We start from the raw sequence: 57,671 nt of genomic DNA, 5'->3' as shown, positions 1-57,671 counted from the left end.
TCGGTCATCTCGTCCCACAGCCGGGTGCCGTAGAGCGTGCTCCACTCGGGGTTGAGGCCGTAGTGCCCCTCCGGGAGCGGGGCGTCCCAGTCGATCTCGGTCGAGGGGTCGTACGACAACGTGGCGGCCGACTCCAGCAGCCGCCTGGAGACGTCGTCGTCGGCAGTGGTATGGCGGTGGTCCTGCCTGCGCGCCGCCGGGTCGGTGAGAGCCATGGCTGCCTCCGGGTGCCTGCTCCTGCGGGTTCCCGCTCACCCGCTTATTAGACGGACAGTACAATAAGAGTCAGCCGCCGAGAACCCCCTGCGCAACAGCGAACCGGCGTACGACCGCACGGCTCCCACCCCCGTCCCCATTCGCGCCCCGCGCTCAATCCACCCCACGCTCGGCCCGCAGCGCCCGGGCCGTGAGGTGGCGGCGCTCCGGGACGCTGGAGGTGCGGGCGGCGGCTTCGCGGTAGGTACGGGCTGCGGCAGCCGGGTCGGCGCCGAGGCGGTCGAGGAGGTGGGCGCGGACGGCGAGCAGGCGGTGGTGCCGGGCGAGGCGCTTGTCGGTGGCGAGTTCGTCGAGCAGGGCGAGCCCGGCCGCCGGCCCGTGGACCATCGCCACCGCGACGGCCCGGTTGAGGGCGACCATCGGATTGGCGTCGAAACGCAGCAGCAGGTCGTACAGCACCAGGATCTGCGGCCAGTCGGTGGCCTCCGCCGTCGCCGCCTCACTGTGCACGGCGGCGATCGCCGCCTGCACCTGATACGGCCCGGCCTGCCCGCGCGACAGCGCGGCCTCGATCAACTCCAGTCCTTCACCCAGGAGTTCGCGATCCCAGCGATCGCGGTCCTGCTCCTCCAGCGGCACCAGTTCACCGTACGGTCCGGTGCGGGCCGCCCGGCGGGCTTCGGTGAGGAGCATCAGCGCGAGCAGTCCCGCCGTCTCGGCGTCGCCCGGGGTGAGGCGCAGCAGCAGCCGGGCCAGCCGGACCGCTTCGGCGGCCAGCCGCGGTGCGGTCAACTCCTCGCCGCCGCTGGCCGTGTAGCCCTCGTTGAAGACCAGGTACAGCACGTGCCTGACCTCTCCCAGCCGCGCGGCGGCACTCTCCCCCTCGGGCAGCCCGAACCGCCCGCCCGCCGCCTTCAGCGTCTGCTTGGCCCGGCTGATCCGCTGCGCCATGGTCGCCTCGGGCACCAGGAACGCGGCTGCGATCTGCGCGGTGGTCAGGCCGCCGACCGCGCGCAGGGTCAGCGCGATCCGGCTCGGCACGGACAGCGCCGGGTGGCAGCAGAGGAACAGGAGCGCGAGCGAGTCGTCCGCCGCCGGGTCCGGCGCATCGGCGGCCGGCGCGACCAGCGCCGACTGCGGCGTGGCCAGCGCCGACGACACCTCCCGCCGGCGCCGCGCCGACTCGCTGCGCACCTGGTCCACCAACCGGCGGTCCGCGACCGTCACCAACCACCCGCGCGGGCTCGCCGGCACTCCGCCCTCCGGCCACTGCAGCGCGGCGGCCAGCAGCGCCTCCTGCACCGCGTCCTCGCACGCGCCGAACGCCGCTCCGCCGTGCCGCCGCACCAGCACCCCGAGGACCTGCGGCGCCAGTTCGCGCAGCAGGCCCTCGACGGCGGCGCTGCCCGGAGCGCTCACTCGCCCACCGGAAGGTCGTTCGCCGGCGACTCGTGCAGGATCGGCCACAGCTCCACCGGCTCCACGTCCGCGAACGGCATGTCGGCGGCGATCTGCTGGGCACGCTCCAGGCTCTCGCAGTCCAGCAGGTAGAAGCTGGCCAGGTACTCCTTGGTCTCCAGGTACGGCCCGTCGGTGACCACCGGCACCCCATCCGCCCGCCGCACCAGCTGCGCGGCGGCGGCGTCCGCCAGCCCGTACGCGCCGACGAGTTCGCCGGTGCCGCGGTACTTGGCGGTGAACGCCTCGTGCTTGGCGATCGCCTCCGGCCACGCCTCGGCCGGGAAGGAGTCCCACTTGGCCTGGTTGCCGTAGATCATCGCGACGTACTTCATCTCGGGTGTCCCTTCCGGTGTCACGCGCCCCTCCGGCGCGCGGTCACCTCCCAGTCGGAGTCGCGGGACGGGGCCTCGACATCGGTCGGGAACTTTCTCCGAAAAGTTTTCCGCGCCCCGAGGGAACCGCCGGGAGACCGCCGGGAGACCGCCGGGAGACCGCCGGGAGACCTCCGGGAGGTGCCGACGATCAAGGTACGGCAGGCGCCGTCAGCACCCGCAACGCGGCCTCGGCCCGCGGCCCGACGGGTGCTTCCACCCGGGTCAGCTCCTCCACGTAGGCACAGACGTCGACCAGCGCGACACGGGCACGGGGCACGGCAAGGTAGCCACGGGCCAGCGCGTCCGGCGCGGTAGCGCCGACGACCAAGCCGTGCAGCAGCGCGCACGCTGCCACTTCGATCCCCTCCCCTGATTCGACCGCGACCGCCCGGTACTCGTCCCAGGCCGTGAGGGACGCCTCCCGTCCGTTCTCCAGCAGTAGCAGCACGGCCGTGTCCAGCAGGCCGTCCGAGTCCCCCGCATCCGACTGCACCGCTCGCCGAAGGGCCTCCCACGCGTCCTGACGGCGGCCGGCCCGCCGGAAGGTCATGGTCAGGAAGGATCCGATCTCCGGATCGTCAGATATCCGGGAGAGAGCTGCGGAAGCGTCCGCAACCGCCTCGTCCGGGCGACCGGCCAGTTGGTGGGTGTAGGCCCGCAGGACGAGCGCCCACAGGTGCTCGGGGTCCAGCTCCAGCGCCGCCGTCAGATCGGCCAACGCCTCCTCCAACCGGCCCACCCGGCGATGGACGTCCCCACGCTCGACGAGTGCCGACACGTATGCGGGGTCCAGCTCCAGCGCCGCCGACAGATCCGCCAACGCCTCCTCCAACCGGCCCGCGCTGCGATGGAGCTCCCCACGCCGGGCCAGTGCCCAGGCGTACTCGGGATCCAGCTCCAGCCCCGCCGTATAGTCCGCCAACGCCTCCTCCGGCCGACCCGCCTGCTGGTACGTCAGGCCGCGCTCCCCACGTGCCCAGGCGTACTCGGGATCCAGCTCCAGCGCCGCCGTCAGATCCGCCAGCGCTTCCTCCCACCGGCCCGCCAGACGATGGACCTCCCCGCGGTGCGCACGCGCCCACGCGTGCTCGGGATCCAGCTCCAGCGCCGCCGTGAAGTCCGCCAACGCCTCCTCCAGCCGACCCGCACTGCGATGGACGCTGCCACGCTCGACGAGTGCCCACGCCAAGCCGGGGTCCAGCTCCAGCGCCGCCGACAGATCCGCCAAGGCCTCCTCCGGCCGGCCCGCTTTGCGGTGGACCTCCCCGCGCTCGGCACGCGCCCAGGCGAACCCGGGTTCCAACTCCAGCGCCGCCGACAGGTCGGCCAACGCCTCGTCCCAGCGACCCGACTCCTGGTAGGTCCGGCCACGCTCCCCGAGTGCCCAGGCGTACTCGGGATCCAGCTCCAGCGCCGCCGACAGATCCGCCAACGCCTCCTCCAACCGACCCGCACCGCGATGGACGCTGCCACGCTCGGCCAGAGCCCACGTGTGCTCGGGATCCAGCTCCAGCGCCGCCGACAGATCCGCCAACGCCTCCTCCAACCGGCCCGCGCTGCGATGGAGCTCCCCACGCCGGGCCAACGCGAACCCGTCCTCCGGGTTCACCTCCAAGGCCGCCGTGAAGTCCGCCATCGCCTCCTCCAGCCGGCCGGCCAGGCGATGGGCGAAGCCGCGCTGCGCCAGCGCCCATCCGTACGTCGGATCCAGTTCGACGGCCCTCGTGAAGTCCGCCACGGCTTCCTCCAGGCGGCCTGCCTGGCGAAGGGCCAGCCCTCGGAATCCGAACGCCGTCTCGTCCTCTCCGTCCTGTTCGAGGCCCGCCGTGAGGTCCGCCAGCGCGGCGTCCAGTCGACCGGCCTGGCGATGAACCTCACCGCGGCGGGTCAGTGCCCACCCGAAGTCAGGGGTCGTCTCCAGTGCCGCCGTGAAGTCCGCCAACGCCTCCTCCAGCCGACCGGCGTGACGGTGGGCCTCGCCACGGACGGTGAACACCCAGTCCAGCTCGGGCTCCAGCGCGATGGCGGCCGTGCAGTCCGTCACCGCCTCGTCGAGCCTGCCCGCATCCATGTGGAGCGCGCCGCGAAAGCCCATCGCCCAGGCGTCCTCGGGGTCGAGGGCGAGGGCGGCGTCGAGGTCGGCCATGGCCGCCTGCACATCGCCGGTGCCGAGGGTGTGGGCGCGGCCGCGGTACGCATGTGCCGCGGAGTGCCCGGGCATGAGCGCGATGGCTCGGTCGAGATCGGCGACGGCCTCCGCCGCACGCTCCGCCACGGAGTGGTAGTCCCCGCGCTCGGCGAGCGCCCAGGCCCGTACGTGCGGCGGCAGCCCGGGGGTGCAGAGGACGGTGAGGACCGCCACCTCGGGCTGCTCCTCGGCGGCTGCCGCGCGCAGCTTCCCCGCCCACCGGGTCAGCTCCGCGTGGTCGCCGTCCTGCGCCGCCTGCCTCAGCATGTCGAGCCACGCGGGCAGGTCCGCACGAGCCACTCCGGTGATCCGCGCGACGTGTTCCAGGGCCTGCCCCAGGTTCGCGGTCGGGTCGGCGCAGAGCAGGTGGTAGGTCTCGTTCAGCGTCTGCCGGCGCCATTGGTCGTCCTTCCTCCGCTTCCGCTCCGGGAGCCGGCGTTCCAGGGCCTCCCGGGCTGCCGTGAAGTGCTCCGCCAGACGTAAGTGCGCCGCCGTCCAGGCCGTCGGCGAGTGCATCCGCTGGCGGCGCAGCATGCTCGCCCGGGCGACGGCATGGTACTGCCGGTAGGAGCCCCGGCCGGTGACGAAGGGCTGGCTCAGCAGCCAGTCCCAGGCCTCGGTGGCGGCGCCCGGGACGGCGCAGGCGAACAGGTCGTGGTTGAGCTGGAGGGGCAGTGCCGCGGCGAGCACCGTCTCGCGGCGGTCCGGTTCGGGGATCCACTGGAGGAAGCGTTCGACCGCGTGGTCGGTGAGGTCGGCGCCGGCTCCGGCGACGTCGTCGACGGCCTGGAGGCCGGTCTGGGCGAGCAGGGCGACCAGCAGGGGCAGCCGCATCGACAGGCCCGTCACGGCCTCGACGACCTCGGGGTCGGTGACGCCCCGGACGGCGAGGAGTTCGCGGGTCTCCTGTTCGGTGAAGACGTCGAGGGGGACGTCCACGACGGCCGGGCGAAGGGTGCCCCAGTCGCGTTCGCTGAGTTCGTCCCGGCCCGCCAGGACGAACACGACGTCGAGCGGGACTTCGCCGTAGGCGCCGTCGAGGAGTTCGCGCAGCCAGGCGTCCAGGTGGCGGCCGGTCAGTTCCCAGGTGTCCAGGAACAGGACGACCCACGGGGTGTCGCGCCCGCCGCACAGCTTCTCCAGCTCGGCGACGAACGCCCGGCTGAGCGCCTCCTCGCCCTCGCCCTCGTTGCCGCGCCGGCGCTGGCGCATGCCGGCGATGAAGCGGTCCGCGCCGAGGGCGACGTTGTCGGGGTTGGCGATGGCGGCCACGACGCCCGCGCCGGGCAGCATGGAGGCGGCTCCGAACGCCGCCTGGGTGACCATCCGGGAGGGCAGCGACGCGGTCTCGCCGCCGGCGGGCGGTGCCGGTACGCGGTCGGCGGTGGCCTGCTGGGCTCGCCGGTGCTGGTCGAGCGCCCGGTCGAAGTCCTTCAACGAGCCGACTTGTTCGGCGAGTTGACGGGCGAGGGCGCTCAGCGCGGACTCGACTCCGTGGACGTCGTTCTCGTCCACCACGGCCGTCAGCGCTCCGGCCCGGCGGGCCGCTTCGCGCCATTCGGCGATCAGGGTCGACTTGCCGACGCCGCCGACGCCCCGGACGTGGAACAGGAAGTCGGCCGGGTCGTCGGTGGCCTCCGAGTCGGGGTTCCTCCGCAGGTTCTCCGCGAAGAGCGCCAACTGGGCTCGTCGGCCCACGAATTGGGCACCTGCCCGCCGCCGGAGCGCCTCCGTGCGCGACAGCCGCTTCCTTGCCTGAGCCATTCCGCTCCCCCACAGTCAGGAGTGACGCCGTTCAGGAGTGACACCGTTCAGGAGCGACGCCGGTCAGGAGTGACGCCGGTCCTCCGCATCGAAGGACGCGAGTGCCCGCGCCCCGGGTTCCAGCGCCCGCCGCAGGGCCGTCCGGACGGAGTCCTCCAACCCGCCCAGGGCGTCGCCGAGTTCGTCCACGACGTCCTGCGCGATCTCCGCCGCCACCGCCTCCGCGCCCGTGCGCGGCCCCAGCTTGCTGACCGCGGCCGCCGCCCGCGCGGGGGTGAGCAGCGCCGAGGCCCGCACCAGCAGCCACGCCGGGACTCCGGCCGCGCCCTCGGGCGGGGGGAGGTACGGGCGGGCGCCGTCGTAGCGCTCGTCCTCGGCGAAGGCCTGCTGCTTGACCTTCACCAGGGGGCGCGCCACCGCCCCCGTCGCGCCCTCCGCATCCACCGCCCCCTCGGCCCCCGACTCCCGCCACTCGCCGGCCGGCTTGAGGACGTAGCCCTCCGCGGGGTTGTCCGCGATTTCGGGCAGCCCGAACAGGGCCGGCACCCGGCTCGGGTACCGCGCCGGCAGGTCGTGCAGCCCGTTCAGCGCGCCGCGGCCCAGGAGGGGAACGCAGGTGAGCCCGGCGGCACCCGCCGCCGCCCGCAGGGCGCGGTCGGCGATCCACCACCGGCCGTCGGGCGTCTCCACGGTGGCGTCGAACGGCAGCCAGCGCAGGCCGGGGGAGTACCAGACACCGGTCTGCACCGGATCGACCCCGGCGACGGCGGGCACCCCGGGGTGCGGGTAGCGTCCGCCGGCCAGCTCGCCGTAGACCGTCACCACCGCCGAGGGGCCCCAGGCCTCCCGCACCGCGTCCGCGAACCGGGCGGCGGCGACGGCGAGTTCGGGCCAGATCCGGCTCACGCCGAAGAAGCCGTCCAGCCCTTCGTCGTCCAGCAGCTCGCGCCGTTTGGCGGCCCGTACCGACGCGCCCTCGCAGACCACCGCGAAGTGCGCCCCGTGCACCTTCTCCGCCGCGATCCACTCCCGGCTGCCGGGCCCGCCGGAGCGGCCGCGCGCGGGGATCTTGGGGTACGGGCGCAGCTCGGACCGGTCGAAGGACCCGTCGAAGGACCCGTCGAACGCCGTCGTCGTCTCGGACACGGACAGGATCCTCGCCGCCGGGCCGGGCCCCTGGCAACAGGGAATCCCGGCCTGCGCCCCGCCGTCAGGCCCTCAGACCCCCCACTCCGCGCGCAGCCGCGCGAACGCCTCGTGGAACGCGGGGAAGGTCTTCCGCACGCACCCCGGGTCGTCGAAGGTGATCCCGGGCGTGTGCAGCGAGGTGACGGCGAAGGACATCACGATCCGGTGGTCGGAGTGCGTGGCGATCTCGACCGGGCGGGGCGTGCCGGGCCGGATCTCGATCCAGTCGTCCCCGGTCGCCACCGTGATGCCCATCGCGCGCAGGTTGGCGGCGCAGGCCTCCAGCCGGTCGCACTCCTTGACCCGGGTGTTGTGGACGTCCTCGATGCGTACCGGCCCGGTCGCGAAGGGCGCGATCGCCGCGAGGGTGGGCATGGTGTCGGAGATGTCCCGCATGTTGACGGTGAGCCCGGACAGCGCGCCGGCGCCCGCCACCGTCGTACGGTCGCTCCCGATGTCCACGCGGGCGCCCATCCGCCGCAGCACCTCGACGAAGCGCAGGTCGCCCTGGAGGGCGTTCCGTCCGAGGCCGGGGACGGTGACCTCGCGCCCGGCGACGGCGGCCGCGGCGAAGAAGTAGCTCGCGGTGGAGGCGTCCGGCTCGATCGCGTGGTCGGCGGCCCGGTAGCCCCCGGACGGGACGTCGAACACCTCGCCGGCCGGTGTCCGTTCGCGCTTCACCTCGACCCCGAAGTCCCGCATCATCGCAAGGGTGATGCCGATGTAGGGGGCCGAGACGAGCCGGGTGACGGTGATCCGCAGGCCGTCCCGGGTGAGCGGCCCGAGCAGCAGCAGCGCGGTCAGGTACTGCGAGGACTCCCCTGCGTCCAGGGTGAGTTCGCCGCCCCGGACACCGTCGGCGAGGACCGTCAGCGGGTGATGCCCTTCGGCTTCCTCGTGCCGCAGGTCCACGCCGAGTTCGCGCAGCGCCCGGGTCAGCGGGGCGACCGGGCGGCGGCGCATCTGGGCCGAGGCGTCGAAGCGGTAGCTGCCGTGGCCGGCAGCGGCGAGGGTGGGCAGGAAGCGCGCGGTGGTGGCGCCGTCCCGGCAGTAGACGTCGGCGGTCCGCACGGCGGGCCCGGTGGGCCGGCCGGTGACGAGCCACCGGTCCGCCGCCCGGTCGACCAGGTACCCGAGCGTGTCCAGCCCCTGGGCGAAGCCTTCGGTGTCGTCCGAGGCGAGGGGCCGGCGCAGGGTGGTCACGCCGTCGGCGGCGGCGGCCAGGAACAGCGCCCGGGCGGTGATGGACTTGGACCCCGGGATCTCGACGACGGTCACGGCAGGCTCTCCCAACACAGGTGTGTCCAGCGGCGTCGGCCCCGATCCTGCCGCACCGGCCCCGCTGCCGGCCTCGACCATCCACGGACCGGACGGCGACGGGGCACCGGATAGGTCGCTCAGCAGCGCTCCCAGAGCCCGGCCAGGTGCGCGTGCAGGATCTCCTCCGCCTCCTCCGCCGTCCGGTGCCCGATCAGGACGTGCGCGGTGAGCCCGTCGGCGAGGGCGAGCAGGGTCCACGCCTCCCTCCGCGCCTCTGCCCGCGCCTCCGTCCGTACTCCCGCCTCCGGCGCCAGGGCCCCGCCGGAGGCCTCCGCGACCAGCTGCACCACCAGCTCCTCCAGCTCCGCGTAGCTGCTGCGCAGTGTCTGCGCCAGTGCCGGGCTGACGGCGGCCTCGGCGACGAAGGCGAGCCAGATCCTGGCCTCGGCCCGGTGTTCCTCGCGCAGCAGCGCCACTTCGCCTGCCACCAGGCCGAGTCGGCTGGCGGCGGACTGTGCCGGCCCGGCGGTCAGCCGGCTCCGCACCCGTGCGGTGACGCGCTCGCCGATGTGTGCAAGCGCGAACCGCAGCATCTCCTCCTTGGTGCGGAAGCAGCGCTGGACGGCCCCCATGGAGACCTCGGCGCGGGTGGCGACGTCCCGCAGGGTGACGGCCCCCAGCCCGTGTTCGTCCACGAGCAGGCAGACGGCCTCGGCGATCTGTCGGCGCCGGCCGTCGTGGTCCACCTGTTTCGGCATGCCCGACCTCCTCGTCCCAATATTCCGATGCAAGCGTATCGGTTCCCGGCTAGGGTCTGTTTCCGATGCACCCGCATCGGAACCGAGGCCCCGGCCCGAGACCCGAGGCCCCAAGCCCGAGGAGGACCGCCCCCATGCCCCTGTGGAGCAAACCCGCCACCGAACTCGCCGCCGCCGTCCGCAACGGCGACGCCTCCGCCCTCGACGTGGTCGACAGCCACCTCGCCCGCATCGCCGAGGTCAACCCGCACCTCAACGCCGTCACCCAGCTCCTCGCCGACCGCGCCCGCGCCGCCGCCCGGGACACCGACCGCCGCCGGGCCGCAGGCGAGGAACTCGGACCGCTCGCGGGCGTGCCCTTCACCGTGAAGGAGTGCACGCCCATCGAGGGCGTGGCCACCACCTTCGGCACCCCGCGTTTCCGCGACCACGTCGCCCCCGCCGACGCCGTCCCGGTGGCCCGGCTGCGCGCCGCCGGGGCGATCCCGATCGGCCACAGCAACATGCCGACCCTGATCCTGGCCGGGATGCACACCCGCAGCGAGCTGTACGGAGACACCCGCAACCCCTGGGACGCGGCCCGCACCCCCGGCGGCTCCAGCGGCGGGGACGGCGTCGCGGTCGCCGCCGGCCTGGCCCCGCTCGGGCTCGGCAACGACTCCGGCGGCTCGGCCCGGATCCCGGCGGCCTTCTGCGGCGTCGCCGCACTCAAGCCGACCACCGGCCGCTTCCCCGCCGACCAGCGCCTCCTCGGCCCGGACGACCCCGGCCCGGCCTCCCAAGTCCTGGTCACCGACGGCCCGTTGGCCCGTACGGTCGCCGACCTCCGGCTCGCCTACGAGACGCTGGCCGGCACCGACCCCCGCGATCCGCGCGCCGTCCCCGTCCCGTTGTACGGCGAACCGCTCGACGGCCCGCCCAAGGTCGCCGTCGTCGCGGACCCGGGCGGCCTCGGCGTCCACCCCACCGTCCACCAGGCCGTCGCCCGAGCCGCCGACGCGCTGCGCGATGCCGGGTACGACGTGCGGGAGGTACCCGACGTCCCCAGGCTCGGCGAAGCCCTCGACACCTACCACCGCCTCACCGGCACCGAGTTCGCCCCGAGCTGGCCCGCCGTACGGCAGCTGCTGGGCGCGGGCGGCGACCGCTTCATCGAGCTGACGATGCGCAGCGCCCCGCCCGTCGACGCCGCCGGGCTGATCCGGCTGCAGAGCACCTGGATGAACATCCGCCGCTCCTGGACGGAGTTCCTGCACGAGTACCCGCTGCTGCTGGGCCCGGTCTTCACCGAGCCGCCGGTCGAACCCGGCCTGGAGTCCCGGGACCAGGCGGGCCGCGACCGCGTCGCCTCGGCCATGCGCCTCTGCTCGGTGACCACCTTCGTCGGCGTGCCTGCCGTCGCCGTCCCCACCGGGCTCGCCGAGGACGGGCTGCCCACCGGCGTGCAGATCGTCGGGCGGGCATTCCGCGAGGACCTGTGCCTGGCCGCTGCCCAGGCCGTCGAGGACCGCCTCGGCGTCCTCACCCCGGTCGACCCGAGGCCCTGACCCGTACGGCCCTGACCAGTACGGCCCTGATCCGCTCGGCCCTGACCCGCTCGGCGCGGGCAAGCGGCAGGGCGGTCAGGCGCCCTGGAGGCCCGGCACGACCAGCCCAGACTCGTACGCGATCACCACCGCGTGCGTGCGGTTCTGCGCGCCCAGCTTGGTCAGCACGTTCCCGACGTGCGTCTTCACCGTCTCCAGGCTCACCGCCAGCGACTGCGCGATCTCCGGGTTGGACAGCCCGGTCGCCATCAGCCGCAGCACACCCTCCTCCCGCCCGGTGAGCGCCGCCCGAGGCAGCGCCTGGGCCGAGTTCAGCGGGCGGGCGGCCACCATCCGGCGCAGCGCGGCCGGGAAGAGGATCGCCTCCCCGGCCGCCACCACCCGCACCGCCTCGGCGATCTGCGGGACGGGCAGGCGCTTGAGCACGAAACCGCTGGCGCCGGCGCCGAGCGCCGCGGTGACGTAGTCGTCGTTCTCGAAGGTGGTGATCACGACGACCTTCGGCGGGTCCGCGCTCTCGGACAGCAGTTCGCGGGTCGCATCGATGCCGTTGCGGCGCGGCATCCGCACGTCCATCAGCACCACGTCCGGCCGCAGCAGCCGCACCTGCTCGACCACGGCGACGCCGTCGGCGGCCTGCCCGACCACCTCGATGCCCGGCTGGAGCCCCAGCAGGGTGCTCAGCCCGCTGCGGGTGACGGGGTCGTCGTCCGCGATCAGGACGGTGACGGGGGCTTCCGGGCTGCTCACGCCGCCAACCGTATCGGCAGCCGAACGGCCAGCCGCCACTGCTGTGCGCCCTGCGGGCCGTGCGGGCCATCCGCACCGTACGGGCCCTGCGCACCGTACGGGCCGGCCTCGAACTCGCCGTGCAGCAGGCGGACCCGCTCGGCGAGCCCGGGCAGGCCGTGGCCGGAGGTCGGGAAGCCGCTCGGCCCGCCCTTGATCCCGTTGACCACGCCCAGCTCCAACCACTCCCCTTCGACCGCCACCCGCAGCCGGATCGGCCCGCCCGCCCCGTGCCGCAGCGCGTTCGTCAGGCCCTCCTGCAGGATCCGGTACGCGGCGCGGGACAGCGTGCCCTGCACCAGCGCCGGGTCGCCGACGGTCTCCGGCTCCACGACCGCACCCGCGTGCCGCAGCCGGTCCAGCAGTTCGGGCAGGTCGGCGAGGGTCCGGGTCGGCGCGGTGCCCGCCTGCTCGTCCCGCAGCACGCCCAGCACGTAGTCCAGGTCCTCCAGCGCCGCACGGGTCGACTCCTCGATGCTGCGCATGGCGGCCCGGGCGGCCGCCGGATCGGCGGACAGCACCTCGCCCGCGACGGCGGCCTGGATGGTGGCGGCGGTCAGGGTGTGCCCGATCGAGTCGTGCAACTCGTGTGCCAGCCGGTTGCGTTCGGCCAGCGCCCGCTCCCGCTCGGCGGCCAGCGCCAGCCGCTCCGCGGACGAGGGCCCGAGCAGCCGCGGCGCCAGCCATCGCAGCGCACCGGACACCCCCGTGAACAGCACCGCCGCCAGCAGCAGGCAGATGACTGCCGTCGCCCAACTCCAGCCGCCCGTCAGGTCGGTGGACCAGCCGAACAGGCTCACCCGCGCCTCACCCTGGGCATACCGGCCGGGCAGCGCCACCCCCATCACCAGCAGCGTGCTCCCACCGAACAGCACCACCCACCCCAGCACCACGTGCAGGACGAAGAACACCGGCGTCCGCCACCGCTCCCCCGCGGCCCCCTTCACCGGATCCGGCACCGCCACCCGCAGCAACCGCCGCGCCGCCCGCACCAACACCCGCCGCGTGCCCCCGGCCAACCCGACGAGCCCGATCAGCACCCCCCAGAGCACCAACGACAGCACCGCCGACACCCCGTACGGACTCGCCTGCATCCCGGCCGCAGGCACCAACGCCACGAGCGCCAACGGCAGCCCCGCCAACGCCCCGAGCACCGCAAACAACACACCCGTATACGTGGAACCGCGCAGCAGCGGCCGAATCGCCTTGATCATGATCGCCAGTATCGCCGGGCCTTTCACGGCCGACCTCCCCCGATCGAGGGAGCAGATGGAGGGATCGAGGAAAGCAAAACGGCCGGTCGATCCGAAGATCAACCGGCCGTTCTCTGTGCGCGAGGGGGGAGTTGAACCCCCACGCCCTTTCGGGCACTGGAACCTGAATCCAGCGCGTCTGCCTATTCCGCCACCCGCGCATCTGGGTGATGGGTTAACTATAGACCATCTGGAGAGGTGCTTCTGACCACCCCCGAACGACGAACCGGGGGGCTACTCCTCATCCAGCAAACGCAGACCGTGCTCCCCGCTCCCCCTGGCGGTACCGCAGGGACTGGCGTCCGCCGCGCGTGCCGAGCATGGCCAATTCTCGTCAATATGACAATAAGGAGGGCGGAGACCACCCGCTCGACAACCCCGAACTCCCCGATGGGGCACGAAGGATCGGGTTAGTCTGCGGCCATGGTTGCAACCCACGAAGAAGAAGTGGCCATGACCGACGCGGAGTTCGTCAGCGCCCCCGCTCTGATCCTCCGCTCCCTCTCCGCCGACCCCGACCGGCGGGCCATCACCACCGCCGACGGCGCCGTGATCACCGCCGGAGAGTTCGCCGCCGCCACGTACCGCCTGGCCCACGAGCTGCTCGCCCGGGGCGCGACCCGGGGCACCACGGTGACCCTCATGGCGGGCAACACCGCCGAGGCGCTCAGCGCCCGGTACGCCGCCTGGCTCGCGGGTGCCCGGATGGTGAACCTGTACGACGGCATGAGCGCGCCGATCCTCGCCGAGATCGCCACCAGCGTGGACACCACCATCCTGCTCGTGGACGCCGAACGGTTCGCGGCGGCAGCCGAGTTGATCCCGCTGGTCGACGTGCCGACCGTCCTCACCCTGGGCCCCGGCCCGGAGACCACCGGCGCGGCGGCGGCCATCGGCGAGGACGTGATCGCCGCCTCCGCCCGCCGGCCCGCCGCGCCGCCGGCCGTCCGGATCCGGCCCGACGACGACCTGACCATCCGCCACACCGGCGGCACCACCGGCATCCCGAAGGGCGTCCGCGGCCTGCACGGCGCCTACCGGGGCGCCTTCGACGTCCAGTACGGCGGCGGCCCGGACGGCGTCCCGCCCCGCCTGCTCGCCGCCACCCCGCTGGCCCACCTCGCCGGCGTCCTCGCCGACCTGACGCTCCACAGCGGCGGCTCGGTGGTCCTCCAGCGCTCCTTCGACCCCGGCGAGGTCCTGGCCGCGGTCGAGCGCGAGCGGATCACCGACCTGTGGGTGCTGCCGCCGCTGCTCTACCGGCTGCTCGACCACCCGGCGATCGGCCGCACCGACCTGTCCAGCGTGCGCCGGGTCTCGTACGGGGGCTGCGCGGCCTCGCCGGGCCGGGTGCGCGAGGCGATCAAGGTGTTCGGGCCGGTCCTGGTGAGCGGCTACGGGCAGTCCGAGGCGCAGAACATCGCCATGCTCCTCCCGCACGAGCACGACCGGATCGGCCACGGCGGCCAACTCTCCGTCGGCAGGCCCCTCCCGGGCGTGGAGGTGGTGATCCGCTCCGCCGACGGCACCGACCTGCCGACCGGCGAACAGGGCGAGATCCACGTCCGCTCGGCCACCGTGATGGCCGGCTACTGGAAGCGGCCCGACCTCACCGCCGAGGTGCTGCACGACGGTTGGCTGGACACCGGCGACATCGGCTACCTCGACGCCGACGGCTACCTCTACCTGGCCGACCGCCTCAAGGACAAGATCATCGTGGTCGGCGGGCACGTCTACCCCACCGAGGTGGAGGACCTGCTCCTCACCCACCCCTCGATCGCCCGGTGCGCGGTCTACGGGGTGCGCGACGCCGAGGAGGCCGAACACGTCCACGTCGCCGTCGTCCCCGCCCCGGGGCAGCGGCCCGACCTGGCCGAGCTGCGCGCCTTCGTCACCGCGCACAAGGGCCGGATGTACGCCCCGGAGGTGCTGCGCATCGTCCCGGAGATCCCCCTGACCTCCGTGGGCAAGCCGGACAAGAAGCTCCTCCGCGAGACCGTCGCGGACTGAACGCGCCCCGGGCCGAACCCGGGCCGAACCCGGGCCGAACCCGGGCCAAACTTCACCCCAAGGTGGGGTTTGGCTCAACGAACCACGGCCCCCGTGCCGAGAAGCCAACGGGGTGGCGGCGCTGAGGGCCGCCACCCCGCCCCCGACACCGATCCGTAACTTCCCTGCGGCACACGCCAGTTCGACCATTCACAGCAGGTCGTTCGAAGGCCTACCGACCGCCACCCGGGCCCGGCACAATCACCCGCATGACGATCAGCGCCACCACGCCGCCGACGCCCCGGGACCGGGCCGTACTCGCCCTCGCCCGCGACTTCCTGACGGGCACCGTGATCGGAGGGGCGCCGGCCACGGTCATCGTCGGCATCATCATCGGACGCACACCGCTGATCGTCGCCGGCCTGGTCGCGCCCGTGGTCTACGCCCTGCTCTACCAACTGGCCGACGCACCCCGGCGCGCCCGGGAGGCGGCCGTCGTGCCCCGCACGGCCCTCGCGATGATCGAGGGCCTGCGCGCCGGCGGCAGCGAGACCGGCGACATACCGGTGCACTTCGACCTCACCGTGGCACCGGACGACGAGCCCGCGTTCCGCGTCGAGATCAGTCAGGGCATCAACCTCGTCAATCTCCCCGACTACCGGCCCCGCGACATCCTGGTGGTCCAGTACCCGCCGGACCGGCCGTGGAAGGGGCGGATCGTGCCGCAGCCGACCCCGGACTGGGAGGAGCGGGCGGCAACCGCACACCTCGACTCGGCGCCGGAGTCGACCACGGTGCGCGCGCCCGCCGAGGGCTGCGCCTCCGGCGCCGCCGCACTCCTGGGCCTGCTGCTCGCCGTGGCGGCAGTGCTCTTCCTGTTCCGCGCGGACCTGTTCGACGAGCAGCCCACCGCGCCACAGCCGGCCGCCGCGCAGCCGTCGGTCTCCTCGACATGGTCCAGCACCACCGTGACGTCGATGTCCGGCACCGTCTCCCTCGGCCCCGAGCAGTCCTTCCTCGACGAGGGCGAGCTGCGCCGGGCCGTCAACCTGCTCACCAAGGACAAGGAGACGCACCAGGCGTTCACCCTCGTCGTGCAGGAGCGCCTGCTGTCGATCGCCTCCCCGCCCGGTGCGCAGTTCCTCCAGTTCGACGTGGACGCCCTGCCCTACGAACGCTTCCCCGCCCTGGTCGAGGAGGCCAGGACCACCCTCGGCATCCACTCCGCGCCGGCCTGGCTGCTCTCCGTCAGCCGGATCGGCGGCGACCTCACCATCTCGGTCGCCGTGAGCGGCCCCGAGGGCACCGCCATGCTGGAGGCGGACGGCCAGGGCACAGTCGTCCGGCGCACCCCGGTCCGCTGACCCCGGCCCGCCGACGAACGGCCCGCCGACCCCGGCCCACGGCGACCCCGGCCCACGGCTAACCCTCCGCCTCCCGCCCCCGGAACGCCCGGCGGTACTCGCGGGGCGCGAGGCCGACGCGGGCGGTGAAGACCGGGCGGAGGGACACGGCCGAGCTGAAGCCGCAGTGGGTGGCGACGGTGTCGACGGGCAGGTCGGTCTCCTCCAGGAGGCGCTGGGCGGTGAGGATCCGCTGGTCGAGGAGCCAGCGCACCGGGGTGGTGCCGGTGGCGGCGGTGAAGTGACGAGCAAAGCTGCGCTCGGACATCAGGGCGGCCGCGGCCATCCGGGGGACGCTCCAGGGGGCGTCCAGGGAGGCGAGGACCTCGGCGCGGACCCGGGAAAGGGGATCGTCGGCGGTGGGGGCCGGCACCGGGGAGGGGATGAACTGGGCCTGGCCGCCGGCCCGGAAGGGCGCGGTGACCATGGCGCGGGCGATGGTGGCGGCGGCCTGCTGACCGTGCGCGGTGCGGACGAGGTGGAGGCAGAGGTCGATGCCGGCCGCCACGCCGGCCGAGGTCCAGAGGCCGTCCCCGCCGGTGAAGAGCACCTCGGGGCGGACGGTCACCGCCGGGAAGCGGCGGGCGAGTTCGGGCGCGACGGCCCAGTGGGTGGTGGCCTCGCGGCCGTCGAGCAGGCCGGCCTCGGCGAGGACGAAGGCGCCCGCGCAGAGGGAGGCGATGGGCACGCCCCTGGCGCGGACGGCCCGCAGGGCGGCGAGGACGGCGGGGTCGCGGGCGGCGCCCGGGTCCTCGACGCCCGGGACCACGACCAGGTCGCAGTCGGCCAGAGCGGCCGTTCCGAGGTCGGGGACGCGCTCCAGCCCGCCGCCCAGCCGGACCCGGGCGCCGTCCGGCCCGCAGACCCGCAGGTCGAAGGCGGGCAGCCCGGGCCGGGAGGCGCGGTTGGCCCACACCTCGCCGATCACGGCGTAGTCGAAGGCCCGGACACCGTCGAAGATCAGGCAACCCACGGTTCGCATGGCAGGAAATCTATGGCAGGAATCTCTCGATGGGTGGCTTCTCTGCCCATCACGGCGCCGGCGCGCGGACCAGCACGATGGACGCATGACGAACACCGATGCCTTCGACGCCCCGCTCACCCTCGACTCCGACGCCGTCCTGCTGCTCATCGACGTCCAGAAGGGCTTCGAGGACCACGAGTTCTGGGGCCCGCGCGACAACCCGCAGGCCGAGCAGCGGATGGCCGAGCTGATCACCGCCTGGCAGGCCACCGGCCGGCCGATCGTCACCGTGCAGCACGCCTCCAAGGCCGGGCCGCTGGCCGAGGGCACGCCGGGGTACGAGCTGAAGGACTTCGTCGCCGACGTCACCCCGGCGCTGCACATCACCAAGACCGTCAACAGCGCCTTCTACGGCACCCCCGACCTGCACGCCTGGCTGCAGGAGCGCGGCGCCCGCCAGCTGGTGGTCACCGGGATCATCACCAACGTGTGCAACGAGACCACCGCGCGGATGGCCGGCAACCTCGGCTACGACGCGATCTTCCCCACCGACGCCATGCACGCCTTCGACATGACCGGCCCCGACGGCACCACCCTCCCCGCCACCGAACTCGCCCGCGCCACGGCCACGGTGCTGCACGCGATGCGGTTCGCCAAGGTGGTGACGACGGAGAAGGTCCTCGCCGCCGCCAAGGCCTGAACGGCCAACACCCCGACGCCCGAGCCCCGACCGGCTACGCCCGGAACAACGGCTCGTACGCGCAGCCCTCCTCGGCGTTGAGCAGCACGAACGAGGGCCCGAGGCCGAACGCGACCTCCCGCAGCCGCGCCAGCGCCTCGGCCTCCGAGGGGACTTCGAGGCCGAGGGCGGCGGCGACCGCGTCCCGCTCGGCGGGCAGGTCGAGCTCGCGTTCCAGGGACTCCTCGGCCATCTCCAGGTGCTCCTCGGCCGCCTCCGCGCTCTCCTCCGCCGTCAGCCGACGGCAGTCCCGCCACCACGGCAGGACCAGCAGCAGCTGGACCAGCTCCGGCACGCCGACGGCCAGCAGGGCCGCGCCGCCCTCGGAGTCGGCGTACAGCACGGGCCGCTCCTCGCCGCCCTCGCCGCACAGGAAGAAGGTGCCGCCCGCGCCGTCCTTGGCCACCCGCTCCAGCGGCGCACCGGAGGCGAGCACGACCTCCTCCACGTGCTCGTAGGTGAGGGTGGGGTCGAAGTCCCCGTGCCAGAGCAGGTGGTCGAGGGCGTCGGGGCTGGCGCGGATCGCGTCGAGGAGGGACATGGCGGCCACCCTACGACGCACCGCCGACAGGCCCACCGCCCCGGACGCGACCCAGCCTCCCGACCCGGCCCACCACCCCCGAAGGCCGCTCAGGCCGCGAGCCGCTCCGCCAGGAACTCCTCCCAGGTCCGCCGCCCGAGCTCCGCGCCGGCCAGGGTCAGGTTCTCCCCCGCCCGGTAGGCGCGCCCGACCTTGCCGGGCACCCGTACCGGCAGCTGCCGACGGCTGCGGCCGCGCGCCGCCAGGTACCGCCTGGTCAGCTCGCCCATCTCGTACACCGCGGGCCCGGCCAGGTCGGGCACCATCCCGGCCGGCTCGTCCAGCGCCAACTCGACCAGCCGGGCGGCGACTTCGCGCACGTCCACGGGCTGCCAGCGGACCCCGCCGGGCGCCGGCACGACCGGCAGCTTCGCCATCTTCTCGACCACCGTGAACGCCAGGTCGTGGAACTGCGCGGCGCGCAGGATCGTGTACGGCAGGCCCGAGCCGGCCACCGCCTCCTCAGCGGCGTGCTTGGCCCGGAAGTAGCCGAGCGGGATCCGGTCGGCGCCGATCACCGAGATGTACAGCAGGTGCCGCACCCCGGCCCGCTGCGCGGCGGCGACCAGCAGGCGGGTGGCGTCGTCGTCGCCCTTGGGGCCGCCCGCGAGGTGCAGCACGGTGTGCACGCCGGCCAGCGCCTCGTCCAGCCGGGCGGCCGCCTCGGCCGGGTCGCCGAGCAGGTCGCCGCGCACGTACGCCACGCCGTCGGCGCCGGTGCGCTCCTGGCGGCTGAGCACGCGCACCGGCCGCCCGGCCGCACGCAGCAGCGGTACGACCTGCTTGCCGAGGGTGCCGGTGCCGCCGGTCACAAGCACGGGGTTGTTCGTCACGATCGTCTCCGGTTCGTCCCGGGCGGGGAGTTGATCTCCCCGCCGCAGCCGTTGTTGGGTGGCTCCTGCTGCTCTGACCCCCGGCGACGAAGGAATGTGACACGTGGACGACTCGGTGCACGAGAAGGACGAGAGAGCCGCGCGTGCTGCGCTCTTCGAGGAGCAGCGCCCGCACCTGCGCGCGGTCGCGTACCGGATGCTCGGCTCGATCAGCGAGGCGGAGGACGCCCTCCAGGAGGCCTGGCTGCGCTACGACCGCTCCGACACCGCCGGGGTGGAGAACCTCGGCGGCTGGCTGACCACGGTGGTCTCGCGGGTCTGCCTGAACCTGCTGCGCGCCCGCGCCCTGCGCCGCGAGGAGCCGCTGGAGCCGGCCGGGCCGGGCGGCGAGCCGGGCCCGCCGCGCATCCCGGACCCGCTGCTGCGGCGTGAGGGTGTGGTGGACCCGGAGCAGGAGGTGATGCTCGCGGACTCGGTCGGGCTGGCGCTGATGGTGGTGATGGAGTCGCTGTCGCCGGCCGAGCGGGTGGCCTTCGTGCTGCACGACCTGTTCGCCGTGCCCTTCGACGAGATCGCGCCGCTGATCGAGAAGACCGCGGCCGCCACCCGCCAGCTGGCCAGCCGGGCCCGCCGCAAGGTGCAGGGGCAGGCGCCCGCGCCGGATCCGGACCTGGGCCGGCAGCGGCTGGCGGTGGACGCCTTCTTCGCCGCCGCCCGCAACGGGGACCTGGACGCGCTGGTCGCCGTGCTCGACCCGGACGTGGTGCTGCGCTCGGACGGCGGGGCGGTGATGGCCCGGCACACGGTGGTGCTCTCGGGTGCCGCCACGGTGGCCGGTCAGGCGGTGCTGTGGGGCACGCTGTCGCCGTTCGCCCGTCCGGCGCTGGTCAACGGCACCGCGGGCGCCGTGGTGATCGGCGACAACGGCCGGGCGCTGTCGATCATGGCGTTCACCGTCGTGGACGGCGCGATCGTCGCGATCGACGTGCTCACCGACCCCGAGCGGCTGGCCGCGCTGGACCTCTCGGACTTCCGGGACCGGTAGGGCCGGTCAGGGGGCGAGGACGGAGCGGGGTGGGAAGGCAACCGCCTTCCCACCCCCGACCGCCTCCGACCGCCCCCGACCGCCGTCAACAGCCTTCGGCGGCCGTCAGCGCCCGACCGCGCCGTCCAGCTGCTCGCGGATGATGTCCGCGTGCCCGGCGTGCCGCCCGGTCTCCTCGATCATGTGGACCAGCACCCAGCGCAGCGACGGCCCCTCGGCGACGTCCGGCCGCAGCGAGCGCACGCCCGGCCGGTCGAGGTCCGGGGCGGCGGCCGCCACCGCGTTGGACCGCGCGATCGCCTCCCGGTAGGCGGCGACCTGCCCGGCCACGGTCACGCCGTCCAGCGGGGCCCGGTCCACGTCGTACGGTCCCTCGGGCTCGCCCTGGTAGGCCCAGGCGAACCAGTTGTGCTCGACCGCGGTCAGGTGCCGGACCAGCCACAGCAGGCTGGTGCCGGAGGCGACGCCGGGCCGCCGGGCGTCCTCGTCGGAGAGCCCGTCGACCTTGGCGATCACCCCGTCGCGCAGGTAGTCGAGGAAGGCCAGCAGGGTGGTCGGCTCGTCCGCGTTCAGGCTCGGCGGCCGGGTGTCGGAGAGCTTGCTCGGCTCGGTGTTCTGGGTCACCGCGCCACCCTAGCCAGCTTCGCCGCACCGGAGAACCGAATTCGACGCACCGTCACCACCCTTGTGCGGCAACCCAGTCGGCGAGGTGCCGGGCGCAGTCGTCGACCGACTCCCGCCAGGTGTGCGCCGCCCCCTCCCCGGCCTCGTCGCTGACGTGCTTGACCAGCCGCACCGGCACCCCGGCCCGGTGGGCGACGGTGGCGACGGCGTAGCCCTCCATGTCGACCAGGTCGGCGTGCTCGGCGAGCCGGTCGCGGGCCGCCGGGTCGGAGACGAACAGGTCCCCGGTGGCCAGCACCGGCCCGTCGCCCTTGCCGATCACCAGCGGGGCGCCGTACTGGCGGCCGGTGAGCGCGTGCAGGGCGGCGGTGTCGATGTCGTGCTGGATCACCTGGACGACGTGGTGGGTGCCCTCCCAGCCGGGGCGCAGCGCTCCCGCCGTACCGAGGTTGATCACCTCGGAGGGCTTCTCGCCCTGGGCGAGGACGGTGGCGAGCGCGGCGGCGGCGTTGACCTTCCCCATCCCGGTGAGCAGCACGGGCAGCGCGTCGCCGAGGTGGGCGGCTTCCTCGCGGACGGCGACGACGAGCAGCGGGCGGTCGGACGAGATCTTTCCAAGCAGGCGCATGGGCCCATCGTACGGAGCGAGGGGCTGCCGCACCCGGGAGCGCGCGCCCACAAACGGACCCCCGCACTCCGCACATGGCGCGGAACCGCGTAGGGTACGGCCCGCGTCGGACGGTTCGCCATCTCTCCGCCGTCTCTGCGTACGGGGCCGGGCCGGCTCGTGGAGGGGCGTGCGGAAACCGTGCACGACATGCTCAAGATCGGCGCAAGTCGGGTGTGGCCGGGGGGAGTCACGGCCATACTGCTGCCATCGGCCGGGCCCCGGGGAACGGGTTCGGCTCCAGGGGAGGATGAGGCGGGTGGCGACACCAGTAGGCAACGGCGCACCGGGCGCCCCGATCCCGGCACGGCCGAACGGCCCGCCGGCGACGCCCCGGAGCGCGGGCGCACCGGGCACGCCCGGCGCATCGGGACCACCGGGCACCCCGGGCACAGCAGTCATGCCGCCCGCCACCGCGCCGGCACCGCTCGCGAAGTCCGGCACCCTCGCGAACTCCGGCACCCTCGCGGCACCCAGACCCGGCGGGGCGCCCGCCCGGCGCCCCGGGGCCGCCGTGACCACCGGTGTGCGGGCCCGGCTCGCGCAGGCCACCCGTACGGCGCCCGGCCGGCTGCGGCTGGCCGGGGTGGTACTCACGGTGCTGACGGTGGCCTTCGGCGGGCTCACCGCCTGGCAGTTGGAGACCAGGGCGCAGGCCGCCGACCGGGTGGTCTCGTACAGCCAGCCGCTCAGCCGGGACGCCGCCGAGATCCACCGCAACCTGGCCGACGCCGCCACCACCGCGGCGACCGGCTTCCTGCTGGCGGGGGCGGAGCCGAAGGAGGTCCGGGACCGCTACGAACAGGACCTGGCCACGGCCGCCAAGCTCGTCGCCCAGGCCGCCGCCCGGACCACCTCGACCTCCCCCGCGCAGGACTCACTCGCCCGGCTGAACCAGCAACTCCCGGTGTACGCCGGGCTGGTGGAGACCGCCCGGGCCGACAACCGGCAGGGCATCCCGCTCGGCGGCGCCTACCTGCGGTACGCCTCCGAGCAGATGCAGACCGTCCTGCTGCCGACCGCCGCCGAACTGGCCGCCGTCGAGAACCAGGAGCTGGCGGACGACTACGCCGCTGCCAAGTCGGTGCCGTGGGCGGCGTACGGCCTGGCGGCGGTCACCCTGGCGGCGCTGGCCTGGGTGCAGCTGACGCTGTTCCGCCGCACCAACCGGGTGTTCAACATCGGGCTGCTGGGCGCCACGGCCGCCGTCCTGGCGGGCGCGCTCTGGCTCACCGTCACCGGTCTGACCATCAGTTCGGCGCTCAAGCAGAGCGAGCGCGAGGGCGCCACCCCGCTGCGGGCGCTCAACTCCGCCCGGGTCGACGTGCTGACCGCCCGGCTGGCGGAGAACCTGCACTTCGTCGCCCGCGGCTCGACCACCAAGTACGCCGACCAGTGGACGAAGGCCACCGCGCACCTCGCCGGGGCCCAGGACCTCCCGCCGGACCGCAGCGACGGCTCGCTCCCGCAGGCCGTCCGGCTCGCGCCCTCGGCCGCCCAGGCGAGCGTCCAGGACGCGGCGAAGCAGTTCGACGTGTGGCGCGGGCGGCACGACGCGGCCCGGGCGCTGGAGACCGGCAACGCCGACTACCAGGGCGCCCTGGACGCGACCGTGACGGCCAAGGCCGACACGGCCACCGCCGACGCCGCCTTCGGCGCCACCGACAAGGCGCTCGCCCGGGCCGCCGACATCGAGCAGGACCGCTTCACGCAGGCCGCCGGGGGCACCGGCGGGGACCTGCGCACCACCGCCGTGGCGGCCGCGCTGCTCGGCCTGGTGGCGGCGGCCGCCGCGCTGCGGGGCCTGGGCCGGCGACTGGCCGAGTACCGGTAACGGGCAAGGGGGAAACGGACAGATGCGCAAGAGGACCGTCACCAGAACCGCCGGGCGAGCTGCCACGGGAGCGGCCGCCACGCGAACCTCCACCGGCGTCCTGCGGGCCCGGCCCGCCGCGGCGCTGGCCCTGCTGGCGGCCGGCGCCGTCGTGCTCACCGGCGGCGGCGCGGTCGGCGCCGCGCCGACGGCCGCGACCGCCGCGACCGCCCCCCAGGCGGCCCAGCAGCAACAGCAGCAACAGCAGGAACAGGGCCCCGCCGACACCTGCGACGTCTACAAGAGCGTGCCGCCGAGCACCGAGGACGGCGCGGCCGTGAAAGCCATCAAGGCCAAGCGCAGCCTGGTGATCGGCGTCGACCAGAACAGCTACCGCTGGGGCGCCCGCAACCCGAACACCGGCCAGATCGAGGGCTTCGACATCGACCTCGCCCGGGCGATCGGCACCGCCCTCATGGGCGACCCGGACAAGGTGGTGCTCAAGCCGGTGGCGACCGCCGACCGGATCGACGCCGTCAAGAAGGGCCGGGTCGACCTGATCGTCCGCACCATGACGATCAACTGCAAGCGGATGGAGGACGTCGCCTTCTCCAAGCCGTACTTCAACACCACCCAGCGCGTCCTGGTCCCGAAGGCCTCCCTGGCGAAGACCATCGACGACGCGATCAAGGACCGGACGGTGTGCGCCGCCGACGGCTCCACCGCCCAGGCCGTGGTCACCGGCAAGAAGACCGCCCAGAAGGTCGTCACGGTGGAGAACCAGCTGGACTGCCTGGTCCTGATGCAGCTCGGCAAGGTCGACGCCACCATGACCGACACCGGCCTGGCGGCCGGCCAGGCCGCCCAGGACCAGACCGTGCGGATGGTGGACGGCGAGGCGCAGCCGGAGGTGATGGGCATCGCCATGCTGAAGGAGAGCCCCGACCTGACCGCCCGGGTCAACCAGGTGCTGGCCGACTACTACGCCCGCGGCGACTGGGCCCGTTCGTACGACCACTGGTTGAAGCCGTACATGGGCAACGAGGCCGACCACTACTGGCCCGGCACGCACTGAGGCACACACTGAGGCACCTACTGAGGCACGTACGGGGGCGGACAGCGGGCCGCATCCGCGGCGGACGGGCCCGGGGCGTTGACGCGGTCTTGACGCCCCGCGCCCGCTCCGCCCGAACGGCCACCGGCTAGGGTTCGGGACGATCACCACGGGGAGACCGGTGGTGGACACGGGGGTTGTCGTGGGGTCACGCGTCACACACGTCGGGATCGCACGCGAGGAAGGAAGGACACCGCGGTGGCGGCATCGGCTGGCCCGGTACTGAGCCGGGAGGAGGTGGACCGCGCGCTCGCGCGCCTCGGCGCGGAGCGGGACGCGGTCGAGTCGGCGCTGCTCGCGCTGCAGGACCACCCGGGCCTGCGGCTGCTGGACGGCGCCGAGCTGGCCGGGCGCACCCTGGAGCGGTGGTCCGTCGCCGGGAAGGGCCTGCCGCTACTCTGGGCGCTGTTCGACCGCTACTCCGAGGCGCTGGCCTCGGCGCGCGCCGTACGGGCCCGCAAGGCCAAGCCCGGCGCGCCCGAACTCGCCGAGCTGAGCGAACTGTTGACCGGCGACGCGGTGACCGTCCCGGGCGGTGCGGTGCCGGACGGGCCGCAACTGCTCGGCGCGCCCGCCAAGCTGGTCGAGCGGATCAGCCTGGACGCGCTGATGGCCCGGATGAACTCCTGGTACGCCACCGTGCTGGAGGTGGTCAGCGCCGCCGACGCGGTCTGGTCGGCGCTGCCGGCCCGGATCGACCTGCTGCTCGCCGAACTCCACCGGGTGCGCACGCTGGCCGCCTCGCTCGGCGTGCGCACCGGCGCCCACCCGCTCGGCGACGATCTGGCCGGGCTGGAGAAGGACCTCACCGAGCTGCGCACCGAGGTGCGCGGGGACCCTTTGGCGCTCTGGCGCCCGGCCCGGGTGCCCGCCCAGCGCGGCACGGTGCCGGAGGGCTCGGCCTTCGCCGGCCCCGCCGGGGTGGTGGACACCGAGCGGTTCGACCGGGCCGGGCGGGCGCTGGACGGCGTGCGGCTGGAGCTGGAGGACCTGCTGCGGCTGCGCGACGAGGCCGAGGAGCGGCTGCAGGGCGTCGGCGACCTCCTCCAGCGGGCCGACGCCACGCTGGCCGAGGCCCGCCGGGCGCGCGGCGAGGTGCTGGCGAAGATAGCGGCCAGCGACGTCCCGGCGGTGCCGGGCCCGGCCTCGGCGCTGCGCGAACGGATCGTCACCGCGCTGGACCTGCGCCAGAGCGGGCAGTGGGGCCGGCTGGCGCCGCTGCTGGACACGCTGGAGGACGCCGCCGCCAAGGAGCTGGCCCGGGCCCGGCAGTCGCTCACCGAGGTGACCCAGCCGCTGGCCGTCCGGGCCGAGCTGCGCGGCCGGCTGGATGCCTACAAGGCGATGGCGGCCCGGCTGCGGGTCTCCGAGGACCCGGAAGTGATCGAGCGGTACGAGAAGGCGCGCTGGCTGCTGTGGAGCGCGCCGTGCGACCTGCGGGCGGCGGCCGCCGCGGTGGCCCGGTTCCAGCAGTCGCTGCGGCCGGCCCGAGCCGAGGCCGGGCAGGCTCAGGAGGCGACCGGCCAGCCGCCGGTCGACGGACAGGTTCAGGGGGGCTGAGGTTGATGGGCGAGACGTGCGTACGGCCGGACTGCTCCGGCGACGGCAGGATCGACGCGGACGGCTACTGCGACGAGTGCGGGCTGGCCCCGGCGGGCGGGACCACCGCGACACCCAAGGCGCCCGCGGCAGGAGCACCGGCAGCAGCACCCGCACCGGCCACCGCGGCCGGCCCCGGCTCGCCGTGCCCCCGGGACTGCTCCGGCACCATCGACGCGGACGGCTACTGCGACGAGTGCGGCCTGACCCCGCCCGGCGCCGACACCGGCGTCACCCAGCCCTACGTGCCCTCCGCCCGGGTCGCCCCGGACTCGGCGCGCAGCTCCTCCGTCCGCTCCTCCCGCACCGGCTCGTCCCGCTCGATGTCCGGCCGCTCCCGCTCGCACCGCTCGACCCGCACCGGCAGCAGCCGCTCGGTCTCGGTGCGCTCCACCCGGGGCAGCGCCAGCGCGGGCACCCGCAACCGGCTGGGCGCCGGCCTGGTCACCGTGCCGACGGTGGAGACGGCCGACCCGGCCCAGGCGGTGCTGGCCAACCCGGAGGTGCCCGAGCGCAAGCGGTTCTGCTCCAAGTGCGAGGCCCCGGTGGGCCGGGAGAAGAACGGCCGCCCGGGCCGCCCGGACGGCTTCTGCACCAAGTGCGGCACGCCGTACTCGTTCACGCCCAAGCTGCGCCGCGGCGACCTGGTCGGCGGGCAGTACGAGGTGGTGGGCTGCCTGGCGCACGGCGGGCTCGGCTGGATCTACCTGGCGGTGGACCGGCGGCTCGACGACAAGTGGGTGGTGCTCAAGGGCCTGCTGGACACCGGGGACGAGGACGCGCTGGCCGCGGCCGTCGCCGAGCGGCGCTTCCTGGCCGAGGTGGACCACCCCAACATCGTCCGGATCATCAACTTCGCCGAGCACCCGGACCTGCGCACCGGCGCCACCGACGGCTACATCGTCATGGAGTACGTCGGCGGCAAGTCGCTCAAGGACATCGCCAACGACCGCCGCACCCCGGACGGCCGGCGCGAGCCGCTGCCGGTCGAGCAGGCCATCGCGTACGCGCTGGAGGCGCTGCCGGCCCTGGGCTACCTGCACGGCCGGGGCCTGGTGTACTGCGACTTCAAGATCGACAACGCCATCCAGAGCGGCGACGCCCTCAAGATCATCGACATGGGCGCCGTCCGCCGCCTCGACGACGACAGCCCGATCTACGGCACCATCGGCTACCAGGCACCGGAGATCGCCACCGACGGCCCCTCCCCCGCCTCCGACCTGTACACCGTGGCCCGCACCCTCGCGGTGCTCACCTTCGACTTCCAGGGCTACAGCAGCACCTACCGCGACACCCTGCCCGGCCCGGAGGACGTCGAGGTCTTCGCCCGGTACGAGTCGTACTACCGGCTGCTGGTCCGCGCCACCGACCCGGACCCGGCCCGCCGCTTCGCCTCCGCCGAGGAGATGTCCGACCAGCTCACCGGCGTGCTGCGGGAGGTCCTGGCCCTCCGGAACGACCGGCCCTACCCCGCGCTCTCCACCCTCTTCGGGCCCGAACTGCGCGTCGTGGACACCGAGTTGGTCCTGCCCGCGGCACAGCCCGGACAGCTCCGGGTGACCGCCCTGGACCCGGCCGCCGCCGCCCTCGCCCTGCCCATCCCCCGGGTCGACCCGGGCGACCCCAACGCCGGCTTCCTCGCCACCCTGCTCTCCCCCGACCCCGCGGACGCGCTCGTCGCCCTGGCCGGCGCGCCCGCCGTCTCGGTGGAGAGCCGGCTGCGCGAACTGCGCGCCCTGCTCGAACTCGGCCGCCACCGCGACGCCCTGGGCCGCCTCGGCGAGCTGGAGCAGGACCACCCGGACGACTGGCGGGTTGTCTGGTACCGCGGCCTCACCGCCCTGGTCGGGGCGGCCGAGGACCTTTCGGACCCGCCCCGAGCAGCGGCCCCGGCGAGCGGGCGAGTAGCAGACCTGAGGGCGGCCGCGGAGGCCTTCGACGCCGTCTACGACGCCTTCCCCGGCGAGGCCGCACCCAAGCTGGCCCTCGCCATCTGCGCCGAACTCCTCGGCGACGGCGGCGACGCGGCCGAGTTCTACCGGCTGGTGTGGACCACCGACCACGCCTACCTGAGCGCCGCCTTCGGGCTGGCCCGGGTCCGGCTGGCCGAGGACGACCGCCCCGGCGCGGTCCGCGTCCTGGAGTCCGTCCCGGCCACCTCCAGCCAGTACACCGCCGCCCGGATCGCCGCCATCCGCGCCCGGCTGCGCGAACGGCCCGCCACCGACGAGCTGGCCGCCGACCTCGGCGCCGGCTCCGCGCAGCTGACCGCGCTGCGGCTGGACGACCGCCGCCGCGAGCAGCTGTCCGTCGAGGTGCTCAGCGCGGCCCTCGGCTGGGTCGGCGCCGGTTCGGCCGGCACCCCGCAGGCCGCCGAACTGGTGGTGCTGGGACGTCCCGCGCACGAGCGGGAACTGCGCTTCGCCCTGGAACAGTCCTACCGGGTACTCGCCCGGTTGGCCGACCGGGCGGAGACCAGGATCGAGATGGTGGAGCGGGCCAACCGTGCCCGTCCCAGGACGTGGGTGTAGCCGATGCCGCAGCAGACCGAGTGCCCGAGCTGTTCCGAGCCGATGGACCCGGAGGACGCCTACTGCGGCTCCTGCGGGGCCGGCCGGGACGGCCGGCCGGCCCCGGGCGCGATGCCCGCGGGCTGGGCCGCCGCCCGGGGTGAGGCCGTACCGCAGCAGCGCGGGCCGGTCTGCGTGCACTGCGGGCAACCGCAGGTCACCGCGGACGGCTACTGCGAGGGCTGCGGCGGCGCCCAGCCGCGCCCGCGCGACCACATGGAGAAGGCGCTCGGCGGCGTCGCCGGGGTCAGCGACCGCGGCGTGCGCCACCACCGCAACGAGGACAGCTTCACCGTCGCCGCGACCTCGCTGCCCGGCGGCGAGCCGGTCGTGGTCGCCGTGGTGTGCGACGGCGTCTCCTCCTCCGACCGCCCGGACGAGGCCTCGGCGACCGCCGTGGACTCCGCCTCCGAGTCGCTGCTGACCTCCCTGGAGGCCGGCCGGGACCCGAACGAGGCGATGCGCGCGGCCATCGCCGACGCCGCCGAGGCCGTCGCCGGCCTCGCGACCGACGGCGCCGGCCCCACCCGGCCCGACCTCAACGCGCCCGCCTGCACCTACGTCAGCGCGATAGCGGCCGGCGGCCGGGTCACCATCGGGTGGGTCGGCGACACCCGGGCGTACTGGATCCCGGACGACCGCGCCGCGGCCGAGCCCTTCCGGCTCACCCAGGACGACTCCTGGGCGGCCCGGATGGTCGAGGCCGGGCTGATGAGCGAGGCGGAGGCGTACGCCGACCCGCGCGCCCACGCGATCACCGGCTGGCTCGGCGCCGACGCCGAGGAGGTCGTGCCGCACACCCTCGACTTCACCCCGCACGTCCCCGGCGTGGTGCTGATCTGCACCGACGGCCTGTGGAACTACGCGGAGGCGGCCACCGACCTGGCGTACTACGTCCGGCCGGACGCCCGCACCGAGCCGCTCGCCACCGCGCAGACCCTGGTGAAGTTCGCGGTCGCCGCCGGCGGCCACGACAACATCACGGTCGCCGTGCTGCCGATCGACCCGCCGGCCGTCGCCGTCGAGGAGGCCGACCAGACCCCGACCGCGCTGGACCTGCCGGTGCTGGTCCCGACGGCGATGGGCGCCCGACCGGCCGTCGTGGAGGACGAGGACTACGAGCCGACCCTGCCGGACATCCCGGTGATCGGCTCCCCCGCCGCCCCGCCCGCACCGCCCGTCCCGCCGCAGCCGCCGCACCCGCCGACGGCCTGACCGGCCCGGCCCGTCCGCCCGACCTCGCGGCGCCCCGGTCCGCCGGCCCGACCGGCGGACCGCCCCACCGTCCTGATCGCATCCACCCCCTCACCCGACGGGAGCCGACCGCCCCATGGCAACACTGGCGAAGCCGAACCTGCCCAGGTTCGACGTGGAGATCTTCCAGAACGAGTACCTGGCCGACGGCGCCCGCGAGGTCAACGCCATCGTCACCGTCACCGCGACCGGCGGCGGCACCTCCGGCGGGCGCCCGCTCGGGATCACCGACGCCGGGCCCGCCGGAGCCGGGGCCGAGGCGGCCGTGGTGATCCTGGTGGACTGCTCGGGCTCGATGGACTACCCCAAGACCAAGATCAACGGCGCCCGGGAGGCCACCGCCGCCGCCATCGACGCACTGCGCGACGGCACCGCCTTCGCCGTCGTCGCCGGCACCCACGAGGCCCGCGACATCTACCCCGGCGACGGCACCCTGGCCACCGCCTCCGCCACCACCCGCGAGCAGGCCAAGGAGTCGCTGCGCCGCCTCACCGCGGCCGGCGGCACCGCGATGGGCACCTGGTTGGCCAAGGCCGACAAGCTCTTCCTCACCCGCCACGACATCGCCATCCGGCACGCCATCCTGCTCACCGACGGCAACAACGAGCACGAGTCGGCGCAGGACCTGGCCCGCAACATCGAGCGGGTCACCGGCCACTTCACCGCCGACTGCCGGGGCGTCGGCACCGACTGGCGGATCGACGAGCTGCGCACGATCTCCTCGGCGCTGCTCGGCACCGTCGACATCGTCGCCGAACCCTCCGGCCTGGCCGAGGACTTCCGCTCGATGATGGCCGGAGCCATGGGCAAGCAGGTCGCCGACGTCGCCCTGCGGATCTGGACCCCGGCCAACGCCACCGTGAAGTTCGTCAAGCAGGTCGCCCCCGCGGTCGAGGACCTCACCGCCCGCCGCGCCGAGGCCGGGCCCCGGGCCGGCGACTACCCCACCGGCTCCTGGGGCGACGAGAGCCGCGACTACCACGTCTGCGTCGAGGTCCCGGCCGCCTCCATCGGCAACGAGATGCTCGCCGCCCGGATCAGCCTGGTGCTGCCCCCGCAGGTCGGCGGCGGCACCCCCGAGGTGCTCAGCCAGGGCCTGGTCAAGGCGGTGTGGACCGACGACCTGGCCTCCTCCACCCGGATCAGCCCGCAGGTCGCCCACTACACCGGGCAGGCCGAGCTGGCCTCCTCCATCCAGGAGGGCCTGGAGGCCCACCGCGCCGGGGACGTCGACACCGCCACCGCCAAGCTGGGCGCCGCCGTCCGGATCGCACACGCGACCGGGAACGACGGCACCTACAAGCTGCTGCAGAAGGTGGTGGACGTGGTGGACCCGAAGGAGGGTACGGTTCGGTTCCGTAAGAACGTGAGCGAGGCCGACTCGATGACCCTTGAGACCCGGTCGACCAAAACGGTACGTGTGAAGAAGTGACCGCTGAAGACGTGACCGGGCCGGCACCCCGGCGCGACGCCGCACCGAGCCGGCCCGAAACGAGGGGGACCTGATGCCGATCTGCCCGAGGGGCCACGAGTCGCAGGCCGAGGACTGGTGCGACTTCTGCGGCTTCCCGATGACCCCGCCGGCCCCGACCCCCGGCGCCCACGGGGGCTACCCGGGGGCACCCGGAGCCGACCACTCCGTGCCCGGCGGCCCCGCCGGGCACGCGCAGCACGGCGGTGCGTCCTTCGGCGCCCCGCCGCCCCCGCCACCGATGCCCCCGGGCGCGGTACCCCCGCCCGGTGCGCCCCTGCCTCCCCCGGGCATGGTGCCCCCGCCGGGCGCCGTACCCCCGCCCGGGGCCTACCCGCCGCCCGGGGCCTTCCCGCCGCCGGCGCAGGGCCTCACCGAGGGCCTCACCGTCTGCCCGATCTGCCGCAGCCCGCAGACCGGCCGGTTCTGCGAGGAGTGCGGCTACGACTACGAGCTCTCCACGCCCTCGCGCCGCCAGACCCCGGCCGCCGGCGCGCCCGCGCCCGGCCCCGCCCAGCCGGCGCCGCTGAACATCCCGGCGGCGTACGGAGGCACCCCGGAGCAGCCGCAGGCCCCGTACGGCCAGGCCCAGTTCGGGCAGCCGCCGTTCGGGCAGCCGCCGTACGGCCAGGCACCGTTCGGCGGGCCCGCGGGCGGCCAGCACGCAGGCGGCCAGCACGCGGCCGAGCAGCCCCCGGCGGCCCAGCAGGCCCCGGCCCAGCCGCACACCTACGGCTACCCGCCGCCGGAGGGCGCCTTCCCCGAGGCCCAGCTGCGCGAGGACTCCGGCCCGGTGTACGCCCAGCCGGCCGGCCCCGGGCCGAACAACCGCGGCGGCGACTTCGGCACCTCCTTCCACCTCGCCCCGCCGCAGCCCCAGCACCCCCACCAGAAGGCCGCCCCGGCCGAGCCGGTGCGGACCACCTGGATCGCCGTCGTCTCGGCCGACCGGGACTACTTCACCGACATGATGGCCCGCAGCGGCCCCGAGGCGGCCGGCCTGTTCTTCCCGCCGTACTGCCCCGAGCGCCGGATCCCGCTGACCGGCCGCGGCCAGCTGCGGATCGGGCGGCGCAGCCAGCACCGCGGCACCGTCCCGGAGATCGACCTGTCCGTCCCGCCGGAGGACCCGGGCGCCTCGCACCAGCACGCGCTGCTCGCCGAACAGGCCGACGGCAGCTGGGTGCTGGTGGACCAGGACTCGACCAACGGCACCACCATGAACGGCGGCGCGGAGCCCGTCGCCCCGCACACCGCCGTCCCGCTGAACGACGGCGACCGGATCCACATCGGCGCCTGGACGACCATCACGGTGCACCGCGCCTGACGCACTCCCGAAAACACGTCAGCTGAGCGTGCGTCAGCGACAACTCCGGCCGGGCCGAGCGGAATTCGACATTTCGCTCGGCCCGGCTTTTCGTCCGACTTCCTCAAAGGATCTGCAAATCCCTGCCCCGGATGTGCACAAGACGCTCCGAAAGCCCTAGTCTCAGGGCACATGACTGCAGCTATATCCGCCGACGGCATCCGTCAGCGGTACGGGGATGTGCAGGCCGTCGACGGGGTGTCCCTCACCGTCGAGGCCGGCGAGTTCTACGGGATCCTGGGCCCCAACGGCGCCGGGAAGACCACCACCATGGAGATCCTGGAAGGCGTCCGGGAACCGGACGAGGGCCGGGTCGAGCTGCTGGGGATGGCTCCCTGGCCGCGCAATCCGAAACTGCTGCCGCGAATCGGCGTGCAGTTCCAGGCCTCCGCTTTCTTCCGGAAACTGACGGCCCGGGAGACCATTCGCACCTTCGCGTCGTTCTACGGGGTCGGCCCCAAGCGGGCCGATGCGATGCTGGAGCGGGTCGGCCTCGCGGACAAGTCCGAGACCATGACCGACCAGATGTCCGGCGGCCAGGCCCAGCGCCTGTCGATCGCCTGCGCACTGGCCCACGACCCGGAGCTCGTCTTCCTGGACGAGCCCACCACCGGCCTCGACCCGCAGGCCCGGCGCAACCTCTGGGACCTCCTGCGGGACATCAACGCCGAGGGCCGCACGGTCGTGCTCACCACGCACTACCTGGACGAGGCCGAGGTGCTCTGCGACCGGGTCTCGATCATGGACCACGGCAAGATCCTGCACACCGGCGCCCCGGCGGCGCTGATCCGCGAGATCGACGACACCGTGCGGATCAGCGTGGCCTCCGGCCAGCTGCCGCTCGACCGGGCCCGCCAGCTGCTGACCGCGGCCGGCGCCGACATCGCCACCCTGGAGGACGACTCCGTCTCGCTCTCCGTCTCCACCCGCCTTCCGGCCCCCGTGCTCAGCGTCCTGGCCGAGCAGAACGCCCTGCGCGGCCTCGAAGTGCGCGGCGCCACCCTGGAGGACGTCTTCCTCCAGCTGACCGGACGGGAGTTCCGCGCATGACCTCCACTACCCCCACCGAGCCGAAGGTCCCCGCCCAGCGGGGCGGTTCGGCCGGCGCCGCCGGCGAACGGGAGCGGGTCAGCGCGTTCTGGAGCCTGTCCCGCGCCATGCTGCTCGGCATGAAGCGCGACCGCACCGCGACCTTCTTCATCCTGCTCTTCCCGCTGGTCTTCCTGGTCTTCTTCGGCGCCGTGACCAAGGGCTCCGGCAGCCCGCACGCCAAGGTGGCGCAGGTCGGCGCGGTGAAGCTGTTCGACTCGATGCAGGGCGGCGAGCGGGCCGGGCTGGACGAGGTCCTCACGATCACCAAGACCGACGACGAGTCGGCCACGCTGGAGAAGGTCCGCAAGGGCGACTTCGACGCGATGATCAAGCAGGGCCCGGACGGCAAGGTCGAGCTGCGTTTCACCGCCGCCGACACCGTCCGCGCCGGCGCCGTCCAGGGCATCCTCAACTCGGTGGTCCAGGGCGCCAACCAGGAGGCCACCGGCCAGAAGCCGGCCTACGTGCTGGACGCCCAGCAGGTCGAGGACAAGTCGCTCAAGCCGATCCAGTTCCTCACCCCCGGCCTGCTCGGCTGGGCCATCGCCACCGGCGCGGTGTTCGGCGCCGCGCTGACGCTGGTCAACTGGCGCAAGACCAAGGTGCTGCGCCGGCTGCGGCTGGCCCCGATCAGTGCGGGTACGGTCGTCAGCTCCCGGATCCTGGTCTCGCTGCTGACCGCGCTCCTGCAGACCATCGTCTTCCTGGTCGTCGCCACGAGCTTCTTCGGGCTCAAGCTGACCGGCAACTGGTGGCTGATCATCCCGCTGGTGTGCTGCGCGACGCTCGCCTTCATGTCGATCGGCCTGCTGGCCGGCTCGGTCGCCAAGACCGAGGAGGCGGCCAACGGCATCTCGCAGATCATCGTGCTGCCGATGTCCTTCCTGTCCGGCTCGTTCTTCCCGATGGACAACGCCCCGGCCTGGCTGAAGACGGTCTCCGAGGTCATGCCGCTGCACTACCTGGTGAACTCCGCGCAGTCGGTGCTGACCCGCGGCGGCGGCGTCATGGACGCCCTGCCGACCATGGGCGGCCTGCTGCTCTTCGCGGCCGTGCTGACCGGCATCTCCTGGAAGCTCTTCAAGTGGGAAGACGCCTGACCGGTCCGCCGACCGGTCCGACCGGTCCGCGCTGACCGCTGATCCCTGCGGGGTCGTACGCCATTGGTCCCGGTGTACGACCCCGTCGGCGTCTGCGACCATGGTCGGGTGAGAGAGATCCGGCAGGGCACGCTGAGCGAGGAGACCTTCTACGACCAGGTCGGCGGTGAGCCGACCTTCCGGCGTCTGGTCCACCGGTTCTACGAGGGCATCGCCGAGGACGAGCTGCTGCGGCCGATGTACCCCGAGGACGACCTCGGCCCGGCCGAGGAGCGCATGGCGCTGTTCCTGATGCAGTACTGGGGCGGCCCGCGCACCTACAGCGACCGGCGCGGCCACCCGCGGCTGCGGATGCGGCACGCGCCGTTCAAGGTCGACCGCGCCGCCCACGACGCCTGGCTGAAGCACATGCGGGCGGCCGTCGACAGCCTGGAGCTGCCGGCCGACCACGAGCGCCAGCTGCTGGACTACCTGACCTACGCCGCCGCCTCGATGATCAACACCGAGGGCTGAGCCGCTCCGGCCGGACTACCTGCCGGGCCGGACTACCTGATCGGGCTGAGCCCGAGCCCCGCGCCCGGCGCGGCCGCGGTGCGCACCGCCACCGAGCCCGCCGGGGCGCTCAACCGCAGCCAGCCGCCCGCCCGGTGCACGGTGAGCGGGGCGCCGGGCTTCAGGAAGCCGATCACGTACGCGGCGTGCACCGCCCGCAGCGGCAGCTCCGGCAGCGCGGACACCGGGCGGGACCAGATCTCGTCGGCCAGCGCGTCCAGCACCGCGCGGGTGCGGTGGTGCGCCGGGACGGCCTCGCTGCGCTCACGGAACTCCCGCACCCCGGCCATGAGTTCGGGGTACACCTCGGCCACCGGCGGAGCCCCGACCGGCCGCCAGCCGGTGCGCGGCGGCAGCAGCCCGGCCCAGGCCGGGCCGGTCACCGGCGCGGGCAGCGCGACGGTGCCCGCCTCGGTGTCCACACCGTCCAGCAGTTGGCCCGCCGAGGCGGTCAGGTCCACCGGCTCGTCGAGGCCGCCCAGCCGCGCGGTACGGATCACCAGCGCGCCCGAACCGCCCAGCGGCAGCCGGCCGAAGACCGCCAGCACGCCGTCCTCCGGCCCCGGGCCCACCGCCTGCAGGCGCACGGCCGCCGCCTTGTCAAAGCGCAACAGGCGCAGCAGGAAGGCGGAGAGATCGGCGGCCTCCCCGGCGTCGGCCAGGGCGAGGCGGGCGGTGATGGTCAACGCGGCTCAGCTCGAATCGTCGTGGGGCTCGATCGTCGTGGGGCTCGATCGTGGTGGGGGTGCTACTTCAGACTGCCGCGACGGCCGGGGCCTCGTCCATGAAGCGGCTGAGGAACTCCCGCTCCACCGGCGAGATCCGGCGCGGCCGGCCCTCGGCCAGGTCGTAGGGGACGACCACGGTGGACGCCCGGACGTACACGATGTCGGTGCCGTCCTCGGCGACGTCCTTGATCTCGTACGAGACGGTCAGCGAGGCGCCGCCGATCTTCGTCACCCAGGTCTCGATGGTGACCGGCTCCGGCCGGTGCACCAACGGGCGCTTGTAGTCGATCTCGTGGCGCGCCACCACCGAGCCGCCCGCGAACTCCCCGGCGCCGGCCTCGGCGGCCTGGGTGAACATGAAGTCGATCCGGGCCTCCTCCAGGTAGCGCAGGAAGACCACGTTGTTGACGTGCCCGAAGGCGTCCATGTCGGACCAGCGCAGCGGGCAGGGGTAGATGTGGCGAGCCACGGGTGTTCTCCTCGGTGTCCGGTGGCCGGCCGCCGCCCGTCCCGCGACGCCGACGGGCGGCGAAGGACGGTGGCGGCGGGCCGCGGCCCGGCGGGCCGCCCCGGAGGGCAGTCTGCCGGGCCGTTGTGACAGCTGGATGTCAGCCTCGGGTCAGCTTCTTGTAGGTGGCCCGGTGCGGACGGGCGGCGTCGGAGCCGAGCCGCTCGACCTTGTTCTTCTCGTAGGACTCGAAGTTGCCCTCGAACCAGAACCACTTGCTCTCGCCCTCGTAGGCGAGGATGTGGGTCGCCACTCGGTCCAGGAACCAGCGGTCGTGGGAGATGACCACGGCGCAGCCGGGGAACTCCAGCAGCGCGTTCTCCAGCGAGGAGAGCGTCTCGACGTCCAGGTCGTTGGTGGGCTCGTCGAGGAGCAGCAGGTTGCCGCCCTGCTTGAGGGTGAGCGCCAGGTTCAGGCGGTTGCGCTCACCGCCGGAGAGCACGCCGGCCGGCTTCTGCTGGTCCGGGCCCTTGAAGCCGAACGCGGACACGTAGGCGCGGGACGGCATCTCGACCTGGCCGACGTTGATCCAGTCCAGACCGTCGGAGACGACCTCCCAGAGGGTCTTCTTCGGGTCGATGTTGGAGCGGGTCTGGTCGACGTAGCTGATCTTGACGGTCTCGCCGACCTTGACCGAGCCGCTGTCCGGGGTCTCCAGGTCCTGGAGCATCTTGAACAGCGTGGTCTTGCCGGCGCCGTTCGGGCCGATGATGCCGACGATGCCGTTGCGGGGCAGGGTGAAGCTCAGGTCGTCGATCAGGACCTTCTCGCCGAAGGCCTTGTTGAGGTTCGCGACCTCGATGACGACACTGCCCAGGCGCGGGCCCGGCGGGATCTGGATCTCCTCGAAGTCCAGCTTCCGCATCTTGTCGGCCTCGGCCGCCATCTCCTCGTAGCGGGCCAGACGCGCCTTGGACTTCGCCTGGCGGCCCTTGGCGTTGGAGCGGACCCACTCCAGCTCTTCCTTGAGGCGCTTGGCGCGCTTGGCGTCCTTCTGCCCCTCGACCTTGAGACGCGACTGCTTGGTCTCCAGGTAGGTGGAGTAGTTGCCCTCGTACGGGTAGGCGCGGCCGCGGTCGAGCTCCAGGATCCACTCGGCGACGTTGTCCAGGAAGTACCGGTCGTGGGTGACGGCCACGACGGTGCCCTTGTACTTCTCCAGGTGCTGCTCCAGCCAGTTCACCGACTCGGCGTCCAGGTGGTTGGTGGGCTCGTCGAGCAGCAGCAGGTCGGGGGCCTCCAGCAGCAGCTTGCAGAGCGCGACGCGGCGCTTCTCACCACCGGAGAGCTTGGTCACCGCCCAGTCGCCGGGCGGGCAGCCCAGGGCGTCCATGGCCTGCTCCAGCTGGGCGTCCAGGTCCCAGGCCTCGGCGTGGTCCAGCTCCTCCTGGAGCTTGCCCATCTCGTCGAGCAGGGCGTCCGAGTAGTCGGTCGCCATCAGCTCGGCGATCTCGTTGAAGCGGTCGAGCTTCCCCTTGATCTCCTTGACGCCGTCCTGGACGTTCTCCAGGACCGTCTTGGACTCGTCCAGCGGCGGCTCCTGGAGCAGCATGCCGACGGTGAAGCCCGGCGAGAGGAAGGCGTCGCCGTTGGAGGGCTGCTCCAGGCCGGCCATCATCTTCAGCACGGTGGACTTACCGGCGCCGTTGGGGCCCACGACGCCGATCTTCGCTCCGGGGAGGAAGCTGAGCGTCACGTCGTCAAGGATGACCTTGTCTCCGTGAGCCTTGCGCACCTTGCGCATCGTGTAGATGTATTCCGCCACGTGAGATCGCTCCGGCGTCGTCGGGAGTATTCGGCTTGCAGCCTTCCATTGTGCCGCACCCGGCCGGAACCCCCGAACCGCCCGGGTGACCCCACCGGGGTATCCGCGGCCGCAGCCCGCCACCCTGCCCCCGTCGGCGCCGACGCCGGCGCCCCCTCGCTCCCCGGCGCCCCGCGAAGTACCCCGGGAACGGCGAAGGCCCGGCTCCCCGCAGCAACTGCGGGGAGCCGGGCCGGTTCCGCTGCTCAGGGCCTCAGGAGGTCGACTCCCCGGGCCCGCTCAGGCGGTTCGGACTGATCAGACGGATCAGCCGGATCAGCCGGATCAGGCGAATCAGGCGGTGGTGCGGCCGTGGCGGCCGCGGCGGCGCAGGACGAAGACGGCGGCGCCACCGGCCACGACCAGGCCACCGGCGACGGCGGCGAGGATCGGGGTCGAGTCATTGGCACCGGTCTGGGCCAGGCCACCGGTGCCCGGGGCGGCGCTGGTGGTCGCCGGGGTCGGCTGGCCCGCGCCGGTGCTCGGGGTGCCGGACGGGGTGCCCGACGGCGTACCGGTCGCGGCCGGGGTGGTCGGGGTACCGGTCGGGGTGGTGCCGGTGCCGGTCTTGCAGTCCAGGACGCCCTGGAACTGGCGGCTGTAGCCGTTCGGGCCGGAGACGGTGATGTCGTAGCCGGTCTTCTCGGCGACCGGGACGAGCACGCTCTCGCTCTTGCCCGGCTGGACGGTCACCTGCTTGCCCGGCTTGACCGTGACAGTGGCGGCCTCGTCACCACCGTTGGTGACGGTCACCCGCACGCCGCCGTTGGCGCACTCGACCTTGGCGGTGCTGTCGACCAGCGCGCCCTTGCCCTGCTTCCAGGTGGCCTTGGCCGCGGCGGCGACGCTGAGCTTGCTGGAGCCGGCCAGGATCATGGTCTGGCTGTGCTCGTCGCGGGTGTAGCCCTTGCTGAGGAAGACGCGGCCGCTGGGCACGACGGTGGTGGCGCTGGCGTTCAGCGCGACCGCGCCGTCCGGGGTGCCGGCCGGCACGTCCAGGAACAGCTGGGTGTCCTTGGCGATCGGGCCGGTCAGCGACGCGCCGACCTGCTTGCCGGTGCTGTCCAGCACCTTGACCTTGTCGGCGGCGTCGCCGCTGACGGCCAGCTTCACCTCGGCGGCGCTGGAGTTGAGGGTGAACGGGCCGAGCTTGGCGCCGGACTTGCCGGAGACCGAGTCCGGGTTGAGGCTCAGCGAGGGCTTGGGCTCGGCGGCGATGCCCTTGTTGGCGGCGCCGGTCAGGTAGTCGCGCAGCTTGGTGGCGCCGGCGCTCTGCGGGGTGGCGTTCTTGCCGTCCGAGTACTTCCAGATCGCGGCCTGGGTGCCCGCGGCCGCGTCCTGCTCGGTCAGGCTGCCGGCACCGGCGGCCTTGGCGAGCGCCGCGAGGTCCTTGACCTGCGGGTAGGAGTTCTCCAGGATCCAGCGGATCTTGGCGGCCGCCTCGACCTTGTTCTTGTCGCCGAGGGAGCTGGAGGCCCAGTCGGACTCCTGGTACTGGATCTTCTTCCGGATGTCGACCGGGAAGCCGAAGTCGATGCAGTAGGTCTGCAGCTCGCCGTCGGCGGTCTTGAGGGTGAACAGACCGCCGTCGACGGTGCCCTCGCCCTCGACGTCGATCTTCTCGCCGAGCATGGTGTTCTGCACCACTGCCGTCACGCCCGAACCCGGGGTGTCCGCCGCGACCGCCGCACCCGCCGCGAACAGGCTTCCACCCAGCGCAACGCTGGTCGTGAGCATGACAGTGGTTATCCGGGACAGACTCCGCCCCTGCCTCTGGAACATCTGGGATCCCTCCGGGCCAGGCCCGTCCGATGGACAGCCCGCCGACTTGCCGTGCCGCGCGTGCCCCCTGTGGCACTGCTGCGGGTATGAACCAGACGAATCCTATTGACCCCCAGAGGCCCCGAAACCCCCATGCGAAATCAGGACAGTTCCGTATCTGGATCGTTATCAATCCTCTCAGATTCCACACAAGCTGACGGATGGCCAGAAACTCCGGGCCACTTTCCGTTATCCGGTCGACATTGCGCGTGCGGGCACAACAACCATCTCGATCAACATATTTGTCGACAGAGACGGTCACCGACCGGTCAGTTCACCGCATCCGGCCCTTCACCTCCCCGCCCGCTCCCGGCCACCTCGACCTGTCCCCCCGTCACCGGCCGCGCGCCCGGCGGCAACGCCCGCGGCCCGGGCGCCGCACCCGCCGCCGGAGCCGTCGCAAGGGCCCTGCGCGCCTCCAGTGCGGTCACGATCCACCCCGGCACCACCTCGCCCCCGGCCTCGCCCGCGGGATCCGCCCCGACCGACCCCGCGCCGCCGGACGGCTGCCCGCGCACCGCCGACGCCCAACGGAACGCCGAGGTACCGCGGGTGAGATCGTGTCCGACCGATCGGGCGTCGATCTCGGCCCGGCTGCGCTTCGCCTCCCCCTCCGTCCACTCCCGCACCCGCAGCCGGCCGCTCACCAGCACCGGATCGCCCTTGGCCAGCGAGCCGATCAGGTTCACCGCGAGCGCCCGCCAGGCCGTCACCGCCACCCACTGCGTCTCGCCGTCCACCCAGCACTCGCGCTGCCGGTCGTACCGCCGCTCGGTGCAGCCGAGCCGGAAGCTCGCCATCGGCACCCCGCCGGAGGTTTCCCCGTAGGTCACCTCCGTCGCGACATTGCCGATCACCGTCACATGCGTCTCGCTCACGGCACACTCTCCGTTCTCGCCGATGCACCGTACGGAATCGACCGGTGCGCTCCGAGCGTGCCCGCCACGGGAAATCGGGGCCAATGACTTCGTAAATCCTGTGGATAACTCGGGCCTGTGGAACAGTTGTCACTCGCAGGGGTGAATTTCGACCTCCGGGGACCACTTCGCCCCCTCCTCTTCGCGGCCATGACAACAAACCCGCTGTTCGCCACCCCCACCGGCGCCGGGGGGAACGCCCCCCGGCGACCGTCCGCGCACGTCATCCGACCGACGCAACCGCGATTAGCGCCCCCACCCGCACCGCCGGCGGCGCATTCTCCGTGCCGAATCCATAACGGGTGAGGAGGCAGCCCCGTAACGACTGCACAACGTCCGGCGCGGAACACTCCCAGACCGCTGCACTCACGGCCTTCACCTGCGATTATCGGACCGCTCCACCGAACCGACACACCAACGACGGTGTCGTCACACCGGCCGAGGAACTGGACACCCTTATCCTGTCCCCGACAGGTCGAGGGTCCACCAACCCCCACCCCCACCCTCAGGTACGGGGCCGGACCACGTGCGCCCCGGCGCTCGTCGCCCGATCCCGGCCACGGTCACGCCCATCCGGGCGCCGCCCGTCCCGCCCCCATAGCTCAGCGGATAGAGCACCCGCCTTCTAAGCGGTAGGTCGCAGGTTCGAATCCTGCTGGGGGCGCCACCCCGCAATTCACCCGGACCGTCGCACCGGTCGCGACTATGCGTAGCCGGATAGGTTCTCCCGGTAATAACACGCACTCACCGCACATAACCCGTGACAATGCGTGTCGTGCCCGCCGCGAAAATGCACCGCCTGCCTTTGCCCCATTGCCGACGGCAGGCGCGGTGTTCGGCCGGGTTCCGGGCCGTTTTCGGACAATCCCGCGGTCCGGACAATCCCGCCGGGCCGCCCGGACGACGGAAACCCCGGGCGAATCCCCCACCCGGAACCTCTCGGAAGCACCCGGAATCGCCCTAAAGCAGACCGGGGGCACCCGAAAGCACCCCGGGAACGTCCAGGGGGCACCCAGGAACGCGCGCCGGGGGCGGCTCAGTCCGCCAGCCCCGCCAGATAGGCGTCCAGCAGGGCCGTCTGACGCTCGGCCGGAAACTCCTCCGGGGCGAACAGCGCCTGCACCACCAGTCCGAGCACGAAGGCCTGCGCCCCGGCCGCGACCTCGGCCGGATCGGCATGCGCCGGGAGCTCCCCGAGCCGCTGGGCGTCCGTGACGAACTCCGTGAGCGCCACCCGCGAACGGGCGTAGCGGCCCGCGTGCGCGGCCGCCAGCTCCGGATCGGCCAGGGCGTGGTCCCAGGAGCCGACCCAGATCCGGTTGCCGGCGGCGGAGTCCCCGTCCAGCGGCAGGACGTCCAGCAGCGCCGCCCGCAGCCGGGGCAGCCCGGCGGGCGGCGGCGGGCTGCCGTCCGCGGGGGCGGCGCGCCGCGGCCGGGCGCCCGAGCGCCGGTCCAGCTCCTCCAGCGCATGGCTCAGCAGCGCCCGCTTGTTCGGGAAGTAGTGCGTCAACAGCCCGGTGGAGGCGCCCAGTTCGGCGGCCACCGCGCGCAGCGTCAGCCCCTCGAAGCCCCGGGTGGAGAGCACCCGCCACACCCCCTCGGACACGTCCGAGCGGCGGGCGTCATGGTCTCCACGGGCCGGTGTCATGGGGGCTATCGTACATACCAAACGTTTGTTATGAATGATTCCGACCAGCCCGCGCACCATCCGTGAAAGGCCCGCCCGTGTTTGCCGTACAGCTCACCGACCACGCCGAACTGCGCCCGCTGGAGCCGTGGCAGGCCCCCGAGTTCCTGGCCCACATCGACCGCGCCCGCGCCCACACGGACCCGTGGATCCCCTGGGCCACCTTCTCCACCGACCTGGACTCCGCCCGCGCCACCCTGCAGCGCTACGCCGACGGCCAGGCCGCCGACCAGAAGCGGATCTTCGGCATCTGGCGGGACGGCACGCTGGTCGGCGGCGTGATGTTCGTGAGCTTCGACACCAAGTCCGGCGTCTGCGAGATCGGCGCCTGGACCGAGCCGGCCGGCGAGGGCGGCGGACTGATCACCGCCGCCGTCCGGCAGCTGCTCGACTACGCCTTCGTCACCCGCGGCCTGCACCGCGCCGAGTGGTGGTGCACCTCCGTCAACGCCCGCAGCCGCGCCGTCGCCGAGCGGGTCGGCATGACGCGGGACGGCGTGCTGCGCGAGTGGTACCTGCACAACGGGGTCCGCCTCGACAAGGAGATCTGGGCGATCCTGGCCTCCGAGTGGGCCGCCCAGGCCTGAGGCCCCGGCGGCGCGGGGCCCGGTCGGGGTAGGGCCCGGACGGCGAAGAGCCCGGACGGCGCAGGGCCCGGTGGACTCCCCTGTGGTCCACCGGGCCCTGCCCCGCCCTCCGACAACCGCTCAGGCCGCGAGCACCGGCCGCTCCTCCTTCTCCTCCACCGCCGGTCCGGCCGCGTCCGCCACCGTCCCGGTCGCCCGCAGCCGCAGGGCGAGCACCAGCACCAGCGCCATCACCCCGCCCGCCGACAGGAACACCACGTCCACGGCGTCCGTGAAGCTGCCCAGCGCGTGCTCGCGGGCCGCGCCGGTGAGGGTCCTGACCGCGCCGAGCGTCCGGCCGGGTTCGCTCGCCTCGAAGGCCCGGGCCAGTACGGTGCCGAACAGTGCCGCACCGAGCGCACTGCCGAGGGTCTGGAAGAAGCGCACCCCGGTGGTCGCCACGCCGAGCTGGTGGGCCGGGGCGGCCTGCTGCACCTCGGTGATCAGCTGGCCGATCAGCTGGCCCAGTCCGACGCCCAGCAGGGCGAGTTCGAGGCACACCGCCCAGAGGCCGGTGGCCGGCCCGCTGAGGCCGAGCAGGACGAGGGCGAGCGCCGAGCAGCCCGCGCCGGTCACCAGGAGGGTCCGCGGCGAGTGGCCGCGGGAGACCAGCCGGCCGGCCAGCAGGCCGACCGCCGTCATCCCGACGGCCATCGGGATCAGGTACAGGCTGGCCGTGGTCGGGGCGACCCCGCGGGCGATCTGCAGGTAGAGCATCACGAACATGATCGAGCCGGTCATGCCCATCCCGACCAGGCCCTGGATCGCGAAGCCGAGGCGCACCACCCGGATCCGGAACAGGGACAGCGGCAGCACCGGCTCGGCGGCGGTGGCCTGGCGCCACAGGAAGAGGCCGAGCACGGCCAGGGTGGCGGCGCCGAGCCCGAGGATCACCGGGGAGGTCCAGCCGTAGTCCTTGCCGCCCCACTCGGTGACCAGCAGCAGCCCGGTGGCGAAGGCGGCCGCGAGGGCCGCGCCGGGGAAGTCCAGGCTCCGGCGGCCGGCCGCCGGCGGCAGCTTGACCACCAGGGCGACGCCGACCAGGACGAGGAGGCCGAGCGGCAGGTTGACGTAGAAGATCCAGCGCCAGCTCAGGTGGTCGGTGAACAGCGCGCCGACCAGCGGGCCGATCGCCATGCCGAGGCCGGCGACGATCCCGCCCATCGCCCCGCCCTTGCCGCTGCCGCGTTCCGCCGGGTCCTTGAACTGGGCGATGACCACCATGGTGACGCTCATCAGGCCGCCGCCCCCGATGCCCTGGACGGCCCGGAAGGCGATCAGCTGGCCCATCGTCTGGGCCGCCCCGCACAGCGCCGAGCCGACCAGGAAGGTGCCGACGGCCCCGAGCAGCACGCGCTTGGCGCCGTAGACGTCGCAGAGCTTGCCGTACAGCGGCAGCAGCGCGGTGGCGGCGAGGGCGAACGCGCTGACCAGCCAGGGCAGCCGGTCGACGCCGTGGACGGGGTCGAGGTCGCGGACGATCGGCACGGTGGCCGCCGACACGATGTTCATGTCGAGCACGGCCAGCACGATCGTGACCAGGCAGAGCATCATGCCCAGCTTTCGCTGGGCCGGTGTCATCAGGGCAGCGGGTGCCATCGGAAGTCCCCCCGGAGTCAGTGGAGTTCGGCCCGGACCGGGTGGTCCGGCCGGCGCAGCACCACCATGGCAGCATTTTTGTACCTGGTCAATTCTTCGTCCCGACCAATCATTCAGCCGGATCAACCTTTGATCCTGGTACAGTCACCTCATGGCGACACACCCCGCCCTCGACCTCGCTGCCGACCGCGACCTGGGCGCGCTCCCACTGCGCGAGCGCAAGAAGATCCAGACCGGCATGAAGATCTGGCGCACCGCCATCGGACTGTTCGCCGAGCGCGGGTTCGACCAGGTCTCGGTCGCCGAGATCGCGGCCGCCGCCGAGGTGTCCAAGATGACCGTCTTCAACTACTTCCCCTCCAAGGAAGACCTGGTCATGGCCCCGATGGAGCAGCACCTCGACGAGCCCGCCCGGGTGGTGCGCGAGCGCGCCCCCGGCACCTCGGCGGTGGCGGCGCTGCGCGAGCAGTTCATCGCCGCGCTGGAGGCCTTCGACCCCGCGACCGGCCTGAACGACGACCAGGTCGTCATCGACGTGGTCCGGCTCATCCACGCGACCCCGACCCTGGCCGTCCGCGCCACCACCGGCCTCACCCGGCAGGCGCAGGACCTGCTGACCGCCGAACTGATCGCCCAGGACCCGGCCCACGACGAGCTCACCGCCCGGGTCGCCGCCGCCCAACTGCTGGCCGTCCGGCTGACCCTGACCGCGGGCAACCAGCGCCGGATGCTGGCCGGCGAGCCCGCCGCGGACACCCTGCCGGCCGCCCTCGACGCGGCCCGGCGCGCCTTCGCCCTGGTCGAACGCGGCCTCGGGGAGTACTGCGCCGTCGCCGCCTGAGAGAGTGGGCGCACCACGACCGACCGAAGGTGCACATGGACGACCAGCCACTGCTCGTACGGGACCGCTCCGCCCTGCCCACCCGGGCCGAGGGCCTCAACGCCTACGTCGGCGAGGACGGCGTCGCGGTGCTGGAGTTCGCCCGGCCGCACCGCCGCAACGCGGTGACCCTGGCGATCTGGCAGGCCCTGCCCGAGGTGCTGGAACAGCTCGCCGGGCACGACGGCATCCGCGCCCTGCTGCTCACCGGCGCCGGCAACACCTTCAGCGCGGGCGCGGACATCGGCGAACTCGCCGAGATGTACGGCGCTCCGGCACGCGCGGACGCCTACCACGCGGACAACGTCGTCGCCGAGGAGGCGCTGGCGGCCTTCCCGCACCCGACGATCGCGGTGGTGCACGGCGCCTGCGTCGGCGGCGGCTGCCAGCTGGCCGTCGCCTGCGACCTGCGCTTCGTCGCCGAGGACGCCCGGCTGGGCATCACCCCGGCCAAGCTCGGAGTGGTGTACCCGGCGGTGCCGACCCTGCGGCTGGCCCGGCTGGTCGGCGCGGCCCGCGCCAAGTACCTGCTGTTCTCCGGCGAGTTGGTGTCGGGCCGGGACGCACTGCCGCTGGGCCTCGCCGAACGCGTCCTGCCGGACGCCGAACTGGACGCCGCCGCACTGGACTTCGCCCGCCTGCTGACCCGCCGCTCGCCGCAGACCATCGGCGCGGTGAAGGCCGCCCTCGCCGTGCCGCCCGAGCAGGCCGCCGAGGCGCTGGCCCCCTGGGAACGCCGCTCCCGGGAGGCCCCGGACGTCCACGAGGGCCTGGCCGCGTTCCTGGAGGGCCGCCCGGCCCGGTTCTGAACCGGGCCTGCGGCCGTGGCCGGCGGCCGGGGGCGGGCGCGGGGACGGCACCCGTACGATCATCCGGCCGGCACCGCGCCACAGTCCCGCAGCCGTCCAGCCGCCGTCCAGCCGCCGTCCAGCCCCTCACGATCCCGGAGCGACCACCCCGATGACGACCGAGGCCACGACCGAGGCCACGACCGCCCCCACCGCCCGGGCGGTCTGGGCCCGCCGCATCACGGACGGCGTCGAGCCGAAGAACGTGATCATCGCCCTGCTCCCGCTGCTGGGCGGTCTGCGCTACGGCTGGCCGGGCGTCGGCTGGGCGCTCTTCGCGATCCTGTTCGCGGCCGTCATCCCGACCCTGTTCATCCGGCGCGGCATCCGCAAGGGCACCGTGGAGGACCGCCACGTCGGCCACCGGCAGCGCCGGCTGACCGTCCTGCCGTTCATCATGGGCTCGGTGCTGCTCAGCTTCGCGGTGATGATCGGGCTGGACGCCCCGGCCGACCTGACCGCCCTGGTGCTGGCGATGTTCGCCTCGCTGATCCCGATCCTGGTGATCACCGCCTGGTGGAAGGTCTCCGTGCACACCGCCGTGACGGCCGGCGCGGTGGTCTGCCTGGCCATCGCGCTCGGCCCGCTCTGGCTGCTGCTCTCCCCGCTGGTCCCGGTGGTCGGGTGGTCCCGGGTGGTACTGCGGGACCACACCATCGCCCAGACGGTCGTCGGCACCGTGGTGGGCGCACTCACCGCCGGGCTCACCTTCTGGGCCGCCCGCTAGCCGCAGGCCGCCGCCGCGCCGACCGCCGTCGGGCCGGCCCCCACCGGAGCGGCACCCACCGGAGCGGCACCCGCTAGCGGATCGGCATCCCCGAGATCGCCCGGGCGATCACCAGCCGTTGGATCTCGCTGGTCCCCTCGAAGATCGTGTAGATCGCGCTGTCCCGGTGCATCCGCTCCACCGGGTACTCCCGGGTGAAGCCGTTGCCGCCGAGGATCTGCATCGCCTGCGCGGTCACGTACTTGGCCGTCTCGCCCGCGTACAGCTTGGACATCGAGCCCTCGGCCGCGGTGAACGGCTGGTTGTTGGCCGCCATCCAGGACGCCCGCCACACCAGCAGCCGGGCCGCGTCGATCCGGGTCCTCATGTCGGCGAGCTGGAAGGCCACGCCCTGGTTGTCGATGATCGGGCGGCCGAACTGCTCCCGGGTCCCGGCGTAGTCCAGCGCCACCTCGTACGCGGCCCGGGCGATGCCGATGGCCTGCGCGCCGACGGCCGGGCGGGAGGCCTCGAAGGTGGCCATCGCCGCGTTGCCCCGGCCGCCCGGGCGCTTGACGCCCTCGCGGGCCCGGGCAAGCCGCTCGTCCAGCTTCTCCTTGCCGCCGAGCAGGCAGCTGCCGGGCACCCGGACGCCGTCCAGCACGACCTCGGCGGTGTGCGAGGCCCGGATGCCGTGCTTCTTGAACTTCTGGCCCTGGCTCAGCCCGGGCGTGCCCGGCGGGACGACGAAGGAGGCCTGCCCCTTCGCCCCGAGTGCCGGGTCGACGGTGGCGACCACGACGTGGACGGCGGCGATCCCGCCGTTGGTGGCCCAGGTCTTGGTGCCGTTGAGCACCCACTCGTCCTTGGCCTCGTCGTACACCGCCCGGGTGCGCAGGGCGGAGACGTCGGAGCCGGCGTCCGGCTCGGAGGAGCAGAAGGCGGCCACCTTGACGTCGTCCGGGGTGCCGAACATCTGCGGGGTCCAGGTGCCGATCTGCTCGTCGGTGCCGTTGGCCAGCACCGCGACGGCGGCCAGCGTGGTGCCGACGATGGACAGCCCGATGCCGGCGTCGCCCCAGAACAGCTCCTCCATGGCGATCGGGATGCCGACGCCGGAGGGGTCGAAGTACTGCTGGGCGTAGAAGTCCAGCGAGTAGATGCCCAGCTTGGCGGCTTCCTGGATGACCGGCCAGGGGGTCTCCTCGCGCTCGTCCCACTCGGCGGCGGCGGGGCGGATGACGTCGGCGGCGAAGCCGTGCAGCCAGTCGCGTACGGCGAGCTGGTCCGCGCCCGGGTCCAGCGAGAACGTGCTGCTCATGGTGCTTGCCTCCGAAGACGTGTGCGGCCGACCAGGGTGTTACCTCGGGTAACATCGACGGAGTCTGCTACTGATTGGTAACCGGTGTCAACGCCCCTGACCGGTGCCGATGCCCAGAACGACCCCCGAATCCGAGGAGCAGCGCATGTCCCGAGAGCCCCGCCGCGAGCAGCTGCTCAACGCCGCCGACCGGGTCATCCAGCGCGAGGGGCCAGGCGCCAGCATGAACGCCATCGCCGCCGAGGCCGGCATCACCAAGCCGATCCTCTACCGGCACTTCGGTGACCGGAACGGCCTGATCAGAGCCCTGACCGAGCGCCACACCAGCGGCCTGCTGGCCGCCGTCCGGGCCGCCCTCGCCGAACCGCTGGAGCGCCGCGACCGGGTCGAGCACGTCCTGGACACCTACCTCGCCGGGATCGAGGCCCGCCCCCAGGTCTACCGGCTGCTCACCCACCCCGAACCGGGCGACCCGAGCGGCGCCGGCAACGCACTCGCCCCCGCCCTGCGGCAGATCGCCGAGGAGATCACCCGCGCCGTACAGAGCCAGATCGACCTCGGCGCCGACCGCGACCTGCTCGCCGAGGCCTGGGGCCGGGGCATCACCGGCATGGTGCTGGCCGCCGGGGACTGGTGGCTGGAGTCCAGGCCCTGCTCGCGCACCCGCATGGTGCAGGCGCTGGCCGACCTGCTCTGGGGCCGCCTGGCCGCCGCCGCGGACCTGCCGACCGCCGTCCTGCCCACCGCCCCCGCCGAGCCGACCGCCCCGGACGCCGGCTGAACTCCCCGTGGGCGCACGACCCTTGTGCCGCGCCCGGAACCGCGGGCATCATCGGGCCCCCACCCACCCCGCCGCGCGAGGTCCCCGATGCGCCTGCACCGCACCGCCGTCGCCCTGCTGCTCGCCGCCACCGCCGTCCTGACCGCCGGACCAGCCCATAGCGCCCCGGCCCCGGCCCACAGCTGGCAGCAGGCCCACTTCCCCACCGGAACGGCCACCGCCCCGGACGGCCGCACCGCGCTCACCGACGCCCAGGGCCGGCACCTCCTGCTGCGCGGCTTCAACCTCGACAAGTACGCCGAGGCCACCGAGGCCGACCTCGACTCGATCGCCGCCCAGGGCTTCACCCTCGTCCGGCTGCCGGTCTCCTGGACCAGGCTGGAGCCCACCCGCGGCCGCCTCGACCGAACCGAACTGCGCCGCCTGCAGCGGCTCCTCGACCGGGCCGACCGGCTGGGCCTGCTCGTCCTGGTCGACTTCCACCAGGACGTCTACGGGCCGGAGTTCGGCGGCGGCACCAACGGCATCCCGGTCTGGGCCACCCGGGACGACGGCCTGCCGTTCACCCCGGACCCGGCCGACTGGTTCGCCGGCTACTTCCAGCCCGCCGTCCAGGCCGCCTTCCGCCACCTCTACGACGACCCCGACCTGCGCGCCTGGCAGGCCGACTTCTACACCCGGCTCGCCCGCGAACTGCGCGGCCACCGCTCGCTGTTGGGCTACGACCTGTTCAACGAACCGTTCGGCCCGGTGGACGGCGACCCGAGCGACCCGGCCGTCCTGGCCGCCGCCTCCGCCGCCCTGGAGCAGGGGCGGCTCGCCGACATGTACCGCCGACTGATCGCCGCCGTCCGGCAAGTCGACTCCCGCGCCTGGCTGTTCGTGGAGCCGACGGTCCTGGTCGGCCAGGGCGTGCCCACCCGGCTGCCCGGCTTCGCCGACCCGCGCCCCGGTGCTCCCCGGCTCGGCTACGCGCCGCACTTCTACTCCACCGCCGTCGAGAACGGCGCCGACTGGGATCCGTCCGACGGCTTCGTCGAGCAGTACACCGCCGCGATCACCGACTACCCGGCCGCCCACCGTCTGCCCGTCCTGGTCGGCGAGTGGGGCCCGCCCAACTCCCGTACGCCGGGCAACCGTCAGCTGGTCTCCCGGCAGGTCGCCGCGCTGGACGGCTTCGCCGAGGGCTGGACGATGTGGTACTGGTGCCGGGGCACCGGCGGCTACTGCGCGCTCGACCCGGCCGGGCGGCCCGCCCCCGGCGACGAGCCCGCCTTCGGCCCGTACCCGGCCGCCGTCGCCGGCACCGCCGTCCGCACCGAGAACGGCACCGAGAGCGGCACCGGCGGCGGCACCGTCCGCTGGAGCGCCGACGGCACCGGGCACGCCAGCGAACTCCTCCTGCCGCCGTCCGCGTTCCCGCACGGCGCCCGGGTCGCCGTCTCGCCCGCCGGCGCCCGCGTCGAGGTCGAGCAGCCCGCGGACGGACGCGCGGGAACCGTACGGATCCGGCTCCCGCACGCCCGCCCGGGCACCCCGGTGACGGTCACGCTCAGCCCGGAACCAGCGAGCTGAGCGGCACCAGCGGGCTGAGCTGCGTAACCGGCGCGAGCGGTCTGATCAGCACGGGCAGGCTGATCAGACCAGCCCCCGGCGGGCCAGCAGCGGCCCGGTCTCCGGCGCCCGGCCGACCACCGCGCGGAAGGACTCCAGCGGGTCGCGGCTGAACCCGCGCGCCAGCAGCTCGCGCCGGAACACCTCGCCGCTCTCCCGCACCGTGCGCCCGTTGCCCTCGAACCACTGCACGGTGTCGGCGTCCAGCACCTCCGACCAGATGTAGGCGTAGTACGCCGCGCTGTAGCCGCTGGCGAAGATGTGCTGGAAGTACGCCGTCCGGTAGCGCGGCGGCACCGCGTCCACCGCGATCCCGGCCTCGGCGAGCGCCCGCGCCTCGAACTCCTCGGCGTCCGCGACCTCCTCGCCCTGCGGCACGGTGTGCCAGGCCCAGTCCAGCAGCGTGGCCGCCAGGTACTCCACCGTCCGGAAGCCCTGCCCGAAGCCCTCGGCCGCCGTCATCCGCTCGACCAGCCCGGCCGGCAGCGGCTCCCCGGTCTCGTGGTGGCGCGCGTAGTTGGCCAGCACCTCCGGGCGGACCATCCACATCTCGTTGACCTGCGAGGGGAACTCGACGAAGTCCCGCGGCACCGAGGTGCCCGAGAACAGCGGGTAGCGCACGTCCGAGAACAGCCCGTGCAGCGCGTGCCCGAACTCGTGGAAGAGCGTGCGCACCTCGTCCCAGGACATCAGCGCCGGCTCGCCGGGCGCCGGACGCGGGATGTTGAGGTTGTTCAGCACCACCGGCCGCCGCCCGCTCAGCCCGGACTGCGGGACCAGTGCGTCCATCCAGGCACCGCCGCGCTTGGACGCCCGGGCGTGGAAGTCGCCGATGAACAGGCCCAGCGGGGTGCCGTCCTCCTCGAACACCTCGAAGACCCGCGCGTCCGGGTGGTGGGCCGTCAGGTCCGGCCGCTCGGTGAAGGTCAGCCCGTACGCCAGCCCCGCCGCGAAGAACACGCCGTCGCGCAGCACCCGCTCCAGCTCGAAGTAAGGGCGCAGCGCCGCCGCGTCCACCTGGAACGAGCTCTGCCGGACCTTCTCCGAGTAGTACGCCCAGTCGTGCGCGGCGATCTCCTCGATCCCGTCCTCGGCCGCCGCCTTGGCCAGCTCGGCGGCCTCCCGGCGGGCGTTGGCCACGGCCGGCCCGACCAGCCGGCCCAGCAGGCCGGAGACGGCCTCGACCGTGCCGGCCGTCTCGTCCGCCACCACGTACGCGGCGTGGCTCGGGTGCCCGAGCAGCCCGGCCCGCTCGGCGCGCAGCGCGGCCATCCGGATCGCCAGTGGGCCGTTGGCCTCGATGCCGCGGCCGAGCGAGGCGGCCAGCAGCCGCTCGCGCACCGAACGGTCGGTGAGCTGGGCCAGTTCGGGCTGGCCGGAGGTGTTCTTCAGGCTCAGCACGAACTTGCCCTCGTGGCCGAGCACCCGCGCGTTCTCCGCGGCGCCGGCGATCGCGCCCTCGGACAGCCCGGCGAGCTCCGCGGCGGAGTCCAGGACCAGCGCGGCGGCCCGGGTGGCGGCGTTGACGTTCTGCTGGAAGGTGGTGCCCAGCGCGGCGAGTTCGGCGTTCAGCTCGCGCAGCCGGGCCTGCTCGGCCTCGCCCAGCCGGGCGCCGGAGCGCTCGAAGCTCGTGTACCAGCGCTCCAGCAGCCGCAGCGACTCCGGGTCCAGGCCGAGCCCGTCGCGGCGCCCGTACAGCTCCTCGATCCGGGCGAACAGTGCGCGGTCCAGGTGGATGGCGTCGTGGTGGGCGGCGAGCAGCGGGCTCACCTCGGCGTCGACCGCGTCCAGCACGTCGGTCGTGTCGGAGGAGGACTGGTTGCGGAACACCGCGTCCACCCGGCTCAGCAGCTCCCCGGAACGCTCCAGCGCCACCAGGGTGTTCTCGAAGGTCGGTGCGGACCCGGTGGCCGTGATCGCCGCGATCTCGGCCAGCTGCTCGGCCATCCCGCGCCGGTACGCGGGCAGGTAGTGCTCCTCGCGGATCTCGGCGAAGGGCGGCAGTTCGTAGACCAGCGTGCTGGGCTGGAAGAACGGGTTCTCGGTCATTCCGCCGACCCTACGCGGTGTCACCCGCCCTGCCCATGCGCCCCTCCTCCCGTTGTCGTACCCACCCGTTAACGTCGACGCCGGACGACTGTCGACCCGCACACCCGTGCCCGCACCCGCACACCAGGCCACGCGCCGGAGAGGAGCAGCCCCCGTGGCACCCAGGACGGCCCTCGCGCCCGACCCGCACGGCCCCGGCGGCCGGCTCCAGCCGCTGGACGACGCGGGCGAGCCGCTCGGCCCGCCCGAGGCCGTCCGCGACCTCGCCGCCGCCGTCGCCGTCCGGGAGGCCGCCGGGAGCGGTCGACCACCGGCGCCCCGCTGGGTCTGGGCCGCCGCCGACTCCGGCTACGCCCCCCTGCTGCCTCGGCTGCCCGACCGGCTCGCCCGCTGCCACGACCTGCGGCTGGTCGAGGCCCTGCTGCTGGCGCACGAGGGCCGGTTCGGCGCGCCCCGCTCGCTCGGGGCGGCCTGGGCCCGGCTGCGCGGCCTGCCCGTCCCCGAGGACCTGCCCGAGCCAGGCCTCGCCGACGCCGACGACGGCCAGGACACCCTCTTCGCCCCCGACCGGCTGCAACTGCCGCCCGGTGTCGACCCGTTGGCCGCCGTGGTCGCCGTCCACGCCGAGCAGCAGCGCCGGATCGCGGCCATCGCCGACCCGGCCGCCCGGCAGCGGTTCCGGCTGCTGGTCGCCGCCGAGTCGGCCGGCGCCCTGGTCGCCGCCGAGATCGCGCACGACGGCCTGCCCTGGCGCTCCGACGTCCACGACCAGTTGCTGACCGAGCTGCTCGGCCCCCGCCCGGCCCTCCCCGGCACCCAGCCCAGGCTGCTCGCCGACCTCGCCCTCGAACTCCAACGGGCCCTCGGCGGCAAGCCGTTCAACCCCGACTCGCACACCCAGGTGCTGCGCGCCTTCGCCGAGGCGGGCATCCAGCTCGGCTCCACCCGCTCCTGGGAGCTCAAGGGCATCGACCACCCGGCCGCCCGGCTGCTGATCCGCTACAAGGAGCTCTCCCGGATCCACGTCGCGCACGGCTGGGCCTGGCAGGACGCCTGGGCCCGCGGCGGCCGCTTCCGCCCCGAGTACGTGGTCGGCGGCGTGGTCTCCGGCCGCTGGGCCAGCCGCGGCGGCGGCGCCCTGCAGATCCCGCGCATCCTGCGCCGGGCCGTCGTCGCCGACCCGGGCTGGCTGCTGGTGGTCGCCGACGCCGCCCAGCTGGAGCCCCGGGTGCTCGCCGCGCTCTCCCAGGACGCCGGGCTGGCCCGCAGCGCGGCCGGCGGCGACCTGTACGAGGCGCTCGCCGCCACCGCCTTCCAGGGCGACCGCGAGAAGGCCAAGCTCGGCCTGCTCGGCGCCATGTACGGGCAGACCGGCGGCGACATCGGCCCGCTGCTGAACACCCTGCGCCGCCGCTACCCGGCCGCGATGCGCTACGTCGAGGCCGCCGCCCGGACGGGCGAGGACGGCGGCGTGGTCGCCTCCCGGCTCGGCCGGGTCTGCCCGCCCGCCTCCGCCGAGTTCCTCGACCTCACCGAGGCCGACACGGCGGGCGAGTCCGGCGGCCGCACGGCCCGCGCCCGCGGCCGCTTCACCCGCAACTTCGTCATCCAGGCCAGCGCCGCCGACTGGGCCCTCGCCCTGCTCGCGGCGCTGCGCCGGCGGCTCAACGAGCTGCCCGCCGCCGGCCCGGCGGACCGCCCGCACCTGGTGTTCTTCCAGCACGACGAGGTGATCGTGCACACCCCGGCCAACCTCGCCGACGAGGTCGCCGCCGCCGTCACCGAGGCCGCCGACGAGGCCCGCCGGCTGGTGTTCGGCGACACCCCGGTGCGCTTCCCGCTCACCACGGCGGTGGTGGACTGCTACGCCGACGCGAAGTGACTCCGACGCAAGTGACTCCGACGCAAGTGACCCCGACGCAAGTGACCCCGACGCAAGTGACCCCGGCCTCCCGGGTCAGAGCTTCCGGAAGCTCCGCGCGTCCTCGGCCGCCGCGACCACCTCGGCCAGCCCCGCGCCGGTCGAGGCGGTGACGGCGGCGGCCACCGCGCCCTCCACGAACGGCGCGTCCACCAGCCGCACGCCCGGACGCGGCTCGTCCTCCAGCACCGTGACGGCGGTGAGCACCGAGCTGCCGAGGTCCGGCAGCACGACCACGCCCGCCCCGCCGTCCGCCTGCGCGATCGCCCCGGCGATCAGGTCGTAGGAGGTGCCGAGCCCGCCGTCCTCCGTGCCGCCCGCGACCACCACCCGCACAGCGTCCGAGGCGAGTTCGCCGAGCAGCTCGCGCAGCCCCTCGGCGAGCCGGGCGCTGTGCGAGACCAGAACAATGCCCACGTTTCCGCTCATGCCAGCGACCCTACGGCCCGATACCACTACTCCGGGAGGGTGAGCGGAATCCCGCGTGTCGCACCCCGTGCCCGGGCCCTCCGTCTGGCGTAGCGTCGCGTCCAGCAGCGTCCGCGGCTGTTGCGTCCTCACCAAGGGAGCGAAGAGCGTTGAAGAAGCTGATCAACACCCCGGAGAGCGTCCTGGAGGACGCCCTGACCGGAATCGCCGCCGCCCACCCGGAGCTGGCGGTGGACATCCCCAACCGGGTGATCACCCGGGCCGTCCGCCCGGCCGGGCCCAAGGTCGCGCTGATCTCCGGCGGCGGCTCCGGCCACGAGCCGCTGCACGGCGGCTTCGTCGGCCCCGGCATGCTCGACGCCGCCTGCCCCGGCGAGGTGTTCACCTCCCCCGTCCCGGACCAGATGCTGGCCGCCGCCAAAGCCGTCGAGAGCGGCGCCGGGGTCGTCTTCATCGTGAAGAACTACACCGGCGACGTGATGAACTTCGAGCTCGCCGCCGAACTCGCCGCCGAGGAGGGCCTGGAGGTCCGCACGGTCCTGGTCAACGACGACGTCGCGGTCGAGGACTCCACCTGGACGGCGGGCCGCCGGGGCACCGGCGCGACCGTCCTGGTGGAGAAGACGGCCGGCGCGCTGGCCGAGCGCGGCGCCCCGCTGGACGAGGTGGCCGCCCTGGGCGAGCGGGTCAACGCCGCCTCCCGCTCCTTCGCGATCGCGCTCACCGCCGCCACCGTCCCGGCCGCCGGCAAGCCCGGCTTCGACCTGCCCGAGGACGAGATCGAGGTCGGCGTCGGCATCCACGGCGAGCCCGGCCGCCGCCGCGAGAAGCTCCGCCCGGCCCGCGACCTGGCCGCCGAGGTGGTCGAGACCATCCTGACCGACCACCACCTGACCCCGGGCGACGAGGTGATCGCCCTGCTGAACGGCCTCGGCGCCACCCCGCTGCTGGAGCTGTACGTCGTCTACGGCGAGGTCGCCGCCCGGCTCGCCGAGCACGGCATCACGGTGGCCCGCAGCCTGGTCGGCAACTACGTCACCAGCCTCGACATGGCGGGCTTTTCGCTCACCCTCACCAAGGCCGACACCCAGCTGCTGGAACTCTGGGACGCCCCGGTCGACACCCCCGCCCTCAAGCGGGCCTGACAGCAGGGAGAGAACGGACATGGACTTCGACACCCCGCTGGCCGAGGCCTGGGTCCGCGCGATCGCCGCGGCCGTCGAGAAGGAACAGTCCCGGCTCACCGAGCTGGACTCCGCGATCGGCGACGGCGACCACGGCAGCAACCTCCACCGCGGCTTCACCGCCGCCCTCACCGCTCTCGACGGCCTCGAACCCGCCGGGCCCGGCGCCGTCCTCACCAAGACCGGCACGACCCTCATCTCCAAGGTCGGCGGCGCCTCCGGCCCGCTCTACGGCAAGGCCTTCCGCGCCATCGGCACCGCCCTGCCCGAGCCCGCCGGCCCGGCCGCCGTCGCCGAGGCCCTCTCGGCCGGGCTGGACGCCGTCCGCCTCCTCGGCAAGGCCGAACCCGGAGACAAGACCATCGTGGACGCCTGGACCCCGGCCGTCGCCGCCTTCCGGGCCGCGGCCGCCACGGGCGCCACCCTCCCCGAGGCCGCCGCCGCGGCCGCCGACGCCGCCGAACAGGGCGCCCGCGACACCGTCCCCCTCCAGGCCCGCAAGGGCCGCGCCTCCTACCTCGGCGAACGCAGCATCGGCCACCAGGACCCCGGCGCCACCTCCACCGCCCTCCTCTTCCGCACCCTCGCCGAAAGCCTCACCACCTGAGCCCCTGTCTCTTATACACATCTCCGAGCCCACGAGACAGGCAGAAATCTCGTATGCCGTCTTCTGCT

48 protein-coding genes and 2 tRNA genes (1 of these 50 running past the window's edge) are annotated in these 57,671 nt (G+C 73.9%); 25 read left to right on the top strand and 25 right to left on the bottom strand.

Annotation, left to right across the window (positions count from 1 at the left end; genetic code table 11):
* The 7 genes from OP86_RS12515 to OP86_RS12485 form a co-directional block, all read right to left on the bottom strand.
* A protein-coding gene (locus OP86_RS12515) for an AurF N-oxygenase family protein (protein WP_030256794.1) crosses the window boundary here: on the bottom strand, positions 1-215 show its 5' portion. The gene continues 709 nt to the left of window position 1, outside the view; only the first 215 of its 924 coding nucleotides appear in the window; the start codon lies at positions 213-215; its stop codon lies beyond the left edge, outside the window.
* Positions 216-369: 154 nt separating this feature from the next.
* Positions 370-1,635: an RNA polymerase sigma factor gene (locus tag OP86_RS12510; RefSeq protein WP_030060975.1), complete on the bottom strand. Its 1,266-nt coding sequence runs from the start codon at positions 1,633-1,635 to the stop codon at positions 370-372.
* Entirely contained in the window at positions 1,632-2,009 is a 378-nt protein-coding gene (locus OP86_RS12505) for a YciI family protein (RefSeq protein WP_030060974.1), read from the bottom strand. The genes OP86_RS12510 and OP86_RS12505 overlap by 4 nt, the downstream gene beginning before the upstream one ends.
* Before the next feature lie 190 nt (positions 2,010-2,199).
* The gene (locus OP86_RS32910; protein ID WP_234434892.1) at positions 2,200-5,937 is read right to left on the bottom strand and encodes a tetratricopeptide repeat protein; all 3,738 of its coding nucleotides are present in this window, start codon (positions 5,935-5,937) and stop codon (positions 2,200-2,202) included.
* A 129-nt stretch (positions 5,938-6,066) separates the two neighbouring features.
* Positions 6,067-7,149, bottom strand: coding sequence for an RNA ligase family protein (locus OP86_RS37150; RefSeq protein ID WP_051830013.1), 1,083 nt, complete (start codon positions 7,147-7,149; stop codon positions 6,067-6,069).
* Positions 7,150-7,221: 72 nt separating this feature from the next.
* Positions 7,222-8,469, bottom strand: coding sequence for a 3-phosphoshikimate 1-carboxyvinyltransferase (gene aroA / locus OP86_RS12490; RefSeq protein ID WP_030060971.1), 1,248 nt, complete (start codon positions 8,467-8,469; stop codon positions 7,222-7,224).
* Between the two features lie 119 nt (positions 8,470-8,588).
* Positions 8,589-9,209, bottom strand: coding sequence for a TetR/AcrR family transcriptional regulator (locus OP86_RS12485; protein WP_030060970.1), 621 nt, complete (start codon positions 9,207-9,209; stop codon positions 8,589-8,591).
* 134 nt (positions 9,210-9,343) lie between these two features.
* Between OP86_RS12485 and OP86_RS12480 the strand changes: the two genes are divergently transcribed.
* Complete coding sequence (locus OP86_RS12480; protein ID WP_030060969.1) at positions 9,344-10,756, top strand: amidase; 1,413 nt, start codon at positions 9,344-9,346, stop codon at positions 10,754-10,756.
* Positions 10,757-10,831: 75 nt separating this feature from the next.
* Here OP86_RS12480 and OP86_RS12475 read toward each other — a convergent pair whose 3' ends face one another.
* From OP86_RS12475 to OP86_RS12465, 3 genes are all read right to left on the bottom strand, one after another.
* Positions 10,832-11,506, bottom strand: coding sequence for a response regulator transcription factor (locus OP86_RS12475; RefSeq protein ID WP_030060968.1), 675 nt, complete (start codon positions 11,504-11,506; stop codon positions 10,832-10,834).
* Complete coding sequence (locus tag OP86_RS12470; RefSeq protein ID WP_030256805.1) at positions 11,503-12,759, bottom strand: sensor histidine kinase; 1,257 nt, start codon at positions 12,757-12,759, stop codon at positions 11,503-11,505. Before OP86_RS12470 ends, OP86_RS12475 begins: the two co-directional genes overlap by 4 nt.
* A gap of 116 nt (positions 12,760-12,875) precedes the next feature.
* A tRNA-Leu gene (locus OP86_RS12465) sits at positions 12,876-12,959 on the bottom strand.
* A gap of 292 nt (positions 12,960-13,251) precedes the next feature.
* Here OP86_RS12465 and OP86_RS12460 point away from each other — a divergent pair.
* Positions 13,252-14,808 (top strand): AMP-binding protein, encoded by a 1,557-nt coding sequence (locus OP86_RS12460; RefSeq protein ID WP_030256806.1) that lies wholly within the window; start codon positions 13,252-13,254, stop codon positions 14,806-14,808.
* A 248-nt stretch (positions 14,809-15,056) separates the two neighbouring features.
* Positions 15,057-16,151, top strand: a complete 1,095-nt coding sequence (locus OP86_RS12455; protein ID WP_030060964.1) for a hypothetical protein — start codon at positions 15,057-15,059, stop codon at positions 16,149-16,151.
* A gap of 58 nt (positions 16,152-16,209) precedes the next feature.
* Here the strand turns inward: OP86_RS12455 and OP86_RS12450 are convergent, their stop codons facing one another.
* Positions 16,210-17,172, bottom strand: coding sequence for a GlxA family transcriptional regulator (locus tag OP86_RS12450; RefSeq protein WP_030060963.1), 963 nt, complete (start codon positions 17,170-17,172; stop codon positions 16,210-16,212).
* 85 nt (positions 17,173-17,257) lie between these two features.
* On the opposite strand from OP86_RS12450, the gene OP86_RS12445 reads away from it, so the two are divergent.
* A complete protein-coding gene (locus OP86_RS12445; protein ID WP_030060962.1) occupies positions 17,258-17,854 on the top strand; it encodes a cysteine hydrolase family protein in 597 nt (198 codons plus the stop codon).
* Positions 17,855-17,888: 34 nt separating this feature from the next.
* Here the strand turns inward: OP86_RS12445 and OP86_RS12440 are convergent, their stop codons facing one another.
* Both OP86_RS12440 and OP86_RS12435 read right to left on the bottom strand, forming a co-directional pair.
* Positions 17,889-18,434: a hypothetical protein gene (locus OP86_RS12440; protein ID WP_030256808.1), complete on the bottom strand. Its 546-nt coding sequence runs from the start codon at positions 18,432-18,434 to the stop codon at positions 17,889-17,891.
* An 89-nt stretch (positions 18,435-18,523) separates the two neighbouring features.
* Complete coding sequence (locus tag OP86_RS12435; RefSeq protein ID WP_030256811.1) at positions 18,524-19,306, bottom strand: SDR family oxidoreductase; 783 nt, start codon at positions 19,304-19,306, stop codon at positions 18,524-18,526.
* Between the two features lie 103 nt (positions 19,307-19,409).
* Between OP86_RS12435 and OP86_RS12430 the strand changes: the two genes are divergently transcribed.
* Entirely contained in the window at positions 19,410-20,351 is a 942-nt protein-coding gene (locus OP86_RS12430; protein WP_051830012.1) for a sigma-70 family RNA polymerase sigma factor, read from the top strand.
* Positions 20,352-20,456: 105 nt separating this feature from the next.
* Here OP86_RS12430 and OP86_RS12425 read toward each other — a convergent pair whose 3' ends face one another.
* Positions 20,457-20,975: a DinB family protein gene (locus OP86_RS12425; protein ID WP_030256815.1), complete on the bottom strand. Its 519-nt coding sequence runs from the start codon at positions 20,973-20,975 to the stop codon at positions 20,457-20,459.
* A gap of 52 nt (positions 20,976-21,027) precedes the next feature.
* Entirely contained in the window at positions 21,028-21,603 is a 576-nt protein-coding gene (locus OP86_RS12420) for a nucleosidase (protein ID WP_030060957.1), read from the bottom strand.
* A 439-nt stretch (positions 21,604-22,042) separates the two neighbouring features.
* Here OP86_RS12420 and OP86_RS12415 point away from each other — a divergent pair, with 439 nt between their 5' ends.
* From OP86_RS12415 to OP86_RS12370, 10 genes are all read left to right on the top strand, one after another.
* Positions 22,043-23,476, top strand: coding sequence for a hypothetical protein (locus tag OP86_RS12415; RefSeq protein WP_030256818.1), 1,434 nt, complete (start codon positions 22,043-22,045; stop codon positions 23,474-23,476).
* A gap of 22 nt (positions 23,477-23,498) precedes the next feature.
* The gene (locus OP86_RS12410) at positions 23,499-24,530 is read left to right on the top strand and encodes a glutamate ABC transporter substrate-binding protein (protein WP_051830011.1); all 1,032 of its coding nucleotides are present in this window, start codon (positions 23,499-23,501) and stop codon (positions 24,528-24,530) included.
* A gap of 237 nt (positions 24,531-24,767) precedes the next feature.
* Positions 24,768-26,129, top strand: a complete 1,362-nt coding sequence (locus tag OP86_RS12405; RefSeq protein WP_033331734.1) for a hypothetical protein — start codon at positions 24,768-24,770, stop codon at positions 26,127-26,129.
* A gap of 5 nt (positions 26,130-26,134) precedes the next feature.
* Positions 26,135-28,699 carry a serine/threonine-protein kinase gene (locus OP86_RS12400; protein ID WP_030060953.1) on the top strand — a complete coding sequence of 855 codons (2,565 nt, stop codon included), beginning with the start codon at positions 26,135-26,137 and terminating at the stop codon, positions 28,697-28,699.
* Positions 28,700-28,702: 3 nt separating this feature from the next.
* Positions 28,703-29,953 (top strand): PP2C family protein-serine/threonine phosphatase, encoded by a 1,251-nt coding sequence (locus OP86_RS32905; protein ID WP_063832359.1) that lies wholly within the window; start codon positions 28,703-28,705, stop codon positions 29,951-29,953.
* Between the two features lie 115 nt (positions 29,954-30,068).
* Entirely contained in the window at positions 30,069-31,424 is a 1,356-nt protein-coding gene (locus tag OP86_RS12390) for a vWA domain-containing protein (RefSeq protein WP_030060950.1), read from the top strand.
* Between the two features lie 73 nt (positions 31,425-31,497).
* Positions 31,498-32,790, top strand: coding sequence for an FHA domain-containing protein (locus OP86_RS38760; protein ID WP_030256823.1), 1,293 nt, complete (start codon positions 31,498-31,500; stop codon positions 32,788-32,790).
* Positions 32,791-32,961: 171 nt separating this feature from the next.
* Complete coding sequence (locus tag OP86_RS12380) at positions 32,962-33,879, top strand: ABC transporter ATP-binding protein (RefSeq protein ID WP_030060947.1); 918 nt, start codon at positions 32,962-32,964, stop codon at positions 33,877-33,879.
* Entirely contained in the window at positions 33,876-35,021 is a 1,146-nt protein-coding gene (locus tag OP86_RS12375; RefSeq protein ID WP_078588608.1) for an ABC transporter permease, read from the top strand. Before OP86_RS12380 ends, OP86_RS12375 begins: the two co-directional genes overlap by 4 nt.
* 108 nt (positions 35,022-35,129) lie before the next feature.
* Entirely contained in the window at positions 35,130-35,534 is a 405-nt protein-coding gene (locus tag OP86_RS12370; RefSeq protein ID WP_030060945.1) for a globin, read from the top strand.
* Positions 35,535-35,566: 32 nt separating this feature from the next.
* Here the strand turns inward: OP86_RS12370 and OP86_RS12365 are convergent, their stop codons facing one another.
* The 5 genes from OP86_RS12365 to OP86_RS38755 form a co-directional block, all read right to left on the bottom strand.
* Positions 35,567-36,259, bottom strand: a complete 693-nt coding sequence (locus OP86_RS12365) for a DUF8185 domain-containing protein (RefSeq protein WP_030256827.1) — start codon at positions 36,257-36,259, stop codon at positions 35,567-35,569.
* 67 nt (positions 36,260-36,326) lie between these two features.
* Positions 36,327-36,770, bottom strand: a complete 444-nt coding sequence (locus tag OP86_RS12360) for an acyl-CoA thioesterase (RefSeq protein ID WP_030060943.1) — start codon at positions 36,768-36,770, stop codon at positions 36,327-36,329.
* A 139-nt stretch (positions 36,771-36,909) separates the two neighbouring features.
* On the bottom strand, positions 36,910-38,574 hold the full coding sequence (gene ettA / locus OP86_RS12355) for an energy-dependent translational throttle protein EttA (protein ID WP_030060942.1): 1,665 nt from the start codon (positions 38,572-38,574) through the stop codon (positions 36,910-36,912).
* 333 nt (positions 38,575-38,907) lie between these two features.
* On the bottom strand, positions 38,908-40,350 hold the full coding sequence (locus OP86_RS12350; protein ID WP_030060941.1) for a Cys-Gln thioester bond-forming surface protein: 1,443 nt from the start codon (positions 40,348-40,350) through the stop codon (positions 38,908-38,910).
* A 353-nt stretch (positions 40,351-40,703) separates the two neighbouring features.
* Positions 40,704-41,312 (bottom strand): single-stranded DNA-binding protein, encoded by a 609-nt coding sequence (locus OP86_RS38755; RefSeq protein ID WP_063832357.1) that lies wholly within the window; start codon positions 41,310-41,312, stop codon positions 40,704-40,706.
* 630 nt (positions 41,313-41,942) lie between these two features.
* On the opposite strand from OP86_RS38755, the gene OP86_RS12340 reads away from it, so the two are divergent.
* Positions 41,943-42,018 (top strand) — tRNA-Arg (locus OP86_RS12340).
* 369 nt (positions 42,019-42,387) lie between these two features.
* On the opposite strand, the gene OP86_RS12335 is transcribed toward OP86_RS12340, so the two are convergent.
* Positions 42,388-42,999, bottom strand: a complete 612-nt coding sequence (locus OP86_RS12335) for a TetR/AcrR family transcriptional regulator (RefSeq protein WP_167344204.1) — start codon at positions 42,997-42,999, stop codon at positions 42,388-42,390.
* A gap of 77 nt (positions 43,000-43,076) precedes the next feature.
* On the opposite strand from OP86_RS12335, the gene OP86_RS12330 reads away from it, so the two are divergent.
* Positions 43,077-43,625, top strand: coding sequence for a GNAT family N-acetyltransferase (locus tag OP86_RS12330; RefSeq protein WP_030060939.1), 549 nt, complete (start codon positions 43,077-43,079; stop codon positions 43,623-43,625).
* 120 nt (positions 43,626-43,745) lie between these two features.
* Here the strand turns inward: OP86_RS12330 and OP86_RS12325 are convergent, their stop codons facing one another.
* Complete coding sequence (locus OP86_RS12325) at positions 43,746-45,263, bottom strand: MFS transporter (protein ID WP_234434893.1); 1,518 nt, start codon at positions 45,261-45,263, stop codon at positions 43,746-43,748.
* A gap of 151 nt (positions 45,264-45,414) precedes the next feature.
* On the opposite strand from OP86_RS12325, the gene OP86_RS12320 reads away from it, so the two are divergent.
* From OP86_RS12320 to OP86_RS12310, 3 genes are all read left to right on the top strand, one after another.
* The gene (locus OP86_RS12320; RefSeq protein ID WP_051830009.1) at positions 45,415-46,104 is read left to right on the top strand and encodes a TetR family transcriptional regulator; all 690 of its coding nucleotides are present in this window, start codon (positions 45,415-45,417) and stop codon (positions 46,102-46,104) included.
* A 35-nt stretch (positions 46,105-46,139) separates the two neighbouring features.
* On the top strand, positions 46,140-46,952 hold the full coding sequence (locus OP86_RS12315) for an enoyl-CoA hydratase/isomerase family protein (RefSeq protein ID WP_078588609.1): 813 nt from the start codon (positions 46,140-46,142) through the stop codon (positions 46,950-46,952).
* Between the two features lie 151 nt (positions 46,953-47,103).
* On the top strand, positions 47,104-47,718 hold the full coding sequence (locus OP86_RS12310; protein WP_030060935.1) for a phosphatase PAP2 family protein: 615 nt from the start codon (positions 47,104-47,106) through the stop codon (positions 47,716-47,718).
* Positions 47,719-47,791: 73 nt separating this feature from the next.
* On the opposite strand, the gene OP86_RS12305 is transcribed toward OP86_RS12310, so the two are convergent.
* Complete coding sequence (locus OP86_RS12305; RefSeq protein WP_030060934.1) at positions 47,792-49,018, bottom strand: acyl-CoA dehydrogenase family protein; 1,227 nt, start codon at positions 49,016-49,018, stop codon at positions 47,792-47,794.
* Between the two features lie 145 nt (positions 49,019-49,163).
* Between OP86_RS12305 and OP86_RS12300 the strand changes: the two genes are divergently transcribed.
* Positions 49,164-49,799, top strand: a complete 636-nt coding sequence (locus OP86_RS12300) for a TetR/AcrR family transcriptional regulator (RefSeq protein ID WP_199815170.1) — start codon at positions 49,164-49,166, stop codon at positions 49,797-49,799.
* 87 nt (positions 49,800-49,886) lie between these two features.
* Positions 49,887-51,374 carry a cellulase family glycosylhydrolase gene (locus OP86_RS12295; RefSeq protein WP_030060932.1) on the top strand — a complete coding sequence of 496 codons (1,488 nt, stop codon included), beginning with the start codon at positions 49,887-49,889 and terminating at the stop codon, positions 51,372-51,374.
* 63 nt (positions 51,375-51,437) lie between these two features.
* Here the strand turns inward: OP86_RS12295 and OP86_RS12290 are convergent, their stop codons facing one another.
* Positions 51,438-53,462, bottom strand: coding sequence for a M3 family metallopeptidase (locus OP86_RS12290; RefSeq protein ID WP_030060931.1), 2,025 nt, complete (start codon positions 53,460-53,462; stop codon positions 51,438-51,440).
* Positions 53,463-53,616: 154 nt separating this feature from the next.
* On the opposite strand from OP86_RS12290, the gene OP86_RS12285 reads away from it, so the two are divergent.
* Complete coding sequence (locus OP86_RS12285) at positions 53,617-55,344, top strand: bifunctional 3'-5' exonuclease/DNA polymerase (RefSeq protein ID WP_030256847.1); 1,728 nt, start codon at positions 53,617-53,619, stop codon at positions 55,342-55,344.
* A gap of 75 nt (positions 55,345-55,419) precedes the next feature.
* Here the strand turns inward: OP86_RS12285 and dhaM are convergent, their stop codons facing one another.
* Entirely contained in the window at positions 55,420-55,812 is a 393-nt protein-coding gene (gene dhaM, locus OP86_RS12280) for a dihydroxyacetone kinase phosphoryl donor subunit DhaM (protein WP_030256850.1), read from the bottom strand.
* 149 nt (positions 55,813-55,961) lie between these two features.
* On the opposite strand from dhaM, the gene dhaK reads away from it, so the two are divergent.
* Both dhaK and dhaL read left to right on the top strand, forming a co-directional pair.
* Positions 55,962-56,957 (top strand): dihydroxyacetone kinase subunit DhaK, encoded by a 996-nt coding sequence (gene dhaK / locus OP86_RS12275; protein ID WP_030256853.1) that lies wholly within the window; start codon positions 55,962-55,964, stop codon positions 56,955-56,957.
* A 19-nt stretch (positions 56,958-56,976) separates the two neighbouring features.
* Positions 56,977-57,603, top strand: a complete 627-nt coding sequence (dhaL, locus tag OP86_RS12270) for a dihydroxyacetone kinase subunit DhaL (RefSeq protein ID WP_030060926.1) — start codon at positions 56,977-56,979, stop codon at positions 57,601-57,603.
* Positions 57,604-57,671 lie beyond the last annotated feature (68 nt).

The sequence above is a fragment of the Streptomyces novaecaesareae genome (assembly GCF_000716875.1).
Taxonomy (GTDB): domain Bacteria; phylum Actinomycetota; class Actinomycetes; order Streptomycetales; family Streptomycetaceae; genus Kitasatospora; species Kitasatospora novaecaesareae.
This window is presented reverse-complemented; position numbering and strand designations above follow the sequence as displayed.

Bases quoted from the DNA above. Each gene is read 5' to 3' on its own strand.
- OP86_RS12505 (WP_030060974.1), bottom strand. From the start codon at position 2,009: ATGAAGTACGTCGCGATGATCTACGGCAACCAGGCCAAGTGGGACTCC.
- OP86_RS12485 (WP_030060970.1), bottom strand. From the start codon at position 9,209: ATGCCGAAACAGGTGGACCACGACGGCCGGCGCCGACAGATCGCCGAG.
- OP86_RS12480 (WP_030060969.1), top strand. From the start codon at position 9,344: ATGCCCCTGTGGAGCAAACCCGCCACCGAACTCGCCGCCGCCGTCCGC.
- OP86_RS12470 (WP_030256805.1), bottom strand. From the start codon at position 12,759: ATGATCAAGGCGATTCGGCCGCTGCTGCGCGGTTCCACGTATACGGGT.
- OP86_RS12460 (WP_030256806.1), top strand. From the start codon at position 13,252: ATGACCGACGCGGAGTTCGTCAGCGCCCCCGCTCTGATCCTCCGCTCC.
- OP86_RS12455 (WP_030060964.1), top strand. From the start codon at position 15,057: ATGACGATCAGCGCCACCACGCCGCCGACGCCCCGGGACCGGGCCGTA.
- OP86_RS12450 (WP_030060963.1), bottom strand. From the start codon at position 17,172: ATGCGAACCGTGGGTTGCCTGATCTTCGACGGTGTCCGGGCCTTCGAC.
- OP86_RS12445 (WP_030060962.1), top strand. From the start codon at position 17,258: ATGACGAACACCGATGCCTTCGACGCCCCGCTCACCCTCGACTCCGAC.
- OP86_RS12440 (WP_030256808.1), bottom strand. From the start codon at position 18,434: ATGTCCCTCCTCGACGCGATCCGCGCCAGCCCCGACGCCCTCGACCAC.
- OP86_RS12420 (WP_030060957.1), bottom strand. From the start codon at position 21,603: ATGCGCCTGCTTGGAAAGATCTCGTCCGACCGCCCGCTGCTCGTCGTC.
- OP86_RS12415 (WP_030256818.1), top strand. From the start codon at position 22,043: ATGCCGCCCGCCACCGCGCCGGCACCGCTCGCGAAGTCCGGCACCCTC.
- OP86_RS12410 (WP_051830011.1), top strand. From the start codon at position 23,499: ATGCGCAAGAGGACCGTCACCAGAACCGCCGGGCGAGCTGCCACGGGA.
- OP86_RS12400 (WP_030060953.1), top strand. From the start codon at position 26,135: ATGGGCGAGACGTGCGTACGGCCGGACTGCTCCGGCGACGGCAGGATC.
- OP86_RS32905 (WP_063832359.1), top strand. From the start codon at position 28,703: ATGCCGCAGCAGACCGAGTGCCCGAGCTGTTCCGAGCCGATGGACCCG.
- OP86_RS12390 (WP_030060950.1), top strand. From the start codon at position 30,069: ATGGCAACACTGGCGAAGCCGAACCTGCCCAGGTTCGACGTGGAGATC.
- OP86_RS38760 (WP_030256823.1), top strand. From the start codon at position 31,498: ATGCCGATCTGCCCGAGGGGCCACGAGTCGCAGGCCGAGGACTGGTGC.
- OP86_RS12380 (WP_030060947.1), top strand. From the start codon at position 32,962: ATGACTGCAGCTATATCCGCCGACGGCATCCGTCAGCGGTACGGGGAT.
- OP86_RS12375 (WP_078588608.1), top strand. From the start codon at position 33,876: ATGACCTCCACTACCCCCACCGAGCCGAAGGTCCCCGCCCAGCGGGGC.
- OP86_RS12350 (WP_030060941.1), bottom strand. From the start codon at position 40,350: ATGCTCACGACCAGCGTTGCGCTGGGTGGAAGCCTGTTCGCGGCGGGT.
- OP86_RS12335 (WP_167344204.1), bottom strand. From the start codon at position 42,999: ATGACACCGGCCCGTGGAGACCATGACGCCCGCCGCTCGGACGTGTCC.
- OP86_RS12325 (WP_234434893.1), bottom strand. From the start codon at position 45,263: ATGGCACCCGCTGCCCTGATGACACCGGCCCAGCGAAAGCTGGGCATG.
- OP86_RS12320 (WP_051830009.1), top strand. From the start codon at position 45,415: ATGGCGACACACCCCGCCCTCGACCTCGCTGCCGACCGCGACCTGGGC.
- OP86_RS12315 (WP_078588609.1), top strand. From the start codon at position 46,140: ATGGACGACCAGCCACTGCTCGTACGGGACCGCTCCGCCCTGCCCACC.
- OP86_RS12310 (WP_030060935.1), top strand. From the start codon at position 47,104: ATGACGACCGAGGCCACGACCGAGGCCACGACCGCCCCCACCGCCCGG.
- OP86_RS12305 (WP_030060934.1), bottom strand. From the start codon at position 49,018: ATGAGCAGCACGTTCTCGCTGGACCCGGGCGCGGACCAGCTCGCCGTA.
- OP86_RS12300 (WP_199815170.1), top strand. From the start codon at position 49,164: ATGTCCCGAGAGCCCCGCCGCGAGCAGCTGCTCAACGCCGCCGACCGG.
- OP86_RS12295 (WP_030060932.1), top strand. From the start codon at position 49,887: ATGCGCCTGCACCGCACCGCCGTCGCCCTGCTGCTCGCCGCCACCGCC.
- OP86_RS12290 (WP_030060931.1), bottom strand. From the start codon at position 53,462: ATGACCGAGAACCCGTTCTTCCAGCCCAGCACGCTGGTCTACGAACTG.
- dhaM (WP_030256850.1), bottom strand. From the start codon at position 55,812: ATGAGCGGAAACGTGGGCATTGTTCTGGTCTCGCACAGCGCCCGGCTC.
- dhaL (WP_030060926.1), top strand. From the start codon at position 56,977: ATGGACTTCGACACCCCGCTGGCCGAGGCCTGGGTCCGCGCGATCGCC.